The organism is Flavobacterium fragile, from assembly GCF_023634865.1.
Lineage (GTDB): Bacteria > Bacteroidota > Bacteroidia > Flavobacteriales > Flavobacteriaceae > Flavobacterium > Flavobacterium fragile.
The window spans coordinates 1-57,191 of the sequence record NZ_JAMLJN010000012.1 but is presented as its reverse complement, the minus strand read 5'-3'; the positions used below and the strand labels follow the sequence as shown (position 1 = coordinate 57,191).

Here is a 57,191-nt window from a genome sequence, read left to right as displayed (position 1 = left end):
ACAATTAGCTGGAGTTGCTCCGTTTTCACATATTTGGTAAGTAACGGTATAAGTACCCGATGGGGTGCCTGCTGCTACTGTTATCGTTCCGTTTGGATTTAATGTTAATCCCGTTGGAACACTTGTTCCTGTTAAGGTTACTTGACCTGGATTAGTTCCAATTACAACTGGAGCGCCATCTAAAGTGTCGTTAATAATTACTGATGGGGTGCTGTCTCCTGAGGTAATAGCCGTTGGTGTATCGTTCACGGCACAAATACTTTTATTTACAGTTACGCTTGATCCCGTTGTAATACAACTGTTATCTGTTGTTGAACGAACACGTAAAGTATAAGTTCCTGGAGCTACACCTGTAAAGGTAGCACTTGATTGATAAGTCGTACCATCAATGCTATACTCAACTCCTGATTGCGTTGTGAAAACAATCGTTCCTGTTGTTACAGCACATGTTGGTTGTACGGTTACACTTCCTGCTGGTGTACTTGGTGCTGATGGAACTGCATTTACAGTGACACTAGAACCTGTTGCTGTACAAGTATTATCTGTTGTTGAACGAACACGTAAAGTATAAGTTCCTGGAGCTACGCCTGTAAAGGTAGCACTTGATTGATAAGTCGTACCATCAATACTGTATTCCACTCCTGATTGCGTTGTGAAAACAATCGTTCCTGTTGTTACAGCACATGTTGGTTGTACGGTTACACTTCCTGCTGGTGTACTTGGTGCTGATGGAACTGCATTTACAGTGACACTAGAACCTGTTGCTGTACAAGTATTATCTGTTGTTGAACGAACACGTAAAGTATAAGTTCCTGGAGCTACACCTGTAAAGGTAGCACTTGATTGATAAGTCGTACCATCAATGCTATACTCAACTCCTGATTGCGTTGTGAAAACAATCGTTCCTGTTGTTACAGCACATGTTGGTTGTACGGTTACACTTCCTGCTGGTGTAGTTAAAACACATGGAGGAGAAACTGGAACCGGAGTACTAGTCGCGGAATTATTAGATGTAGTTGGATCAGGAGCATTGCTTGAAATAGATGCTGTATTGGCATAACTACCTGTATTTAAAACGGTAGCAGTTATTGTCATTGTGGCTGTTGCACTAGGTGCTAAAACCCCTATATTCCAATTAGATGAAGAAAAAGTACCCACAGACAAAGTTGGAGACCCAACTAACGTATATCCAGAAGGTAATGGATCATTCACAACAACATTATAAGCGTTATATAATAAACTATTATTTGTAGCTGTAATTGTAAAAGTTACATTACTACCAATTATTGGAGCACTATTATTTACCGTTTTAGTAACACTTACATCAGTGTCACAATATTCAGTTATTAAATTAATAGAAGTACTAAGATTAGGTCCTCCACAAGGGTTTGGTAGTACGTATTGAACGACAACTGTTCCAACACCTGTAAACGTTATATTATTACCCACCAATACTCCAGGTCCACTTAAAACAGAAAGTGTACCTCCTGAAGGAGATGGTATTAAATCCACATTGGAACCAATACAATACTTTGACGTTGGACCTGTTGGAAGAACAGACAAAGCAATTTCAGGAGTAGATGCACCACATAGAACAATTGGTGAAGTAGAAAATGTAAAAACAGATTCAGTACCCGAAGTAGTAACTCCATTTCCAATACTACCATTAATTCTATGACCTACATATCCATAATTTGATTGACATTGTTTAATGGTCATAGAAGTATGTCCACCTGTTTCAACTGCTAACATTATATCAGAAGCTGTTAATCCACCAGGCATAACTGGATCTGTTGGGTCGCTAGTTGCACCTAACATAGTGTTATTATTCTCACCAAAAGCATATATATTTTTAGTGCTATTAATAACATTAACACCATTATATCTTGTATCGTGTTCTTGAGGACTAATCCAAATAATGTTACTCATCACCGCACCTCCAGTAGCATATCTTGGTTGAACCCAACTTCTTCTTTCTGTAGTTGAAAAATCACCTAACTGACGAACAGCATTATTACCCATAGCATAAAGATTGCCATTTGTAGCTAAAACATAATAAGATCTTTGATTAGTACTGTTGTTTCCAGTACCAATCATTTTTGGAGTTATACCTACCGGCAACGTCATTTGTCTTGCTCTGTTTTGGGTTGCAATAATTGCTGTATTATCTCCTAAATAAACATTACTACCCCAAGTATACACCGTACCATCTGAACATAAAGCCATCATTGCACCAGCACTACCTCTAGTTGTAACAACATTCGTTAAAAATGGATTTCCAGTAGCCGTTGTTGTAACTCTACTCCAAACTGTATTTGAACCTGTAGCCCCATTACCTCTCATATTGGCATCTTGAGACAAAACCCAAACATCACCACTACATGTTGTTAAAGCAATTGTTTGATAAGTCACAAACATCATCTTAACATCAGCAGGAACCATACCCGTAGGTAACCCATTAGCGTTACCATTAATAGTTAGTTTTTGAAATACAGAACTACTAGTTATAGAATTATCTAAAACCGTTCCTTCTGTAGCCCAAGCATACAAACCATCAGTTGCTAATAAAATACCTTGAGCTGATGAAGTAAAGTTACTAGCAACTGCAACTTTGAGTGGAGTTGCAGTACCTAATGCGGGATAATTAGTTGAATTTAATAGAATAGGAGAATATAAGTGGGTTGCACCGTCATTAGCCAATTTTTCTCCCCACAACTGAATAGAACCGTCACCAGTTCTTGAAACAGTACTATGAAAAGAGGAAACAAAGTTATCATATTCTATAGTAGTTGCATCAGTATTAGAATTGGCACCGTAATTAGCTAAATTAGTATTTGGACATCCTACTGTAGGTACAGCACATTGTGAGTAGACACTATTGAAGGAAGCAAATAAAACCAATATCAAAATGAAATTTCTAAAATTGCAAAATGATTTTATATTTTTTAATGCCATAACGTTTCTAGTTTACAATTTCTAATTGATAATACGTTTGAGTTTCATTGTTACTATCAACAAAATCAAACATCAAATAAGTCTCTTTATTAACTGTACCAAACAATTTATAACTTAAATTATAAGTTCCGTTTTTAACTACGATTTCCTCTTGCAAAGGAATAGCAATCAAACTAACATCATTTCCAGTTACATTAACGTTTGATAATTTAATTTTCCCGCCTTCAGAAACAGATTTTATAGTAACAGGTAGCGACATTATTATATCATCACAATTTTTTCCTACTCTAATTTTATCGGAAAATTTAATTTCTGAAAATTGAAACACCATCTCAGTTGGCGTAACATTGATAAACATTTTATCTTTAAATTTTGGATGACTACAGTCATTTGGTCCAAATTTTTTTGTATCATAAAAATACAATGTAAATACACCTAACTCATTAAAATTGAAGTTATTAATTTCATTTCCATTTAACAATATAATTTTCTCATTGTTTGGGTAAATAATTTTCCAATTGGCAGATTCTTCAATTTCTCCGAAGTATATTTTATGATTAATTGATAGTGTTTTGTAAAAGGTAAGTTTATCAAAATACGCTTGAGAAAATAAATCAGTTGATAAGAAGAAAAAAAATAATAAAAATACTATTTTTGAGATTCTTTTAAAAAAATGTAATATCATGTAGTAGATTTTAAATAAAAAATTTGCATTTTAAAATTATAAATTACAAATATCAACTCAATTATAATGTTAAAAAAATCAACGTTTATATTTTAAAAAAATATATTCATAAGTTAAAAAAAAACACTTTTTACATAAAACATGATGAAACTCGTATTCGCCTCCAACAACAAAAATAAAATTGAAGAAATTCAAGCTTTAGTTCCAAAAACTATTCAAATCCTAAGTTTAGAAGAAATTGGTTGTAATGAAGATATTCCAGAAACAGCAGATACTATTGAAGGAAATGCTATTCTAAAAGCGAATTACGTTACCGAAAAATATGGTTATAATTGCTTTGCTGATGATACAGGTTTAGAAGTAGAAGCTTTAAACGGAGCACCTGGAGTATATTCGGCGCGATATGCAGGCAAACAAAAAGATGCAAATGACAACATGGATAAACTTTTATCAGAATTAAAAGAGAAACCCAACAGAAAAGCGAATTTTAAAACCGTTATTGCACTAAACCTCAACGGAAAGCAAAACCTATTTACGGGAATTGTCAACGGAAAAATCATCGAAGAAAAAATCGGAACCAATGGTTTTGGCTACGACCCTATCTTCGTTGCCAATGGGTTTGACAAAACTTTTGCCGAATTAACCATGGAAGAAAAAGCAACCATCAGCCACAGAGGAATTGCGGTAAAAGAACTTATTCTTTTTTTGCAAAAACAGAACCTATAGGCAAACTCCAATTGTACTTAAAAGCAATCAATCGAAAGGCAATAATAAAAATAGCTACAATAGGTGATATAACATCATCCGATAATTGTAATTGTTGTAAAAAGAAAAATAAAATTCCGCCAGCAATACATAGTGTAGCATAAATTTCCTTTCGAAACAAAACCGGAATCTCATTACACAAAATATCGCGAATTACACCTCCAAAAGTCGCAGTCAAAGTCCCTAAAATCACACAAACAACGGGACTCAATCCAAATTCAATCCCTTTTTCCAAACCGATTAAGGTAAAAACTCCTAATCCAATAGTGTCAAACAATAACATCGAAATTCGCAAACGCTCCAAATAGCGATTAAAAACAATTGACAGTAAAAATCCAACAGTAATGATGTAGATATAATCAATATCTAACATCCAGCCTACAGGGGTTCTTCCTATCATAACATCACGGACCGTTCCACCACCTAAGGCTGTCACAAAAGCAATACAATAAACACCAAATAAGTCCAGCTTCTTGTAAATTGCAGTCAAAGCACCTGAAATAGCAAACACTAAAGTTCCCGTAACGTCTAAGAGTTCAAACATATCGAATCATTTCTTACAAAAGTACTTAATTTTGTTACTTTTTTCTATCTAGATTTTGCATTAGACCATTTTTTGTTAAATGTTCTAAAAATATGAAAAATATAACAATTTGAAAATCAATCAATAACAAATTAGTTAATCTAATTAATAAAGCGTAACTTTGCACCCAATTTAAAATAATATATGAATAAATTTGAACAATTAGGATTGAATGAGTCGCTACTGCTGGCGATTAAAGATCTAGGATTTGAGAATCCGTCAGAAGTGCAAGAAAAAGCGATTCCAGTACTATTGGAACAAAACACTGACTTAGTAGCCTTAGCGCAAACAGGTACAGGAAAAACCGCAGCTTTTGGTTTTCCTCTAATTCAAAAAATTGATGCTGAGAACAAAAACACTCAAGCCTTAATTTTATCGCCAACACGCGAGTTATGCTTACAAATCACCAATGAAATTAAATTGTACTCTAAGTACATTAAAGGTTTACATACCGTAGCTGTTTATGGTGGTGCAAGCATTACAGAACAAGCTAGAGAAGTGAAACGTGGTGCCCAAATTATTGTGGCTACACCAGGTAGAATGCAAGACATGATTAACCGTGGACTTGTAAACATTAAAAACATCGATTTTTGTATCTTAGATGAGGCAGATGAGATGTTAAACATGGGATTCTACGAAGACATTTGTTCCATTTTATCGGACACACCAGACGAGAAAAACACTTGGTTATTCTCGGCAACAATGCCTGCTGAAGTAGCGCGTATTGCAAAACAATTCATGTCTAACCCAGAAGAAATTACGGTTGGACATAAAAACTCAGGCTCTGCTACCGTTTCTCACGAATATTACGTAGTAAACGCAAGAGACCGTTACGAAGCTTTAAAACGTTTAGCGGATGCTAATCCAGACATTTTCTCTGTAGTTTTCTGTAGAACAAAACGTGATACACAAGCAGTTGCTGAAAAATTAATCGAAGATGGATACAACGCAGCAGCCTTACACGGAGATTTATCGCAAGCACAACGTGATGGCGTAATGAAATCATTCCGTGGTCGTCAAATTCAAATGCTGGTAGCTACAGACGTTGCAGCGCGTGGAATTGACGTTGATAACGTTACACACGTAGTAAATTATCAATTACCAGACGAAATTGAAACTTACAATCACCGCTCTGGAAGAACGGGTAGAGCTGGAAAATTAGGAACTTCAATTGTAATCGTTACGAAAAGTGAATTGAGAAAAATTCATTCTATCGAACGTATTATCCAACAAAAATTTGAAGAAAAAACAATCCCATCTGGAATTGAAATCTGCGAAATTCAGTTGTTACACTTAGCAAATAAAATTCACGATACTGAAGTAGATCATGAAATTGACAACTACTTGCCAGCAATTTATGAAGTTTTCCAAGATTTATCGAAAGAAGAATTGATTAAAAGAATGGTATCCGTAGAATTCAATAGATTCTTAAACTACTATAAAAAGAAACGTGATATTGCTTCAGAGAAAAGCGAAAGAAGCTCAGAACCAAGAGAAATTAGAGCTGGTGATCCAGTTCGTTATTTCATCAACATTGGAGCAAGAGACGATTTCGATTGGATGCAATTAAAAGATTTCATCAAAGAAACTTTAGATTTAGGTCGTGATGACGTATTTAAAGTAGACGTAAAAGAAGGTTTTTCTTTCTTTAATACCGATGGAGAACATACTGAAAAAGTAATGTCTATTCTTAACGGATATGACATGAACGGTCGTAGAATCAACGTTGAAATTTCTAAAAACGACGGTGGCGGAAGACGCGATCACAACGGAAGAAATTCTGGTTTCGGAAGACGTGAAGGCGGATTTAGAGGTGAAAGAAGCGGTTCTGCTCCAAGAAGAGAAGGCGGAAGAGACGGAGGTTTCAGAAGTGATAGAGGTTCGGCTCCTAGAAGAGAAGGCGGAAGAGATGCTGGCTTTAGAGGAGAAAGAAGCAGTTCTTCATCAAGAAGAGAAGGTGCTTCAAGAAGAATTGAAAGTGCTGGTGATTCATCAAGACCAAGAAGACCGAGAAGAAGTTAATATTTTTCGTTAATTTTCTTATAAATTTATTAAAAACTACAAAATATCATCTTTAGATTCGTATTTTTGAATCAATATTTATGAGATGAAATATTTTGTAGTTTTTATTTTTTTACTTTTTTCAACAGTTTGTTTTTCACAAAATGATACGCTTGTGACAAACATCAAAGGAACCGTGATCAATAACGAAACCAAGCTACCTATTGGCAATGTAAACGTTATTAATGCCTCGCGCGTTAAAGGTACTACAACTACTGCAAGTGGAACTTTCGAAATTGCTGCCAAAGTAAATGATACTCTCTTATTTACTTTTATAGGCTATGAAAATGTTAAAGTAAAAGTTACCAATGACTGGATTAAGGAAAAAATTACCAAAATTTATCTTTCTGAAAAAACCTATGTATTAGACGAGGTAGTAATACCAAAATATAATTTAACAGGATATGTTGAAGTAGATACCAAAATAATTCCTGTTGCTAGTGATGGATATCGATTTAATATTTCAGGAATAAATTTAGGATACGAGGCAGGAGATAAATCACCAGGTGCAGTTTCAAAAATCTTAGGTTCCATTTTTAACCCTACAGATTTGCTATACAACGTTTTTGGTAAACGTCCAAACGAAATGAAAAAGCTAAAAGCCATGAAAAAAGATGACACCATCCGAAATCTTTTAGCAACTAAATTTGATAGAGTAACATTAGCCACTTTATTAGAAATCGACAAAGATGATATCCCGATGATATTAGAAAACTGCAATTATTCTGAATATTTCATAAAAACTGCCAACGATTTGCAAATCATGGATGCCATAAGTGCTTGCTATGAAGATTACAAAATATTGAAAAAAAATAAATAATTTATTTCACCGCACTTTCTTTTATTTCGTAAAACTTCTTTTCAATAAAATCGATATCTTTAATTGATTTTCGGGTCCAATCCAAACGTTTTTCTAAAATTTCTTCTTCAGATAAATGCCAATTAAGTTCAGATTGACGCAATCGAGTTGTAATATCCTGAATAATAATAGCGGCTGAAACCGAAATATTTAAACTTTCGGTGTAACCTACCATAGGAATTTTAATAAAACCATCCGCTTGACGAATCACTTCTTCAGAAAGTCCGTTTTTTTCGGTTCCAAAAAAGATAGCAGAAGGTTTCGAAATGTCAAATTCATGTAACATACAAGAATCGTTATGAGGTGTTGTAGCTATAATTTGATAACCTTGCGCTCTCTTAGCATCAATACAACTTTGAACGGTATTAAATCGATTCACATCTACCCATTTTTGAGCACCCATAGCAATTTCAGAATCAATTCGCTTTCCAAATTTCTGTTCAATTACATTTAATTCCTGAACTCCAAAAACCTCACAACTACGCATTACAGCACTCGTATTGTGCAATTGATATACATCTTCCATCGCAATGGTAAAATGCTTGGTTCTATTTTTTAAAACGCGTAAAAAGCCTTCTTTTCTATTATCAGTAAGAAAACCTTCTAAATATGTTAACAACTCTTGATTAAATTTCTCCATGATACAAAAATAATACTTGTTTTTTTATTAATTTAGACAAAAAAAGAAAAACGCATGACACAAGACGAACTTTTACCCTTATTACTCAAAAAAGACGATAGGTCATTTACTTTGCTCTATGACAATTATGCCAAAAGTCTATACGGAATTATTTTTAATCTAATCAAAGACAAAGAAGAAGCAGAAGACGTGCTACAAGAAGTATTTGTTAAGATTTGGAAAAACATAGATTCGTACAATACTTCTAAAGGAAGATTGTACACTTGGATGTTGAATATTGCTCGTAATTCTTCCATCGATAAATTACGTTCTAAAAACTTTAACAATAACCAGAAAAACTTATCGGCTGATAATTTCGTACATCTATTAGATGACAATGCGAAGACAATCAATAAAATAGATGCGATAGGAATTAAAGAATTCATCAAAAAATTGAAACCCAAGTGTATCCAACTAATTGATTTATTGTTTTTTAAAGGATATACACAGCAAGAAGCATCAGAGGAGTTGGAAATTCCATTAGGAACCGTAAAAACTCAGAACAGAAATTGTATGAATGAATTAAGACTGATGATCAATGAATAGTAGAGAATATATCGAATCAGGAATTTTAGAATTATATGTGTTTGGAAAACTTTCCGAAGAAGAAATAGCGGAAGTGAACCAAATGGCAACCCAATATCCTGAAGTAAAAGAAGAAATAAAAGCTATTGAAAACGCGGTAATTAACTTATCCTATAGCGTTGCTCCTCACCTATCAGCTACTAATTTTGAGAAAATCAGAGCCGAATTATTAGGAAGAAACAAAGTAATCGAAATGAAACCGAAAACGAATTGGTCGCAATACACAGGTTGGGTTGCTGCTGCTGTGTTAGTAGTTGGTTTCGGACTTCAATTTTATAAATTAAACCAAACAAACGAAACCTTAAACAATGTTTCCACTGAGAAAAACTTATTACAAGAATCAATTGTAGATTTAGAATTAAAGAAGAAAGAATCAGAAGAAGTTCTAGCTATTTTGAGAGACACTAGCAATGTAGCGGTTGCTTTAGCTGGTCAACAAGTAGCCCCTCAAGCTTTTGCTAAAGCGTATTACAACAAAACTACAAAAACAGTTTACATAGACGCATCAGGATTACCAGAACCACCAAAAGGAATGGTGTATCAAGTATGGTCGTTACAGTTAGAACCTGTTTTAACACCTACAAGCATTGGCTTACTGGATTCTTATGCGACAAGCACAACTAAGGTCATAAAAGTAGAAAATGCCGAATCACCACAAGCATTCGGAATTACCTTAGAACCGGCTGGTGGTAGCGCTAGTCCAACATTAGAGCAACTTTACACTTTAGGAAAAGTATAATCAAAATGCGTCTGTATGGACGCATTTTACTTTTATAAAATTGCAAAAGAAAATGAAAAAAATTGTAGTACTAACAGGTGCTGGAATTAGTGCCGAAAGCGGTATCAAAACATTCCGTGATGCTGACGGTTTGTGGGAAGGTCACGATATTATGGAAGTCGCTTCTCCTTTAGGTTGGAAAAAAAATCCAGAATTAGTTTTAGACTTTTATAACAAAAGAAGAGCCCAACTTTTAACTGTCAAACCCAACAAAGCACATGAAATATTATCCGAATTAGAAACACATTTCGATATTCACATCATAACCCAAAACGTTGACGATTTACACGAAAGAGCGGGCAGCAAGAGAGTGATTCATCTACATGGCGAATTATTAAAAGTGCGAAGCATTTCAAACGAAAATTTCATAATCGATTGGAAACACGATTTGAATTTAGGTGATTATGATTTAGAAGGCAACCAATTACGACCACATATTGTTTGGTTTGGCGAAGATGTTCCGATGATTGAACACGCTATTGATATTGTAGAAACCGCTGATATTTTAATCATTATTGGAACTTCATTACAAGTCTATCCCGCTGCTGGATTGATGAATTATGTAGACCAAAACGTTCAGGTTTATTATATCGACCCAAATCCAGCCACGATTTATGATTTACCAAACGAATTGAAAATACTACCCTTAACCGCCATTGAAGGAATGAAAATTGTAAAAGAGGAACTTTTGAATTTAAAGTAAAAAACTCCCAACTAATTACTAATTACTAATCACTAATTACTAAATTTGCAGTTCTTTAAACAACACACAACACAATGCAACTAACCGAATTAAATGCTATTTCGCCAATTGATGGTCGTTATAGAAGTAAAACCATTTCTTTATCTCCTTATTTTTCAGAAGAAGCCTTAATTAAATACCGCGTTTTGGTAGAGATTGAATATTTTATTGCATTACGCGAAGCTGATATACCTCAATTAGCCAAAATTGACAAATCGATTTACGATTCTTTAAGAGCCATTTACAAAAACTTTTCTACCGAAGATGCACTTTGGATCAAAGAAACCGAAAAAACAACGAACCACGATGTGAAAGCGGTGGAATATTTCATTAAATCTAAGTTTGATGGTTTAGGATTACAAGAATTTAAAGAGTTCATCCATTTCGGATTGACTTCTCAAGATATAAACAATACGGCAATTCCACTTTCTACTAAAGAAGCGTTTGAAAATGTGTATTTACCTAGTTTAGTAAGTGTAATTGCAAAATTGAAAGAATTAGCAATGGAATGGAAAGACGTTCCAATGTTAGCTAGAACGCACGGTCAACCGGCTTCCCCTACTCGTTTAGGTAAAGAAATTTTAGTCTTCGTAGAACGTTTAGAAGAGCAAATGCGTTTGTTATTCAATGTACCTTTTGCCGCTAAATTTGGTGGTGCAACAGGAAATTACAACGCACACAAAGTGGCTTATCCAAATACGGATTGGAAAAAATTTGGAACCGATTTCGTAGAAAATAGTTTAGGATTATACCATTCGTTTCCAACAACACAAATTGAACATTACGATCATTTTGCCGCCTTTTTCGATGCTTTAAAACGAATCAACACGATTTTAATAGACTTAGATAGAGATATTTGGACGTATGTTTCAATGGACTATTTCAAGCAAAAAATCAAAGCAGGAGAAATTGGTTCTTCGGCTATGCCACATAAAGTTAATCCAATCGATTTTGAAAATTCGGAAGGTAACTTAGGAATTGCCAATGCCATTTTCGAACATTTATCAGCAAAATTACCAATTTCTCGCTTACAACGCGATTTAACAGATAGTACGGTTTTACGTAATATTGGAGTTCCAATGGGACACACCTTAATCGCTTTCGAAGCTACTTTAAAAGGATTAAACAAATTGTTATTAAACGAAGACAAATTCGCAGAAGATTTAGAGAAAAATTGGGCTGTTGTTGCAGAAGCAATCCAAACGATTTTACGTCGCGAAGGCTATCCAAATCCATACGAAGCTTTAAAAGACTTAACCAGAACCAATACGGTAATTAATAAAGAAGCAATTCATAATTTCATTGGAACTTTAAATATTTCAGAAGATGTTAAAACTGAATTACTAGCAATTACTCCTAGTAACTATTTGGGAATTTAGTCAAAAAAATTGTTATAATTTTGATAAATCTGCTTTTGTAATTTTGACAAAAGCAGATTTTTTTTTATTTTAGTAAAAATTCAAATATATGCCAATATTTTTATCATCATCTACTTTACACATTCCAGATTTAATAAGTGATCTAGGTTTAATTCTTGTAACTGCAGCCATTGCTGTACTAATTTTTAGAATTCTAAAACAACCTCTTGTTTTAGGGTATTTAGTGGCCGGTTTTTTTGCTAGTAGCAAAATTGACTTCTTCCCTACCGTAAAAGACATGAATAGTGTTGAAGTTTGGGCAGAAATTGGAGTTATCTTCCTCTTGTTTAGTCTAGGACTTGAATTTAGTTTCAAAAAACTAATGAAAGTGGGAGGAACCGCTTCCATAACGGCACTAACCCAAATCATATCCATGGTCGCTTTAGGGTATTTCGTGGGTCAAATGTTGGATTGGGGCAAAATGAACAGTTTGTTTTTAGGTGTAATTTTATCTATCTCTTCCACGACAATCATATTAAAAACCTTTGATGAGTTAGGCGTAAAAACACAAAAATTCGCAGGAAATGTAATCGGAGCTTTAATTGTACAAGATATCTTAGCCATTTTAATGATGGTTTTATTGTCAACCGTTGCGGTTAGTCAGCAATTTTCGGGTGGCGAATTGTTGCAATCGGTTTTAAAATTGGTATTCTTTTTAACCATTTGGTTTGTAGCAGGAATTTTCTTTATCCCAACACTATTAAAAAAGGCAAAACATCTATTAACTGATGAAATGTTATTAATTATCTCATTAGCATTATGTCTATTGATGGTTATATTTGCTGCAAATGTAGGGTTCTCTCCTGCTCTTGGAGCATTTATCATGGGTTCGATTATAGCCGAAACCACACAAGCAGAACACATTGAACATTTGGTCAAACCAGTAAAAGATTTATTTGGAGCCGTTTTCTTCGTTTCGGTCGGAATGTTGATAGATCCAGAAATGTTAGTTAAATACGGTTTTCCAGTAGCCATCTTAACGTTGGTTGTTATCTTAGGACAATCGTTAAGTGCAACCATTGGAGCTTTGTTTTCGGGGCAACCGTTGAAACAATCGATTCAAACTGGAATGAGTTTATCACAAATTGGCGAGTTTTCATTCATCATCGCTACACTTGGAATGACGTTGAATGTAACAAGCGATTTCTTATATCCGATTGTAGTAGCTGTCTCGGCAATCACCACTTTTACTACACCTTTCATGGTAAAATTCTCTACTCCATTTTCTATGTATCTAGAGAAAAAGCTACCAAGACGTTGGGTAAAAAAAATCGAACGATACAGTGCTAATACCGAAGCTATTAAATCGGTCAGTACATGGCAAATAGTGCTTCGTGCTTATTTAACTCAAGTGGTTATCCATTCTATTATTATTGTTGCAATTATCTTACTTTCGTCAAAATATATTTTACCATTAGTAGAGCATTCTCGATTTGGTAATGCTATAGCTGCTTTAATAACAGTTGTGATACTATCCCCATTCTTATGGGCTTTATCTATGCGAAGAGTAGCTGTTGAACAAGTAGAGGAATTAATGCAAGTTCGAAAATATCAAGGGCCAATAATTGTTTTAATTTTCTTTAGAATTGCGCTTTCGTTGTTCTACATGGGATTTGTCTTAAATGAATTTTTCTCTCCTGTAATAGCCATTATAGCATTAATTATAGGTTTAATTTCCTATATTCTGTTCCCAAAACGATTACATGCTTTTTATAATAAAATTGAAAGTCACTTCTTGAGAAATTTCAACGATAGAGAATTAACAAAAGAAGCCAACAAACGTCAGAATGTACTATCGCCTTGGGACGGTCACATGGCCGATTTTGAAATTGCAAAAGAATCGAATTTAGCAGGAAAAACGTTAGAAGAATTGAAAATCAGAGAGCAATTCGGAATCAATATTGCTTCTATCAAACGAGGCGAAATTACAATTAATATCCCTATTAGAACCGAACGTTTATTCCCAGGAGATGAAATCAGTGTTATTGGAACCGATGAAGAAGTGAAATTATTTAAAATCTACCTTGACAAACATGAAATTGATGCACCTGAAACCAAAGTAAAAGAAGATATTATCTTACAGCAACTAGAACTAAAAAATCGTGTATGCATAGGAAAAAGTATCCGAGAATCCCAAATTAGAGAAAAAACTCATGGTATTATAGTAGGTATTGAACGCAACGGAAAACGTATCTTAAACCCAGAATCTCATCTTGTTTTAGAAGCCGATGATATTTTATGGATAGCAGGTAACAAAAAGAAAATTAATGAATTTTTAAAAGGATAAAAAAAACCTGATAGCTAAAAACTATCAGGTTTCTATTTTTACTGAACACTGTGACTGATCACTGAACACTAAAACTATCTCGAATAATTCGGTGCTTCTTTCGTAATCGTCACGTTGTGTGGGTGACTTTCGCCAATTCCACTCGCTGTAATTCTAATGAAACGCCCAGTTTCTTGTAAGGTTGGAATATCTTTTGCACCACAATAACCCATTCCAGCTCTTAAACCACCGATGAATTGTTGCATGCTTTCGTTTAATTCTCCTTTGTAAGGAACACGACCTACAATTCCTTCTGGAACTAATTTCTTCACATCGTCTTCTACATCTTGGAAATAACGGTCTTTTGAACCTTCTTGCATCGCTTCAACAGAACCCATTCCACGATATGATTTGAATTTTCTTCCTTCAAAAATAATGGTTTCTCCTGGTGATTCTTTTGTGCCTGCTAAAAGTGAACCTAACATCACACAATCAGCTCCCGCAGCAATCGCTTTTGGAATATCTCCTGTGTAACGAATTCCACCATCAGCAATAACTGGAACTCCCGAACCTTTTAAAGCCGCAGCAACTTCTAAAACAGCTGAAAATTGTGGAAATCCAACTCCAGCCACAACTCGCGTTGTACAAATCGAACCTGGACCAATTCCAACTTTAACTGCATCAGCTCCGTTCTGTGCTAAATATAAAGCCGCTTCTGGAGTAGCAATGTTACCCACAACTACATCTAAATCTGGGAATTTAGCTTTTACTGCTTTTAATACATCCACCACACCTTTTGTATGTCCGTGAGCCGTATCAATGATTACAGCGTCAACTCCAGCATTTACTAAAGCTGTTGCTCTTTCAACTGCATCTGCTGTAACTCCTAAAGCCGCAGCAACACGCAAACGACCAAATTTATCTTTATTAGCGATTGGCTTTTGCGTTAGTTTGGTAATATCTCTAAAGGTAATTAAACCTACTAATTTATTATTGTTGTCAACTACTGGTAATTTTTCAATTTTATTTTCTTGAAGAATTCCTTCTGCTTCTTGTAAAGTTGTTCCTTGAGCAGCTGTTACCAATTTTTCAGAAGTCATTACTTCCAAAATCGAACGTGAATTTACTTTTTCGAAACGTAAATCTCTGTTAGTAACAATACCTTTTAAAATTCCGTTTTCATCTACTACTGGAATTCCGCCAATACTAAATTCTTTCATCGCCATTTTAGCATCACCAACTGTAGCTGTTAAAGGCAACGTTACCGGATCGATAATCATACCGCTTTCAGCACGTTTTACTTTCTTTACTTTCGCTGCTTGTTGCTCAATCGTCATGTTCTTGTGTAACACGCCAATCCCTCCTTCTTGTGCCATAGCAATTGCCATAGAACTTTCGGTAACCGTATCCATTGCTGCGGAAACGATAGGAACATTCAACGTAATATTTCTCGAAAATTTCGATTGAATATTTACTTCTCGTGGTAAAATTTCGGAATAATTTGGAATAAGCAAAACATCGTCGTAAGTAAGACCTTCGCCAACGATTTTAGTTGTGTGTGCTTTCATGGTGCAATTTGTAGTTGTTGTTAAATTGCGTGCAAATATAGTAAAACTTAGGCTAATAATCTATTTCTTTTAAGAATAAATTATGTAACTTGCATATTAATTTTTCATCTTCAATGAGCGATTCTAAAAAAACAAGTACAGGCCTAACCGATTTAGAAGTAGTAGAATCCGCAAAAAAATTCGGCACCAACTCTGTCGAACATCAGAAAAAAAACCATTTTCTGAATTCTATTTTAGATATCGTAAAAGAACCTATGTTTCTTTTATTGCTAACGGCTACTAGTATTTATTTCATAACTGGAGATTATGGCGATGGCATATTCATGGCTATTGCTATTATTTTTGTAGTAGCTATTTCGGTTTTTCAAGAATCTAGAAGTCGGAATGCAATTGAAGCTTTAAAAAAACTAACCCAACCGAAATGCAAAGTCATTCGTAATAGCGCTATAATCGAAATCCCAACAGAAGAAATTGTCATTGGGGATTGTGTTCAATTGGAAGAAGGCGCTTTTATTCCTGCTGATGGAATTATTCTCTCATCGAACGATTTTTCGGTAAACGAATCTATTTTAACAGGTGAATCTTTAGCCGTATTTAAGTCGAATGAATCCGAAAATAAACAAGTCTTTCAAGGAACGATTGTAGCATCTGGCTTAGCGATTTGTGAAGTAACCGCAATTGGAAATAAAACGCAATTGGGAAAAATAGGTTCCAGCTTAAATGCGATTGAAGAAGAAAAAACGCCTTTGCAAATTCAAATTGGGAATTTCGTTACCAAAATGTCAATTATCGGATTGGTGATTTTTGCTGTCGTTTGGGCAATAAATTACTATAATTCAAGATTGGTTTTAGACAGTTTATTGAAGGCTTTAACCTTAGCAATGAGTGTTATTCCAGAGGAAATTCCAGTAGCTTTCACTACGTTTATGGCATTAGGCGCTTGGCGTTTAATGAAAATGGGGATTATTACCAAACAAACCAAAACAGTTGAAACTCTTGGAAGTGCCACCGTAATTTGCACCGATAAAACCGGAACGATTACCGAAAACCGTATGAGTTTAGCCGAATTGTATCTTTTTAAATCCAATTCGATTGTTGCAACTTCTCAAAAACTAAATCCCGAAGCAGAAGAAGTATTGAATTACGCCATGTGGTCGAGCGAACCCATTCCGTTTGATGCGATGGAAATTGCCATTCATGAAGCCTATTCTAATTTTGAAAGTGAAGATGAACGACCTAATTTCAAATTGGTTCACGAATATCCGTTAAGTGGAAAACCACCCATGATGACGCACGTTTTTGAAAACGAATCGGGTAAAAAAATCATCGCGGCTAAAGGTGCTCCTGAAGCTTTAATAGCTGTTAGTCATTTAACTGAAATGCAAAAAAATCAGATTATTGAGGCGATGAAAATCATGATGCAAAAAGGGTTTAGAGTTTTAGGAGTTGGTGTATCCGACTTTGAAGGAACGGATTATCCTGCAACCCAACAAGAATTAAAATTCCATTTTAAAGGATTGGTAGCGTTTTATGATCCGCCAAAACATAATATTCAAGCCGTTTTTGAAACGTTTTACAAAGCAGGAATTCAAGTAAAAATCGTAACAGGAGATAATGCTGAAACGACTTCTACCATCGCAAAACAAGTCGGGTTTAAAAACGCCGATAAAGTATTGAACGGCGACGAATTAATGGCAATGGATGAAGCGACTTTGAAAGAAAAAGTAATGGAAACCGCTATTTTTACTAGGATGTTTCCAGAAGCAAAATTGAGAATTATCAAAGCTTTAAAAGCAAACAACCAAATCGTTGCCATGACAGGCGATGGCGTAAATGACGGACCTGCTTTAAAATCGGCTCACATCGGAATTGCGATGGGTAAAAAAGGTACTGAAATCGCTAAACAAGCCGCCAATTTAATTCTAATCGACGACAACTTCGAACGAATGACGGATGCCATTGCGATGGGAAGAAAAATATACCTCAACCTGAAAAAAGCGATTCAATACATAATTTCCATTCATATTCCGATTATATTAATTGTTTTTATTCCACTGGCTTTGGGCTGGCTGTATCCGAATATTTTCACTCCAGTTCACATTATTTTCTTAGAAATTATTATGGGTCCAACTTGCTCTATCATCTATGAAAACGAACCGATGGAAGACAATCTGATGCTACAAAAACCAAGACCGCTAACGACAACTTTCTTTAATTTCAAAGAAGTGTTAATTAGCATCATTCAGGGATTGGTAATTACGTTAGGATTGTTATTTATGTATCAATACGCTATCGGGGAAAACATGTCCGAAAACGGTACTAGAACCTTAATTTTCTTAACGTTAATCACTTCCAATATCGTATTAACTTTGGCGAATCGTTCGTTTTATTATTCGATTTTCAAAACGATTCAGTACAAAAATAATTTGGTAGGATTGATTATTGGAATCACCATTGTATTGACAGGATTATTGTTGTTTATTCCAGCATTTTCGAACTTCTTCTTGTTTGAAATGGTAAGGGGTTCCCAAATAGGATTATGTGCATTGGTAGGAACTATTTCGGTACTTTGGGTCGAAATTTACAAAGCCTTTAAACGAAGAAAAACAGATTAATGAAATTCGCCAAATAGTTTCGTTGCTTCATTATAAGCACTTTCAAAACTCATTGGACTCGTGTTCGTATTTTCTCTTTTTGTTGTGAAATACGACAACAATTTCTCCGTAGGCATGTTTCCTGTTAAGTCGTCTTTTGCCATAGGACAACCGCCAAAACCTTGAATCGCGCCATCATAACGACGACAACCTGCATTGTAAGCCGCATCAATTTTTTCAAACCATTTGTCTGGCGTAGTATGAAGATGCGCACCAAATTCGATGTTTGGATATTTCGGAATCAAATTAGAAAACAAATAATCAATAACTTCTGGAGTGGAACTTCCAACGGTATCAGAAAGCGAAAGGATTTTCACACCCATATTCGCTAATTTTTCAGTCCATTCGCCCACAATTTCAACATTCCATGGATCTCCATACGGATTTCCAAAACCCATTGAAATATACGTCACGACTTCTTTATTCGATTTATCAGCGATTTCTAAAATCTCTTGTAAAGTAACCAAACTTTCAGCAATCGTTTTGTGCGTATTTCTCATTTGGAAGTTCTCCGAAATCGAAAAAGGGAAACCTAAATATTGAATTTCTTTATGAACCGAGGCATTCTGAGCGCCTTGTGTATTGGCGATAATCGCTAATAATTTACTATTCGTAGCTGATAAATCCAATTGCGCTAAAACCTCAACGGTATCTTGCATTTGGGGAATCGCTTTTGGCGACACAAAACTTCCAAAATCAATAGTATCAAAGCCTACACGCAATAACGATTGGATGTATTTTACCTTTCTTTCGGTAGGAATAAACGGTTTGATACCTTGCATGGCATCGCGCGGACACTCGATAATTTTGATTTCGTTCATAGCTTCAAAGATAGGGATTTTAGCTGTTTTCCAAAATCTTTTTGTTAATCGCTTTCACTAGAGCTGGACCTTCGTAGATAAATCCCGTATAAAGTTGTACCAAACTAGCTCCAGCATTTAGCTTTTCAATCGCATCTTCCGCAGTGTGAATTCCTCCTACTCCAATAATTGGGAACGACTTATTACTTTTTTCCGAAAGAAAACGAATCACTTCTGTAGAACGTTTGGTTAATGGTTTTCCAGATAAACCGCCCATTTCGGATTTGTTTTCCGATTGTAAACCTTCGCGAGAAATCGTAGTATTCGTAGCAATTACTCCTGCGATTTTAGTTTCATTGACGATATCAATAATATCCAAAAGTTGCTCATCCGTTAAATCGGGAGCGATTTTTAGTAAAATTGGTTTTTGTTTTGGTTTCGCGTTGTTTTGATTTTGAAGAGTTTGCAATAATTCCGTCAAAGGTTTTTTATCTTGTAATTCGCGAAGATTTGGTGTGTTTGGCGAACTCACATTCACCACAAAATAATCAACATACGGAAACAAAGCTTCGAAACAGATTTCGTAATCCTTAACCGCTTCTTCGTTTGGCGTGACTTTATTCTTCCCGATGTTTCCACCAATTAAAACGCCTTTATTCTTTTTCAAACGCTCTACCGCTTCTTTTACACCACCATTATTGAAACCCATTCGGTTGATAATGGCATTGTCTTCTTTTAAACGGAACAATCGTTTTTTAGGATTTCCTTCTTGTCTAACTGGAGTCAACGTTCCAATTTCAATAAATCCGAAACCAAAATTTGATAACTCTTGATATAACTTCGCATCTTTATCAAATCCTGCCGCTAATCCAACTGGATTCTTGAATTTAATTCCGAAAACTTCTCGCTCTAAACGAGCATCTTTTACTTCGTAAAGCGATTGAAATAAACTAGAAAAACCTGGAATTTTACTCAGAAAACGAATGAATGAAAAAGTAAAATAATGCACTTTTTCTGGATCGAAACAGAAAAGTAACGAACGAATGAAAATTTTATACATAGTGTGTTGTGTTGTGGTACAAAAGTAAGAAAATGCGATTCCAAAAAAAAGTATTGATGCATTTTGTAACAATAAAAGATTTGGTGCGTATAATTAGAGAAGTGAAATGTGACAAGACTAAACTTTTAACTTCTAAATTCTAACTTCTAAATTCTAATTTCTAAATTCTAACCTCTAAATTCTAAATTCAAAATGGCTCAAACTCCTTCTAACATGTTACCATTAGGCACAATTGCTCCTGATTTTAATTTGAAAGATACCAATGCTACCGATTTTAAAACTTTTGCTGATTGTAAAGGGGAAAAAGGAACGGTTGTCATGTTTATTTGCAATCATTGTCCGTTTGTGCATCATGTGATGGAAGAAGTTATTCGTGTAGTAAACGATTATCGTGTGCAAGGCATTGGCTTTGTAGCGATTTCGAGTAATGATGTGGAGAAATATCCGCAAGACGCACCCGAATTAATGACCGAATTTGCCTTTGAAAACGGATTTGAATTCCCATATTTATATGACGAAACACAAGAAGTAGCCAAAGCCTACGATGCGGCTTGTACACCTGATTTTTATCTTTTCGACAATCAAAATAAACTAGTCTATCGCGGACAATTAGACGATAGCCGACCAGCCAATGGCATTCCATTAAGTGGTTCCGATTTGCGAAGCGCTATTGATGGTGTGGTGATGAATCGATTAATTAATCCAGAACAGAAACCGAGCATTGGATGTAATATTAAATGGAAAAATTAATTATACACCTATGTTGATAGACGATTTTCTAAAGAAACAAGAATTAAAAATTACTTTTACCAATGAACTTAAAGTTGATCAAGAAACTTTTATAAATAAGATGAAAGAGGTTACGGATATCAATTTTAGGACTATATTTTTCTTAGTAGCTGATAACTTTTTATCAAGTAAAATAAAATATGTCGGAAATTTCACTAAAAATCAGGCTGAACTTAGAGAAAGAACTTTCCCCTATAAAAGATTTAGAGCAGGTAGTACAATAAAATTAAATTTTAAATATCAGGATGAAATGCTCCACGTTAAAACTGATATTCAAGGCATTTCTTATGTACGATTTATTTTAAGTTCATTTATTTTAACACTTTTATTAATTCTTAGTTTTCTTCTTTTATTTGAATTAGAATTTTTACCAATAGTTTTATTTGCTATCATTAGCTATTTTTATATATTTCTTAGTTTTAAATACTCAAAAGCTAATGTTCAAAGAATTAAAAATGAATTAAACGAATATTACAAACAAATTGAAAAACAAAACAATATTCATAGCATTTAATCCTACATTATTCATTGATAATTATTTTCCCTCAAAATCACTTCAATTAGATTACTAAATATAAAACAGAAGTAATTTTTTTATCTCATTAGTTTACTTAACTTTGTACAGAATTTAAAAACTAGCTTTTGAGATATAACGTTTCAAATATTATTTCCATTTCAAGAACTACTTCAAAAAAAGTAGTATTCTCACACAGTAAGGCCTTTATCAATTAGGCCTCCGTCTACCCTATTCTTTATTTTAAGACGGAGGATTTTTATCAATTTCAAACTATATCATCCTATTCAGAATTAATTCTGTTAATCATTATTTTTTTTAATTAAAAGTAGTATGTCACAAAAAACACTTTTGGGAAAATTATATGCACGCCATATAATTTGGTTAGTCACGTTATCTTTTTTAATCGGAACATTTTTCCTAGTGAGCTATTACAAAGTACACCCTGTATTCTTATCAGCTCCTTTGATTATGTTACTTTTGGTAACTATTGACAGTTTTCAAGCGAAACATTCGGTACGAAGAAATTATCCATTAGTAGGACGTTTGCGTTATTTATTTGAATCGGTTCGTCCTGAGTTTCGCCAATACTTTTTTGAAGGAGAATTAGATGGAAAACCGTTTAACAGAAGACAACGTTCTATCGTATATCAAAGAGCAAAAAACGAAAAGCAAACCATTTCTTTTGGTATGCAAGACGAGCCAAATCGTATTGGATATGAATGGGCAGCGCATTCCATTTATCCAAAAAAGAATGATTTCAGTCAATTCCGAGTAACCATTGGAAATTCACAGTCTACAAAACCTTATAGTGCTAGTATTTTTAATATTAGTGCCATGAGTTATGGTGCTCTGAGTAAAACTGCCATTTCTTCTCTAAACGAAGGTGCGAAAATGGGAAATTTTGCTCATAATACAGGAGAAGGTGGAATTAGCGATTACCACTTAAAAGGAGGCGATTTGATTTGGCAAATAGGAACAGGATATTTTGGTTGTAGGGATGAAAAAGGAAATTTTTCAAGTGAATTATTTACTGAAAAAGCCAATTATGAACAAGTGAAGATGATAGAATTAAAGCTTTCACAAGGTGCAAAACCAGGACATGGCGGTTTGCTTCCTGCCGAAAAAAACACTCCTGAAATTGCCCGAATTAGAGCTTTAGAACCGCATACCACCGTACATTCACCATCGGCACATACTGCCTTTACTAATGCTACAGAATTATTATATTTCATAAAAAAACTGCGAACATTAGCCAATGGAAAACCGGTTGGATTTAAGATTTGTATTGGTAAAAAAGAAGAGTTTACAGAGATATTAGATGCTATGGTATCCACCAATATTCTTCCTGATTTCATAACTATTGATGGTGCTGAAGGAGGAACAGGTGCAGCGCCATTAGAATTTATCGATTACATGGGAATGGCATTATCTGATGCGCTTGTATTTGCTCACAAATCATTAACAGATTATGGTTTACGTGAGGAAATAAAAGTTTTAGCTTCTGGAAAAATTATTTCGGCTTTTGATATTGCTAAAAATATTTCACTTGGTGCAGATGCTTGCTACAGCGCACGTGGAATGATGTTTGCCTTAGGATGTATCCAAGCATTACAGTGTGATAGCGGAAAATGTCCGGTTGGAATTGCAACGCAAGATAAATCACTTTACAAAGGTTTAGACATAACCGATAAGCGAGTTCGTGTGGCGAATTTCCATAAAAACACATTGAAAGCTTTATCCGAATTCATCGGAGCATGTGGATTCGAATCGCCTGACCAGATTACACCGGAAACCTTTTTTAGAAGAGTAAATTATAATACCAACTTAAACTTTAAGGATATTTATTTTACAAATTCAGAAACAAAAAGCAAAACATTAGATAAAGAAACTATATTCTTAAATTAAAGTAATATGAAACCAATACCAAACTTTACAAAACACGATTTTAATCTTTTAAGTGAAATGATTAAAAACAGTATTAATGTTTCCAATTCAAAAGACCTATTGCTTTTAAAACAAGAATTGGAAAGAGGAGCCATCCATAAAGATGATGCTGTTGAGGAAAAATTCATTAAAATCAATTCCAATGTAGTAATTGAAGATTTAGCGACCAAAAGAGAAATGAAATTTCAAATCGTATTACCATCTATGGCAAACATTAAAGAACAAAAAGTTTCTGTTTTAGCTACTTTAAGCATTGCTGTAATCGGATTTAAAGAAAACGACGAAATCGAATGGGATTTACCTGGCGGAAAAAAAATGTTAAAAATTAAGTCAATTGACTAAACGTTAAAACACCCTTTTGTGGTGTTTTTTTTTATTTCTTTTCCAAAATCACTTCAATAGGATTATTACTTCTAGGTCCAAAACTTCTGGCTTGGCGTTCATTTTCACTCGAACACAAAATATACATATTAAAAGCTTGCAATTGGACTAATTGTTCTTTAAACTTTCCTTTTGTATCCTGAATTTTAATATAAAATTCTTCTGCAGGAAAGGTATTCGTTACCGAAAGCAAATACGTATCACCAGCATAAGGGAAAAACCATTTTTCAGGTTCGTTTGGCTTACTTATCAAATGATTTCTGGTAAAAACCAAAGATTGGTTACCGAATTTCCAACTATATTTGTTATTCTCGTTGATAACTTCTTCTCCTTTTTCGTTAACCAATGTAATTTTCAAATCGGGAATATTATCCGATTTTCCTTCTTCATGAACTTTTACTACCAAATACGAAGTAAAATCAAACCCACAATGCGGCACTTGCCCTAATGAGAACAAAGAGAAAAGAAGAAAGAAAAAAGATATTTTGGTTTTCATAGCCTTGAATTGTTGGTAAAAATACAAAAATGATACCAAACAAAAAATCCTAAGACAAAGTCTCAGGACTTCAAAGTTTAAAATCTATTTTATTAAAGTACAGACAGGTCGCGACCTATCCTAAAAATTACTTCACATCCATTAATTCTACATCAAAAACCAAAGTTGCATCTGGTGGAATAACTCCTCCAGCACCTCTAGAACCGTATCCTAAATAAGATGGAATTACAAAACGAGCTTTGTCTCCTACTTGTAATAAAGCAATACCTTCGTCCCAACCTTCGATAACTTGACCAACACCTAAAGTGAAGTCAATAGGTTGTTTTCTTTTGTATGAAGAATCAAAAACTTGTCCGTTTTCTAATGCTCCTTGATAGTGAACCGATACTTTTTTACCTTTTTCAGCTTGTGTACCATTTCCTTTTTGGATGATTTGGTAACGTAAACCACTCTCCGTTTTTTGGAAACCAGCAGCTAATTTTTCTAAAGTCTCCTCAGCTAATCTTTTTTGTTCAGCTAATCTTTTCTCTCTAGAACCTTCAAATGTTCTGAAAGCTTCAATTGCATTCCATTTTTGAGCTTCTTCTCCTACTCTTACAATTTCTAATGAATCGATAATGTCGCCTTGTGCAATTGCATCTACCACATCTTGTCCTTCAACAACGTGACCAAAAACTGTGTGTTTTCCGTCTAACCAAGCGGTTTCAACATGGGTAATGAAAAATTGAGAACCATTAGTTCCTGGTCCAGCATTAGCCATCGATAAAACTCCTGGCCCATCGTGACGTAAAGTTGGGTGAAACTCATCGTCAAAGTTGTAACCAGGTCCACCTGTTCCTTGCCCTTGAGGACAACCACCTTGTATCATGAAATCAGGAATTACTCGGTGAAATTTTAATCCGTCATAATATGGTTTTCCCATTGGACGAGCCGAATTTTCTAATTGTCCTTCTGCTAATCCTACGAAATTTCCAACCGTTCCTGGTGTTAAATCGTGCGTTAATTTTACTAAAATAGTACCTTTTGTAGTATTAAATTTAGCGTATATTCCGTTTTCCATTTTTTATTTATTAAATTTAAAGAGCAAAACTACAAAAATATTACGAACCTATCAATTCAGATATACAAGGGAATAATCGCCTCAAGAATTTAAACAATCTTTAACATCATATAAAACAAGTAAAATATCTTTATGTAGTAAATTTGTGCTCTAAAATCATGAAAAAAAATGGAAAATTTAAAAGGTAAAAAAGCCATCATAACAGGCGGTAGTAGAGGTTTAGGAAAAGCTACAGCTATAGCATTTGCAAAACAAGGAATTGATGTTGCCATAACTGGAAGAAATGAAGCAAATTTAAAAGAAACTGTTGCCGAATTAAAAGCATTGGGTGTAAACGCTACCTATGCGGCTTTTGACATCTGTAATTATGACGAAGTAAAAAAAGGAATTCAAGAAATCATGAATACTTTTAATACCGTCGATATTTTAGTAAACAATGCTGGAATTGCTGCTTTTGGAAGCTTTTTAGATATGGAGGTGAACCAATGGCAATCGATAATTCAAACGAATGTAATAGGAATGTACTACGTAACTAAAGAAGTGTTACCTTATTTAATTGCTAACAACCAAGGAGATATTTTCAACGTATCGTCTACAGCTGGATTAACCGGAAACCCAAATACTTCTGCGTATTCTGCATCAAAATTCGCTGTAATCGGAATGTCTGAATCATTAATGAAAGAAGTGAGAAAAAACAACATCAGAGTTTGCACGTTAACACCTAGTACCATTGCTTCGGATATGTCAATTCAATTAGGAATAGCAAGCAAAGACTCCACTGAAACGGTACTCCAACCTGAAGATTTTGCAGAATTAATTGTTAGTGCATTACAACTTCCAAGAAGAGCTTTATTGAAAAATGCTTCTTTATGGTCTACAAATCCTTAAAAACCAATAAATTCAACCAAAAAGCGATGTTTTACAGAAGTAGCATCGCTTTTTGTTTTTAAACCATGAAACTTTGTACCTTTGGTGCCTTGAAAAAAACGAATATGCGAATCGATATTATTACCGTTTTACCCGAATTAATGCAAAGTCCGTTTGAGGCTTCGATAATGAAACGCGCCATTCAAAAAGGATTGGTAGAAGTCCATTTTCATAACTTGAGAGATTATACTACAAATAAACAAAGAAGCGTAGATGATTATCAATTTGGTGGTGGTGCCGGTATGGTAATGATGGTGCAACCTATCGACGATTGTATTTCGAAACTCAAAAGCGAAAGAACCTACGACGAAATCATTTACATGACACCAGATGGAGAAACGCTCAATCAAAAAATGGCCAATTCCATTTCGATGTACGAAAACATCATCATTTTATGTGGACATTATAAAGGAGTGGATCAAAGGGTACGTGATATGCACATTACGCGTGAAATTTCGATTGGTGATTATGTATTAAGTGGTGGCGAAATTGGTGCTATTGTTTTTTGCGATGCGATTATTCGATTGATTCCAGGTGTTTTAAGTGATGAAACCTCAGCTTTGACAGATAGTTTTCAAGATAATTTACTATCTCCCCCTATTTATACAAGACCAGCCGAATACAAAGGATTGAAAGTTCCAGAAGTATTATTGAGCGGAAACTTTGGAAAAATAGAAAAGTGGCGTGAAGAAATGGCGTATGAACACACAAAAAACAGAAGACCCGATTTATTGGAAAACGATTAATGGATTTTGATATTTTGATTTTCTGAAGTTCCGATATTCTGATATTCTGACATTTAGAATATTTATCATCCGAAAATCTAATTTTCAAATATTTTAGAAACTGTAATTTGATTATTCAAATTATTTTTATAATTTTGCACCTACTTTGAACCAACCTCTGGCGATAGACGTGTATGTTGTTTTGAATCAAACTTTTATAATTAAAACTATGTCAAATTTAATTGATTTCGTAAATAACGAATTAGTTGCAAGAAAAGATTTCCCTGAGTTTGGTGCTGGTGATACAATCACTGTGTACTATGAAATTAAAGAGGGTGAAAAAACTAGAACTCAGTTCTTCAAAGGAGTTGTAATCCAAAGAAGAGGAGCTGGAGCTACTGAAACTTTTACAATTCGTAAAATGTCTGGTGCTGTTGGTGTTGAGCGTATCTTCCCAGTAAACATGCCAGCTTTACAAAAAATTGAGGTGAACCAAAGAGGTAAAGTACGTAGAGCTCGTATCTTCTACTTTAGAGATCTTACTGGTAAAAAAGCAAAAATCAAAGAAAGAAGATACAAAAACTAATTTGTACTTTCTCAACCATAAAAAGCCACAATTTTGTTGTGGCTTTTTTTATTGAATTTTATTCAAGATTTAAGCAAATTCACTCCATTATTTATGTCAAATTTCCTATATTTGGCAGATTTTACAAATTATTTTCAAACAAACACATAACATCCATGTCTAATCAGTCTAAAATAATGTATACCATTACGGATGAAGCGCCTATGTTGGCAACCCATTCGTTTTTACCCATTGTAAAAGCTTTCACAAAACCTGCTAATATCGCTATTGAAACTAGAGATATTTCTTTGGCAGGAAGAATTTTAGCTAACTTTCCAGAATTCTTAAAAGAAGATCAAAAAGTAGGTGACGCCCTTACCGAATTAGGACAATTAGCCAATACTCCAGAAGCAAACATTATTAAATTACCTAATATTTCGGCTTCTGTAATTCAATTAAAAGAAGCAATTGCCGAATTACAATCACAAGGCTTCAATATCCCTAGCTATCCAGAAGAACCGCAGAACGATACTGAAAAAGAAATCAAAGCAAAATATGCTAAAGTTTTAGGTTCGGCTGTAAATCCAGTATTACGTGAAGGTAACTCGGACAGAAGAGCACCAAAAGCAGTTAAAAACTATGCGAAAGCAAACCCTCACCGCATGGGAACTTGGGCTGCTGATAGCAAAACTGAGGTTGCTCACATGAATTCTGGTGATTTCTATGGAACTGAAACCTCTACTACAGTTGAAAAAGACGGAAAATTTAGAATCGTTTTCCATTCAGATAACGGAACTACAACTGTTTTAAAAGATTTCGCAAACTTAAAAGCTGGCGAAGTTATTGATAGTTCGGTTATGAACTTAAATGCTTTAAAACAATTTACAGTAGCGACAATTGCTGATGCTAAAGCAAAAAACGTAATGCTTTCAGCACACTTAAAAGCAACGATGATGAAAGTTTCGGACCCAATTATTTTTGGAGCTATCGTGGAAACATTCTTTGCTGATGTGTATACAAAATATGCTGATTTATTCAAATCATTAGACATCAATCCTAACAACGGATTACAAGATTTATACAACAAAATTGCAGGAATTCCTCAAGAAGCAGAAATCAAACAAGCTATTACAGATGCTTTAGCAAACGGACCACGTGTGGCTATGGTAAATTCAGACAAAGGAATTACGAATTTCCATGTTTCTTCTGACGTAATTGTGGATGCTTCTATGGCCGCTTTAGCTCGTAGTGGAGGAAAAATGTGGAATGCAGAAGGTAAAGAAGAAGATACTATCGCCATTATTCCTGACCGTGCATATGCTGGTTTTTATGCCGCTTGTATTGAAGAAATGAAACAAAACGGTGCTTTAGATCCTAAAACAATTGGTTCTGTACCAAATGTTGGATTAATGGCTCAAAAAGCAGAAGAATACGGTTCTCACGATAAAACTTTCCAAGTAAAAGAAAACGGAACTGTTAATGTAGAAGATGAAAATGGAAACGTTTTATTATCTCAAAAAGTTGAAACAGGTGACATTTTCAGAATGTGTCAAACCAAAGATGCTCCAATTCAGGATTGGGTTAAATTAGCATTTAACAGAGCGAGATTATCTGATACTCCTGCTATTTTCTGGTTAGATAAAGGCCGAGCGCACGATAGAGAAATCATCAAAAAAGTTGAGAAATACTTAAAAGATCATGATACTACTGGTTTAGATATTCGCATTATGGATGTGAAAGATGCGATGAAAGAAACCTTACAAATCATTCGTCAAGGAAAAGATGTAATTTCAGTTTCTGGAAACGTATTACGTGATTACTTAACCGACTTATTCCCTATTTTAGAATTAGGAACTTCGGCTAAAATGTTATCAATCGTTCCATTAATGAATGGTGGTGGATTGTTTGAAACAGGCGCTGGTGGATCAGCTCCAAAACACGTAGAACAATTTATTGAAGAAGGCTATTTACGTTGGGACTCATTAGGAGAATTCCTAGCCTTACAAGCTTCTTTAGAGCATTTAGCACAAACACAAAACAACGCAAAAGCTCAAGTTTTAGCAGATACTTTAGACGAAGCAAACGCAAAATTCTTAGCAGAAGACAAATCGCCAGCAAGAAAAGTAGGCGGAATAGACAACAGAGGTTCGCATTTTTACTTGGCATTATATTGGGCTCAAGCACTAGCAAATCAGTCTAAAGATGCAGAATTAAAAGCAACATTTGCTCCTATTGCAGAGGCAATGATTGCTAACGAATCTAAAATTGATGCAGAATTAATTGCAGCTCAAGGTAAAGAACAAAAAATTGGTGGTTACTATCATCCAAGTTTTGAACTAACGGAAAAAGCAATGCGTCCAAGTGACACTTTAAATACTATCTTAGCTCAATTGAACTAAGATCTTGATTCATATAAAAAAGCGACTTAAATAAGTCGCTTTTTTTATTATTTTTTCTTTTGTTCTTCTTCCTTTATAACCACGATGGAAGCTTTAATTCCTGTAGTTAAATTCCATTCATTTGAGGTAATTAATTTTCCTGAATCATCAAAAACACTGAAAGCTGCTGTATTAGGACCTGAACTACCTTGATTTAAGGCAACAAAATCCAACTTATTGAAACCATCCGAAATATCTACATAGTATTCTTTTGGAGCTGCTTCAAGTAAAATTTCATAAATAACAGTTTTTTCATTAAGCAAAAGACGAACTCTATCACCATCAGGATATTCGTGGTCTCTACAAACAATCTTAACATACCTAGTCTTCACACGAAATTCTCCCAAAAATTGATTAGAACGATATTCAGGTTTAATTTCTTTATCTTTATTATTCAGTTTTCGTTTGATATCTTCACCAGGATTTTTAAATTCGTTTTTTTGAACTAAAACACTTTCCTCTCCTTGTTTTTTGTTTAAAATAGAATAACGCTTTAAATAACTATCATCTTTATCAAATATGCTTTTATAGGGCAATGTAACCGTATTAGATTTCGTTTCACTTTTTGTGGGCTGATCCCAATCTAACTTTAACTTTGCACTCTTAAAAGGATTATCTTTTTGAGCGAAAATTGCCATTATTTGAAACAAAAAAAACAATAAAAACACCTTATTTTTCATTAGTTCTATTTTGAAAGTCGTAAATTTATAACAATTAATGTTTTTTGATTACAAATTAACATATGTTTTAAACTATTGCTATGTTTTTTTGTGAAATTTGTAGTACAAAATCTATACCGAAATGATGCAATCGCGAAAAATTTATTTACTCTTATTCTTTTTTTCTCTTTTTGGGTTTGGACAAGATAAAGCAACGCTTAGTGGAATTGTAAGCGATGCAAGTACAAATGAAACATTAATTGGTGTTTCTATAGTAATTCCTGAATTAAATACAGAAACCACAACTAATGAATATGGTTTTTTTTCAATAACACTTCCAAAAGGAATACATACGATTCAAATTAGTTATACTGGCTTTGAAACTATTAAAGAAGAAATTGAAATCAATGAAAACACAAAGAAAAACTTTAGTTTATCAGAAACTAGAAAAGAACTTAACGAAGTAGTCATTTCGCAGAATTCTTATAAAACTAACATCAAAAAACCTGAAATGAGCGTTAATAAGCTAGCAATTAGCGCCATAAAACAAATGCCTGTTTTAATGGGGGAAGTTGATATTATTAAATCGCTTTTATTTTTGCCAGGCGTTACTAATGCAGGTGAAGGACAATCTGGTTTTAACGTTCGTGGTGGTGGTGCCGATCAAAATTTAGTCCTTTTAGATGAAGCTACGCTCTATAACACTTCACATGTTTTTGGGTTCTTTTCCGTTTTTAATGCGGATGCTATCAAAGATTTAAAATTATACAAAGGTGGAATTCCTGCTCGGTTTGGAGGTAGAGCTTCTGCGGTTTTAGACGTATATCAAAAAGATGGAAACAGTAATAAATTCAGTATGAATGGCGGAATTGGATTAATTTCGAGTCGTTTATTAGCTGAAGGTCCTATAGTAAAAGACAAAGGTTCATTTTTAATCGCCGGAAGAGGTTCGTATGCCCATCTATTTTTAAAGTTATCTGACAATCAAAACTCAGCTTATTTTTACGATTTGAATACCAAACTAAATTACAAACTGAATGAAAACAACAACTTATATCTGTCAGGTTATTTTGGCCGTGACATTTTTAGTTTAAATGAATCTTTCCGAAATATCTACGGAAACTCTACTCTAAATCTGCGTTGGAATCATTTATTTTCTAATAAACTATTTTCCAACTTATCCCTTATTTATAGCAATTATTACTATGGACTAGATTTAGGTTTCATAGGATTTAATTGGGAATCTACAATTGAAAATTACAATTTGAAATATGATTTCAAATATTATGCTTCCGAAAAAACTAAGTTCAACTTTGGAGCAAATATCACTAAATATGACATTAATCCAGGTACTATAAAACCACTTGATGATACTTCATCAATTAATTTCAGACAATTAGATAAAAAATACGCTGTAGAAAATGGATTGTATGCCGATGTAGAACACAACCTTACGGATAAAATTTCGTTTATGGCTGGTTTACGATTCAGTTCTTTTTACAGAATAGGTACTTCAAACGTTAATTTCTATGAAAATAACCAACCCGTAGTTTTTGATGAAGAACTAAAAATTTATGAAAAAGCTACTCCTATTCGAACAGAATATTTTGGTTCCAACAAAAAAATTGCTGACTATTCAAATTTTGAACCACGTTTTACAATTTCGTATCAAATAAATGAAAACCAATCTGTTAAAGCAGGTTATAATAGAATGGTGCAGTACATGCAATTGGTTTCAAACACGCAATCTCCATCTCCACTAGATGTATGGACTCCTAGCGATAATTACATCAAACCTCAATTAGCCGATCAAGTTTCACTGGGATATTTTAAAAACTTTAAAGATGGTGATTATACTTTAGAGTTAGAAACCTTCTATAAAAAAGTTCAAAATCGAATTGATTACATCGATGGTGCTGACTTAATTGCAAATGAAGCTATAGAGCAAGTTATATTAAACGGGAGAATGCGTTCCTACGGTTTAGAATTATTACTACGTAAAAATGAAGGACGATTAAACGGTTGGGTAGCTTACACCTTATCAAAGTCTGAACAACAAACTCCGGGGAGAACCCCTATCGAAACTGGAATTAACAATGGCAATTGGTACCGTTCTGCTTATGATAAAACACATAATTTAGCCTTAACTGGAAATTATAAATTAGATAAAAGATGGACTTTGGGTGCTGCTTTTACTCTTCAATCAGGACAACCTGTAACATTTCCTACTGGTAAATATGTTTTTGAAGGCATTACTGTTCCGAGTTACAACTCGCGTAACGAAGATCGTCTTCCTACCTATCATCGTTTGGATGTTTCGGCTACCTTAACTCCTAAAAAATACGAAAACAAGAGGTTTAAAGGTGAATGGGTTTTTGGAATTTACAATTTGTACAGTCGCAATAATGCGGCTTCAATTTCTTTCAGACAAAACGAAGATACTGGTTTTAATGAATCTGTGAAGTTATCCATTTTTGGAATCGTTCCTTCTGTTTCTTATAATTTCAAATTTTAAACGTATGAAAAAGATTTTGCTATATATATTACTACTATCAACAACAATTTTTACCAGTTGTGAAGAAGTCGTAACTTTAGATTTATCAAATGCTGAACCCAGATTAGTAATCGATGCCGTTATCAAATGGAAAAAAGGAACTTCTGGTGAAAATCAAACCATTAAATTGAGCTTAACCAATGACTTTTACTCCAGTGATATTCTAACAGCAAACGGAGCAATAGTCACTATTACCAATAGTACCAATACCGTATTTAATTTTACCGAAGTACCAAACACTGGCGAGTATATATGTTCAAATTTTCAACCGGTAATTGGAGAAACGTATCGCTTAGAAATTCTTTATGATGGTCAGATTTTTACTGCAACCAACACTTTATTCGCTACACCATCTATTGAAAATATAACTCAAGAAACGGTTTCAGGATTTGGAGGTGATGAGGAAATTCAAATTAAATATTTCTTTCAAGACAATGGAAATGAAGAGAACTACTATGTCTTAAAAGTAATAAATCCAAACAAACGTATCCCTGAATTTGGTGTCGTTAGTGATGAATTTTTTCAAGGTAATATGATGTTTGGTTTTTACAGCAGTAGCGAACTTCAACCTAACTTACCCTTAGAATTAAATGTACAAGGGGTTTCTAGAGGATATTACAACTATATGAATCAGCTCACAACTATTGCAGGAAGCGGTTCAGGAAATCCTTTTACAACTCCACCTGCTACAGTTAGAGGAAATATTGTTAACCAAACCAATATCGATAATTATGCGCTAGGTTATTTTCACTTGTCTGAAATTGACACCGTAAATTATTTGGTACAATAAAACCTAATAACAAGTTCAAAATCAAAACCTAAAACTTGAAACCTGAAACAAAAAAATAAAATGTCATCACATCATATTGTACGCGACGATCAAGAACCGGCATTAATTATTGCTAATGGTGCCGCTTGTAGCGAGGAACTTATCGGACAGTTGCTAGAATGGTCGCCTTTAGTGGTGGTTTTGGATTCGGCAATCGAACGCGTTTTAGATCTTGGAATTAAAGTAGACGTACTCTTAGGTGATTTTGACAGAGGCTTCAACCCCGAATACTATTTGGAAAAACAATATCCGTTAGAAATCGTTTATACTCCTAATCAAGATAAAACCGATTTAGAAAAAGCCTTTGATTACCTCATTGAAAAAGGTCATAAAGCCGTAAATGTAATTTGGGCCACCGGAAAACGTGCCGATCATACTATCACAAATATCACAAATATTGTAGCCTACAGAAATCAATTGAAAATTGTGGTACTAGACGACCATTCAAAAGTATTCTTATTACCTAATAAGTATGAAAAATGGTACACCGCTAATACTACGTTATCACTAATCCCAATAGGAAAAGTATCAGGTATTACTACAAAAAATTTGTTTTATCCATTAAACAATGAAGAATTAACCATCGGATACCGAACAGGAAGTAGCAACCATGTTTCACAAGACGGAATTGTATCAATTGAACATAAAGAAGGTGACTTATTATTGATGGAATGTTGGGATTAACTTTGTAACTTTGTACCTTACATTTTACACTTTGTACTTTAATGAAATTCCAAGTCGTATCGGATTATAAACCTACTGGTGACCAACCGCAAGCCATTGAAAAACTCTCAAAAGGAATTCTTAATGGTGAAAAATACCAAACTTTATTGGGAGTTACAGGTTCTGGAAAGACTTTTACTGTAGCTAATGTGGTACAAGAAGTACAACGCCCAACGCTAGTTTTAGCACACAACAAAACCTTGGCTGCCCAATTGTATTCGGAGTTTAAGCAGTTTTTTCCGAACAATTCCGTGCAGTATTTTGTTTCCTATTACGACTACTATCAACCCGAAGCTTTTATTCCCGTTACCGGAACTTATATTGAGAAAGATTTATCGATTAACGATGAATTAGAAAAACTACGATTAAGCACCACTTCGGCCCTACTTTCAGGTCGTCGTGATATTATTGTGATCTCGTCTGTTTCTTGTTTGTATGGTATTGGAAATCCCGTAGAATTTCAGAAAAATGTTATCAACTTAGAAGTAAATCAACAAATTTCTCGTACCAAATTATTACATCAACTCGTACAAAGTTTATATTCGAGAACAGAAGCTGAATTTACACCAGGAAATTTCCGAATCAAAGGTGATATTGTAGAAATTTTCCCGAGTTATGGCGATGAACCGTTCCGAATTCACTTTTTTGGAGATGAAATTGAAGAAATTGAAGCCTTTGATGCTAAAACAGCACAAGTCATAGAACGTTATGAAAAACTAACGATTTATCCAGCTAATATGTTTGTAACTTCACCTGATGTATTGCAAAATGCCATTTGGGAAATCCAACAAGATTTGGTAAAACAAGTCGATTATTTCAAAGAAATTGGCAAACATTTAGAAGCCAAACGATTAGAAGAACGCACCAATTTCGATTTAGAGATGATTCGCGAACTCGGTTATTGTTCTGGGATTGAAAATTATTCACGCTATTTGGACGGTAGAGAACCGGGAACTAGACCTTTCTGTTTACTTGATTATTTTCCAGATGATTATTTGATGGTAGTCGATGAAAGTCACGTTACGATTTCACAAGTGCATGCGATGTATGGAGGTGATAGAAGTCGTAAAGAAAACTTGGTAGAATATGGTTTCCGTTTGCCTGCAGCTATAGACAATCGTCCGTTGAAATTTGAAGAGTTTGAAGCGCTACAAAATCAGGTAGTTTATGTTTCGGCAACTCCTGCAGATTACGAATTACAAAAATCAGAAGGAGTTTATGTAGAACAAGTCATTCGCCCAACAGGATTATTAGATCCAATTATTGAAGTGCGTCCAAGTGCCAATCAAATTGACGATTTAATCGAAGAAATTCAATTGCGTTGCGAAGCAGACGAACGGGTTCTGGTTACAACGTTAACTAAAAGAATGGCAGAAGAATTAACGAAATATCTAACCAAAGTTGCGATTCGTTGTCGTTATATTCACTCGGATGTAGATACGTTGGAACGGGTGGAAATCATGCAAGATTTGCGTAAAGGAATTTTTGATGTATTAATTGGTGTCAATTTATTACGTGAAGGTTTGGATTTACCTGAAGTTTCTTTAGTTGCCATTTTAGATGCCGATAAAGAAGGTTTCTTGAGAAGTCATCGTTCGTTAACGCAAACCGTAGGCCGTGCTGCCCGAAATATAAATGGAAAAGCAATTATGTATGCGGATAAAATCACAGCTTCGATGCAAAAAACGATTGACGAAACCAATTACAGAAGAGAAAAACAAATTCGTTATAACAATGAGAACAATCTCCAGCCAAAAGCGTTAAATAAGAGTTTAGGAAGTGCATTGGCAGGAAATTCGGTTTCTACTGGCTATTATGAAAAAGAAGCATTAAAAGCAGCTGAGCCAGAAAGTTTATACTTATCAAAACCCGAAATCGAAAAGAAAATTCGCGACTTAAGAAAAATGATGGAGAAAGCCGCAAAAGAATTAGATTTCATGCAAGCAGCGAAATTTAGAGATGAGATTCAAGCATTACAAGAGAAAATTAAATAAATTTAAATAGCAAAATCATAACACATGAGCAACATTGCAAACATTCTAAAATTAGAAGACGAAATTAAAATCATCGAAGCTATTGGTGAGATTATTTGGGAAAAGAAAGAAGAAACCGATGATTTTTCGGCATTAACCGATGGAGAGAAAGTATTCGTTTACGTTGATATTTTTGAAGGCGCTATGGGAGAAGGCGGATTTTCATTTTTCTTTACTTCAGAAGCTGGAGATTTTGTAGAAGATGTAATCGTAGCCTATAAAGAAATCAAAGCGTTTAAAACGGCCGAATTAATTTCAAAAGCTTGGAGTTTGTTTCCAGCTAAAGCGTATTCACCTGATGTAGAAATCAGACGAAACTTTATCAAAAAAGCCGACGAAACTTTAATCGGAGGTTGGGAAGATTTAGACGAAGAATTCTTTAGCGAAGAAAGCGAAGACATCGTAACCTTAATCGTAGATTATATCCGAAACCATCCAGAAGAATTTGGAAACTAATTATGTTGTTCGGTAAAAACACCTAATAAAACATCTCCCTCAACCATTCGGTTTGGGGAGTTTTTCATTAAATGCAATACGCGTTTCATCGCATACGGATTCAACCCCATGTTAATGCCGATTTCGTTGATTTTGATTTGCTCAGCTTCGTGTAATACCCCATCAACGTGCATCAATAAAGCCAAACGATAAAACTGACAAATTCGGTGAAACTCATCTTTAATGACCGAAACTTCTCCTCTATTTTCAAATAATTTATGAAATACGGTTTTCTCAATTTCCAATTCCATCGCTACCATTTCCAAGAAATCGTACTCACGATCATGTAATTCGCCATCAATTAACGCAAACGCAATCATTTCTTGCAACAGACTTATTTTTCCTTGATACGTATCCATAAAGTATTTCTTTGGGGTAAAAATAAGAATTCTTATATTAAATAGATATCTTTGAGCAAGTTTTTTGGTAAACTTACAATTGAAGTTTTAGGTTAACAGATTGGACTTTTTATCATTTATTGAATGTCTTTAATCTATGGTTCCTAATAGAATTTAAAAAAAATAGCATGAATAACAACGATGTTTTTAAAAAGTTACGTGTAGCACTACAATTACGCGATGACCAAATTATTGAGATATTAAACCTAGTAAATTTCAGGGTTTCTAAAGGCGAATTAGGTAACATCTTCAGAAATGAAGACCATCCTAATTATATAGAATGTGGCGACCAATTGTTGCGGAATTTCCTTAACGGATTAGTCATTTACTTACGCGGTACGAAAGAAGATCCAAAAAATCCAAGAGAAGTTTTGGACCAAATTGCCAAAAACAAAACCGCTTTATCAAAAGAAGACAAAAAACCCGTAGCTAAAAAACCGTTCCAACCAAAAACTACAACAGACAAAAAACCGTTTGGACAAGGCAAACCTTCTACTAAAAAACAAAAACCAGAAAGCCCTGTGGAACGTTTTAAGTTTAACTCTGGGAAGAATAAAAAGTAAATAGTATTCTCAAGAAATAGACTGCACCCAAAAGTTTAGGCAAATTTATAATTAATTTTATAATAGTGAGCTCAATATTTTATCGGGCTCATTTTGTTTAAATTTGAGATAATCCCATTGTTATTGTAATATCTATAAACTGTTTAATTTGAGTTTTTAATTCTTCGATTGTTCTGAACTTCATTATATAAAAAGTTCAAATTTTAAAAAATAGACGTTTCTTCATCATGCGTTGTAACTTGATGGTAATAATTTTTTTTATCTTTTATAACTTTATTTCTTGGTAGAATCGTGAAGTCTAGTTACAATATCACAATAAAAGTTATTTATAATGACACGCCATTTTTAGAGCACCATCAACCTACATCCTCTTCAAATACCCAATCACCGTTTCATTAAAAACCACTGGTTGCTCTACATTCACCACGTGACCGCAGTTTTGAATGATGAAAAGTTCGGCGGTTTTTACGTGATTGGCTACCACTTGCTTTACCGAAGGTAAGAACATATAATCTTCTTCTCCCATAACGTAAAGCGTGGGAATATTCAATTCCTTTTGACGGAACCAGCGTAAAACGGGATTAATTTCTGCAGTAAGTTTGAACCATTTGATAAATTCTTTTTGGTATAATTTCTTGGCTTCATTAATAAAGAGTAAGCGTGATTGTTTGTGGTTCTTTTTGGGCATAATCACAAAAGCAAAAAACTTATACAACACCAAATACGGCAACACATATTTAAACATATTTCCCAATCGCATCAAGACTTGCGAACGGAAATTCATTTTTAAAATGGCGCCACCTAAAATCATACTTTTCACACGTTCTGGATGCATTTCGGCTAATTGACGAATGACGATGGAACCTAAGGAAATCCCAACAAAATGCGAGGATTCAATCTTTAAAAAATCGATAACCTCAACAATGTCTTCGGCGATGGCTTTAAACGTATATTTCTGTTTGAGTGCCGATTTTAATTGGTCTTTTGAATTTCCATGACCGCGCAAATCCAACAACAGTACATTAAAATGCTTTTGAAATTCACGAATTTGCTTGAACCAAATAGACGAACTTCCTCCTGCTCCATGAACAAAAGTCACCCATTCGGTACTAGTTTCGTTTTTATATAGTGTATAGGAAATCAAAGATTTAAAATTTGTCAAATGTACTACATTTCATTCGACCAAAATGCTAAACAAATTTTAAATTTTGGAATGTAGTAACTTGAAATAATCAAAGGCTTTCAACAAGCGACTGCCATACCAAGAAAACATTTCGCCATCGACAAAAACAGTTTTGGCATGATGGGTGAATCGCCCAATTTCAAACGCATGTTCGTCTTTAAACGGAAACGGCTCAGAAGACAAAAACACATAATCAGGATCACCTTCTAAGCGAATTTTCTTCAACTCGACTTCAGGATAACGTCCTTCTTTACTTTCATAAATATTCTCGAAATGATTTAATTTCAATAATTCATTGATAAACGTATGATTTCCCGCTACCATATGAGGATTGGCCCAAATAAAATAAGCGGCTTTCTTTACGGGTTTATCTTTGATAAAATGCTGAAAATCTTGGTACGCAAAATTGATTTTGTCTATCCATTTTCGAGCTTCGGTTCGTTTATTAAACAATTTTCCGAAATCGTGAATCATTTGTAAATTGTCGTCAATGGTGAGAATATCAGTCACCCAAACCGGACAAATTTGAGATAATTCCTCCACGATTTCTTTGGTGTTTTCCTCTTTATTACAAATAATAATATCGGGCTGAAGCGATTTTATTTTATCGAATTTGATAGTTTTCGTACCACCAACAATCGTTTTAGTCGCCTTAAAATGAAACGGATGCACACAAAATTTAGTAATTCCAACAATGTGATCTTCCAAACCTAAATCGTATAACAATTCGGTTTGCGAAGGCACTAACGAAACGATTCGTAAAGGTGTGGTTTCGAAAGTATGTTGAGTTCCTAATGGGTCTGTGAGTTGCATAATTTCAAAATTTATTCTAAAATCCCTTCCATCTCTTGTTGTAACTTCAACGCTTCTTCCCTAGCCTTTTTTGCGAAATCCATTCCGTTAGAAGCATAAATAATCCCTCTTGAAGAATTGATTAGCAAACCAACATTAGAATTCATTCCATATTTACAAACCTCAGCCAAACTTCCGCCTTGAGCGCCAACTCCAGGAACTAACAAGAAACTGTCAGGAACTATTTTTCGGATTTCCGTGAAATATTCGGCTTTGGTTGCACCCACAACGTACATTAAATTATGAGCGTTTTTCCAAGATTTTGAAGTTTCCAAAACCACTTTGTATAATTCCTTTCCTTCCACATTCTGCGTTTGGAAATCAAAAGCACCTTCGTTGGAAGTTAAGGCTAACATAATCGTGTGTTTATCCTCAAAAGCTAAAAAAGGTTCCACCGAATCTTTTCCCATATACGGTGCCACCGTTACCGAATCGAAATCTAAATCGTTGAAAAAAGCTCTAGCATACATGGACGAGGTATTACCAATATCACCTCGTTTTGCATCGGCAATCGTGAAGATTTCTGGATGTTTCTCGTTGATGTAATTGATTGTTTTTTCTAACGATTGCCAACCTTTGATACCGTAAGCTTCATAAAAAGCAGTATTCGGTTTATACGAAACACATAAATCGTGAGTCGAATCGATAATGGCTTTATTGAATTCGAAAATTGGATCTTCGGTTTGTAGTAGATGTTCTGGAATTTTATTTAAATCGACATCTAAACCAATACATAGAAATGATTTTTTAGTTCGGATTTGGGAAATGAGTTGTTCAGTAGTCATGTTGTAGTTGTTTAAACGCAAATTTGCGAAATATTTTTGATTTTGTCCATAAAAAAAGCCTCAATACATGAGGCTTTAATATTAGAAAACTTCGCTTTCCTTTAATTTTTCGGTATTAGCTACCAATTGTAACTCGTCGATGAATTTCTGGATTTTTCCACTCATTACTCCATCCATATCGAAAATATCCATTCCAATTCGATGATCGGTTACACGACCTTGAGGATAATTGTAAGTTCTAATCTTAGCCGAACGGTCACCCGAACTTACCTGAGAATTACGTTTTTTCGCATCTTCTTCTTGTTTTTTAGCTAATTCCATTTCGTACAAACGCGAACGCAAAACCGTTAACGCTTTATCTTTATTTTTATGTTGCGATTTCTCATCCTGACATTGCGCTACCAAACCTGTTGGAATATGCGTCATACGAACCGCCGATTTCGTAGTGTTTACCGATTGACCACCAGGACCAGACGAACAGAAAAAGTCGATACGAACATCGTTCATGTCGATTTGTACGTCAAATTCCTCTGCTTCTGGCAATACCATTACTGTTGCGGCTGAAGTATGAACACGACCTTGTGTTTCGGTTTGAGGCACACGTTGTACTCGGTGCACTCCTGCTTCGTATTTCAAAGTTCCGTAAACATCTTCGCCTGTAACTTCAAAAATTACCTCTTTAAATCCACCCGATGTTCCTTCGTTCATATCTACTAATGAAGTTCTCCAGCCTTTGGATTCGCAATATTTGGTATACATACGATACAAATCACCTGCAAAGATTGAAGCTTCGTCTCCTCCAGTACCCGCGCGGATTTCAACCATTACGTTCTTTGCGTCTTCTGGATCTTTAGGGATTAGCATGAATTTGATTTCCTCTTCTAATTGAGGTAAACGCTCATTCGCTTCATCCAATTGCATTTTAGCCATTTCGACCATCTCAGCATCAGAACCATCAGCAATGATTTCCTTCGCTTCATTGATATTTCCAACTAAGTTGATGTACTCATCTCGTTTTTCAACTAACTCTTTTAAGTCTTTGTATTCTTTATTTAATTGTACATAACGCTTTTGATCAGCAATTACATCCGGCTGAATAATCAAATCGGATACTTCATCAAAACGTTGTTTTACATATTGTAATCTCTCTAACATGGCTGTTATTTATTTTGGAGTGCAAAGTTACAATTTTAGTTGAAAGTATAAAAGTTTCTGACTTTAAAAGTTTTGCAATTGAAAATCAATTACTTAAAAATTTTATTTAAATTAAGTCTAAATAAATTTTGTGATTTAGTTTTAACTCGATATTTTTGCATCATTATTTTAATTAAATCTAAATAAAATGTGTAAAAGTATTTTTAAGACATTAATTTTATTATCTTCATTTCATGTTGTATCACAAGAAAACACGAGAAATGACATAATTGAAAATTACTTTACGGGAAACGACACCATAAAAAAACTTAAAGTAGTAATCGTAGAAACAAAAAACAACGCACCTAAATCATCCATAAACAGAGCTGGAATCATAGAAAAAGATTTGCCACAAGCGATTCAAGTTATCGGAATAGAAATTATCCAACAACAACAATCCATTCGTTTGAGTGATGTGGTTAAAAATGCCAATGGTGTTTATGTGGGTTCGGCTCGTGGTGGCGCTCAAGAATCATTTTGGTCGAGAGGTTATGACATGTCGACCAACAATATGTTTAAAAATGGATTCCGTTTCAATAGTGGATCCATTCCAGAAGTTTCATCATTAGAAAAAGTAGAAATTTTAAAAGGAAGCGCTGCTTTATTATACGGAAATGTAGCACCCGGTGGCATATTAAACATGGTAACCAAATCGCCTAACTTCAGAACTGGTGGTGAATTCACTATACAAGCGGGAAGTTATAATTTCTACAAACCGTCGGTTGATGTGTATGGTGCTATTAACAAATCGATTGCTTATCGCTTTAATGGTTCTTATGAAAATTCGGAAAGCTTTAGAGATTATGTTAGAAGAGAACGTTACTATGTAAATCCTTCTCTACTTTTTAAATTAAGTGACAAAACTGAAATTACACTACAAGCCGATTATTTAAGTGATGATTGGACGCCTGATTTTGGAACAGGTTCTATTGGAAAAGAAATTGCAGATGTACCCAGAAACGCTTATTTAGGAGCAAAATGGTCAAACGGAAAAACTAAACAAGCAACCGCTTCGATATTAGTAAACCATGAATTCAATAAAGATTGGAAACTGAATTTTAATTCTTCTTTCCAAGATTATGACAGGGAATCCATAGGAACAGAACGATTGCAACCAGCTACTAATGGTGATTGGAATAGACCTTACGGAAGAAACAAAGCGGTTGAACAAATCTTCGCCAACCAGATTAGTTTACAAGCCAACTTTAAAACAGGGAAAATCAAACACCAATTATTTACGGGTATCGATACCGAAATTTCGTATGCCGATGCTTATACTTTCAGATTTTATGATCCAACAACAGGTGCAACCGTAACTACATACGATACGGTAAATATTTTTGACACATCTTCTTATGCAGCTTCAAATGAAGGACCTATTTCACCTTCAGAAGTAACAAGAATCGTAAAAACAAAAACTACTCGTTTTGGAGTTTATGTACAAGATTTAATTTCGTTTTCTGACAAATTCAAAGCATTATTAGGTGTTCGTTATTCGTACCAAGAAGCAAAACCAGAAACATACAATATTGCAGCAAACACAATTACAGAAGAGACCATTCGAAACGACAGAGCTTTTTCGCCTAAAGTAGGATTGATTTACCAACCTACCAAATACACTACTTTATTTTCTAGTTACTCCAACTCATTTACACCAAATACTGGCGTTACCATTTACAACGAAGCGATTAAACCTTCTATTATTGACCAAATTGAAGTTGGTGTTAAAAACGAATTCTTTAAAGGAAAATTAACGACTAACGTAACTTTATATCAAATTGTGAACAGCAACTTAGCACAAACTGCCGAATTTGACGCAAATGGAAACCTCAACACAAACACCAATGTAAAAGCTTTAAGCGGCGAAACAACTAGTAAAGGAATCGAATTGGATATTACCTGTAAACCAATTGATGATTTCAACATTATGGCAGGTTACAGCTACAACGATATGCGCTACACCAAAACCACAGGTGCCACAGGAAGTTTTATCGAAGGGGATCGCTTGGTCAGAACACCTCAACATACCGCTAACTTAAGTTTCTTCTACACCGTACAAACTGGAATACTTAAAAATATATCGATTGGAGCTATTGGAAACTACATTGGTGACCGACTTGGCGGTTGGAACAATCAAGTAGACCCAACTAAACCAAACGGAATTTGGGATAGAGAAATTCCAGTTAATGGTTACACAACAATTGATATATCGTTAGGTTACAACTGGAAGCAGTTTTCACTCCTTTGTAAATTATCTAATATCACTAACGAGTTGAATTATACTTTACACGAAAATTATAGTGTAAACCCTATTGCTCCAAGACAAATTTTAACTTCGTTACGCTATAAATTTTAAGAATTCAATTTAAAAAAAACATGAAACAAAAATTAGTTAGAGACATTCACCGAGATTTTGGCTACTTTTATGTAGGATTGATTATTTCGTTTGCCTTTTCAGGAATTTTAATGAACCACAGAGAACATTGGCATCCTGAAAAATACACCATCGAAACCAAGAACATCAAAGTACAATTGCCCGAAGAAGAACAGATCACACAAAAATTTGCTGAAAATTTAGGAAGACAATTAGGCATCGACGATAAAATGCGTCGTCACAATATAAAAAAAGGCATGCTCAAAATTTCGTTTGAAAAGCACGATGTAGAAATCGACATGAAAACAGGGGAAGGCGAAATTGTTACTTTCAAAAAAACTCCGATTATCAGCCAAACAATGAAGTTGCACAAAACCACATCTAACTGGTGGATTTACTATTCTGATATTTTTGGAATCTCTTTAATATTAATTGCCATCACGGGCACTTTAATGGTAACCCACGGCAAAAACACCTTTAAACGCCGAGGCTGGAAACTAGCCGTAGCCGGAATAGTTTTTCCAATTTTAGTTTTATTTATACTGAGTTAATTACAAGAAGGTTCACGAAAGTGAGCCTTTTTGTTTTATGAATTGTAAATATTTTTTTATATTTGATTTTAATCAAAAACAATTTTGAATATCATAACTAAATAGCAAAAAACTTAAAGCATTTAATCTTTGACAACAAATGAAAAATTACAAACCTATAATATTTTTAATTCTCATTATAATTTCATGTCAAAATCAAGAAGTTGCAAAATCTATGCAAAAAACAAAAAGCGATAGCGTTTTACATCCGGAATCTAATGCTGTCAACAAAAACATCAAAATTCAATCAACAAATAATGATTTTCCGAAATTCTGGAAAACATTTAGAAAAGCTGTCATAAGTTTTGACACAATCCAGATTATTAATATGACGCAATTTCCTTTCAAAACAAGAGGAACTTCAGATTACGACCCAACTGTAGAACATAACAAAGAAAAATTCGTTAGCGTTTTCAAATCCTTTATAAAACAATGGAATGGATTAAATATGAATGGAACAACTGAATTAGATCATATTAGAAAAACTGAAACTCCAGATGAAACCTATGTTCAAAAAGAACATGCAAGAGTGGGTAACTTGGAATTTAAAAGGATAAATAATGAATGGAAACTTGTGTTCGCCTATTTAAATTATGATACCATAGAATCACTTGAGAAATAATGGACTCATATTAAGTATATAAAAACAAATTAGCCTAACTAATCTTTTAGTATCATTCTAATCCAAAATAAAAAAAATCCCGAGCTATCTCGGGATTCTTTTTAATTATATATTCAAACTTCTTATTTCTTAACTGGAATATTTTGTAAAATTTCCAAAACAAACTTCCAATATTTTTGAGCGGAAGAAATACTCGCTCTTTCATCTGGGCTGTGTGCGCCGTGGATCGTTGGTCCAAAAGAAATCATATCCATGTTAGGATAATTTGTTCCTAAAATACCACATTCTAATCCTGCGTGACAAGCTACTACATTAGGTTTTGATCCGTTTTGTTTTTCGTAAATAGAAGTTAATACATCTAAAATTTCAGATTTTACATTGGGTGTCCAACCTGGGTAACTTCCTGTAAATTCTACTTCGCAACCAAACAATTCGTAAGCCGAACGCAACGCATTAGCCAAATCAAATTTAGAACTCTCCACAGACGAACGCGTTAAATTCTGAATCGAAATTTCACCGTCTTTTACAATTACTCTTGCAATATTATTTGAAGTTTCTACTAAATCTACCATATCGGCTGACATCCTGTAAACACCGTTATGTGCGGCATAAATCGCTCTTAATAAGCCTTCTTGTACACCTAAATCCATTACTTTCGCTGGAGTGGAATCGCTTTTAACAATCTCAATCGTTAAATTCGGTTCCATCGTTTTGAACTCGGCTTTGATTTCGTTGATGATTTCTTGCATATCAAAAACAAAAGCTTCGTCATAAATCGCTGCTATAATTACTTTCGCAACGCTTTCTCTTGGAATCGCATTACGCAAACTTCCTCCTGAAATTTCCGAAATTTGTAAACCAAAATTCTCAAATCCGTCAAACAACAAACGGTTCATAATTTTGTTGGCATTTCCTAATCCTTTGTGAATATCCATTCCCGAGTGACCGCCTTGTAAACCTTTCACCGTGATCGTATAACCCACCGAACCTTCTGGAGTTTCTTCTTCGTTGTACGTTCTATTAGCGGTTACATCTACTCCACCGGCACATCCGATATCGATTTCATCGTCTTCTTCAGTATCTAAATTCAATAAAATTTCTCCTTCCAACATGCCGCCCTGTAAGCCCATTGCTCCGGTCATTCCCGTTTCTTCGTCAATTGTGAATAGCGCTTCGATTGCTGGATGTGGAATATCAGTGCTTTCTAAAATCGCCATGATGGTTGCCACTCCCAAACCGTTATCAGCTCCAAGTGTAGTTCCTTTAGCACGAACCCAATCTCCATCGACATACATTTCAATTCCTTGTGTATCGAAATCGAAGTTCGTGTCGTTGTTTTTTTGGTGTACCATATCCAAATGCGATTGCATTACAATGGTTTTGCGGTTTTCCATACCTGGAGTCGCCGGTTTTTTGATAATTACATTCCCAACATGATCTTTCACAGTTGGTAATCCTAATTTTTGTCCGAATTCCATCATAAACGCAATCACACGCTCCTCTTTCTTAGACGGACGCGGTACAGCATTCAAATCGGCAAATTTATTCCAAAGTGCTTTTGGCTCTAAATTTCTTATTTCTTGACTCATTGTTTTTATTTGAGGTTTAATGTTTCAAATTTAAGATAACAAAGTTACAAAGTTTAATTGCTTTACAAATTGATTTGTGATTATATTTACGTTTTAAAAAGCGTTGTGAAAAGAAAATTTATCCTTCCTTTATTTTTACTTATCCAAATCATCGTAGTGAAAACGATTGGTTTATTTCCTGATTTTGTTGAAAATTGGTACAGCAATGGTTTTTATCCGAAATTGGCTTTGGTATCCAAAACAGGATTAGGGTGGTTACCCTTTTCGTTTGGCGATGTTATCTATTTCATTCTAATTTTACTTTTATTCGGATGGATTTGGAAACACCGTATCGGCTTTTTCAAAGAATGGAAAAATAATGGATTAGCGATATTGAGTTGGGTTTCGGTGTTTTATTTTTTCTTTCACTTGCTTTGGGGAATGAACTATTACAGAATTCCGTTACATGAAAAATTGAATATTGAAAAAGAATATTCTATACAGGAATTGAAAGATTTTACAGAAAGAATGTTGGTAAAAACCAATGAACTACAATTGCAAATCACTAAAAATGATTCAGTTGCCGTTATGATTCCGTATTCGCATGACAAAATTTATGATTTGGCTTTAAAAGGTTATGAGAACATTCCAAGTGATTTACAAGAGTTCCGTTATGAAATAAAAAGTATTAAATCGTCATTGTTCAGTTATCCATTGAGTTATATGGGTTTTGGAGGTTATTTGAATCCGTTTACCAATGAAGCACAAGTCAATTATTTAAAGCCAAAATACACTTCACCATTAACCACATGCCACGAAATGGCGCATCAAACCGGAATTGGGAGCGAAAGCGAATGTAATTTCATTGGATTTGTAACAGCTGCTAAAAATGAGGATTTGTATTTCCAATATTCGGCCTACAGTTTTGCGTTGCGTTATTCTTTACATAATTTAGAAATAATTCAAGAAGGAAGTTCAAAAGCTTACATAAAAAAAATCAACAAAGGGGTTTTAAAAAACTTTGAAGAAAACGACATCTTTTGGAACCAATACCAGACACCTATCAATACCTTTTTCGAGTATTTCTATGACAATTTCCTCAAAGCCAACCAACAAAAAGACGGCATGGAGGGATATAATAAATTTATTGGACTAGCAATTGGTTATGAAAAATTGTAACAAATTAAAGCTATCTACTACTTATTTAATATGAAATCAGAATCGGAAGCACTTTTCGTTAAAGAACTCAAAGAAAATCAGAATATAATCCACAAAATTTGTAGATTGTATACTACTGATGAGGACTCACATAACGATTTGTTTCAGGAAATCACGATTCAGCTTTGGAAAGCATTTCCCAACTTTAGAGGCGATTCCAAATTTACTACTTGGGCCTATCGCGTAGGGTTAAACACGGCTATTACTTTATACCGAAAAAAGAAACGAACTATTGACACCATTGAGTTTGATAGCTCTTTTCATAAAGTAACACAAGACGATTACAACTTTGAAGAAGAAGAAAAATTAAAGCTTTTGTATAGTGCTATTAGCGAATTAAACGACATCGAAAAAGCCTTAGTTTTTCTGTATCTAGAAGATAAAGATTACACCGAAATTTCTGAAACGTTGGGGATTAGTGAAGTGAATGCACGAGTAAAAATGAACCGTGTAAAAGGGAAATTAAAAAAAATATTAAATCCGTAGCTATGGATGAGCTAGAGTTATTAAAAAAAGACTGGAAAAAACAAGAAGGTTCTTTCCAACAAATAAGCGAAAAAGAAATTTATGGAATGCTGCATAAAGGTTCGTCTTCTATTGTGAAGTGGATTTTAATTATCAGTATTTTAGAATTTATTGTTTTAAATGGTATTGGTTTTTTTATTACTGATAAAGAGATTGAAAATTTTCAAAAATTACATCCTTATTTAAATATTATAGAGAAATTTAATTACTTAATCCTTTTAGGTTTTATCTACTTATTTTACAAAAATTATCAATCAATCTGTGTTTTAGATTCTTCCAAGAAACTTATAAAAAATATCATAAAAACGCGAAAAATTGTGAACTACTATATCTATTGGAATGTATTCATTGGTAGCTTTTTTGGTTCTTTTGCATTTTATGATGGTTTTAAAGAGGGATACCAAAAAACAAATACTAACATTGAACCATTGTCTGATATTGGTGTTCTGATTATTTTTATTTTCAGTATGTTGATAGTAATTACATTAATTTTTGTTTTTTATAAATTACTTTATGGCATTTTATTAAATCGATTAAATAAAAACTTCAACGAACTAAAAAAAATAGACTACTAATGAAAAAACTTTTATTCTCACTTTTAACGCTTGCCTCTGGATTTTCTTATTCACAAGAATTAGAAAAAAGTTTACTTTGGAGAATCTCAGGTAATGGATTACAACAAGAATCGTATCTATTTGGAACGATTCACATGACTTGTGATTCTACTTTAGAAGAAAATACCATAAAAGCCTTAGAAAATACCAAACAATTATATTTAGAATTGGACATGGACGATGAATCGATGCAAAAGCAAATGATGAAACACATGATAATGAAGGATGATAAAAAACTTTCCTCATTATTAAGTGCTGAGGATTATGAATTAGTGGATGAGTTTTTAAAGAAAAACATTAAAATGTCGGCAAAAATGTTCGACAGTTTTAAACCATTCATCGTAACTACAATGTTATACCCTAAAATGCTAGATTGTCCTTTTCAATCGGTTGAAAATACTTTAATGAAAATTTCTAAAGAACAAAATGAAGAAATATTTGGACTAGAAACGGTTGAAGAACAAATGCGTGTTTTTGATAAAATTCCATATGAAATTCAAGCAGAGGAATTGGTTAAAATGGCTAAAAGTTATTTAGCAAAAGATAAAGCCGAAATGAATAAAATGATGAAAATCTATCAAAACAAAGACATTGAAGGGATGTTGAAAATGATAAAGGAATCAGACAATAAAATTTCTGCTGAAAATCAAGAGGTTTTACTGAACAACCGCAACAAGAATTGGATTCCCTTAATGATAGAAATTATGTCTGATAAACCAACATTCTTCGGTGTAGGCGCAGCACATTTAGCTGGTGAAGAAGGAGTTATAAATCTTTTAAGAAAAAAAGGCTATGAAGTAGAAGCCGTTAAATAACAAAAAAGGTTCTAAATAAAATTCAGAACCTTTTTTAATAACTCCAATGTCTTTGTTCATCTTCTTTACGTTTTTCCTCTAACACTTCTGCTGGAATAACCTTTAAAAGCGAAGGATGTTGTTCAATGGCAAATTCAATCATTTCTACTACTTCATCAACCGTTGCTGTTTCATAATCAATTTTCAAAGGTTCTTTAATTACCATCGATTGTAAAATTCCTTTTTTCTTAATCATCAATCCTTTTCTATCAAAAGAACGACGGAAACCATCAATTACTATTGGTACAACTACAGGTTTATGCTGTAAAATAATGTGAGCCGTTCCTTTTCTAACAGGTTTAAAAGAACGAGTAGTACCTTGCGGAAACGTAATTACCCAACCATCTTCTAAAGCAATTTTAATGTTTTCGGTATCATTTGGATTTACTTCTTTTTTCTCGGTAACATCTTTACCTTTTGCTCTCCAAGTTCTTTCAACAGTAATAGCACCGGCATAAGCAAAAATTCTCGGTAAAAAACCTTCTTGCATGGTTTCTTTTGCTGCTACATAATACATGTTCAACTTAGGTTTCCATAAGTACATTACATTTTTAATATTGTTCTCTCTTCCTTTCAATGCGGCATTAAAAACATGAAACATTGCCACCACATCAGCAAAATAAGTTTGGTGATTGGAAATAAACAATACATTTTTGTCAGGCAAACTTCGTATAATCTCAGAACCTTCAATTTGTAACTGATTGAAATGATGATAACGGCGATGAGTTAAAAATCCAGCAATACGAATTAACCAAGTTTTTAAAAACAATATATGTCCGAAAGGATTTCTCTTAAATAATCCCATAATTTTAACTTTTTTTCAAAACGAGAACGCAAATGTAGTAAATAAGGTGATGTAAGAAAGCAAAACTAAATAAAATCACAATAACACAATTTAATTTGAAATTACTAAAAATAAGATTTTGCTAAAACCGACTTTATAGTTTCTTTTAACTCACTCATCATCATAGCAGTAGCACCCCAAACCACATATTTATCCACTATAAAGGCAGGTACTTCAATATCATTTGCATATGATGTCGACATTTTAACGTTGGTAATTGTATTATCGTCTAAAAAGTCAACAATAGAAAACTCCAAAACCCGCTTAACTTCATCTAAATCTGGAACAAAAGTTAACTCTTCGTGAGAAACTCCCATAAATGGTGCTACTAAAAAATTACTTGGTGGAATGTAAATTTCACTAAAAGGTTTGATAATTCGAATTTTTTCTGGGTGAATCCCAACTTCCTCATGCGTTTCCCTTAAAGCTGTTTCCATTAAATCCACATCAGATTCTTCCACTTTTCCACCAGGAAAACCTATTTGAGAAGAATGAACTCCTGGATACGAATTCCGAACAATTAAAGCCAAATGTGTTACTTCATTTTTAGGATAAAACAACATTAAAACCGCTGCCTTTCTAGGATTTTTATCCCTGTAATTTTCCTCTTTTAAATAAGAAATACGCTCTAAGGGTGCCATTTTTGCATGAGCATCCGTAGAAAGAAGGGTTTCTTTTTCTATCTTTGGAAGGTGTTTTATAAAATCGTTAAAAAGCATACATTCTTAATTTAGCAACCTTAAAGGTAGCTATTTTTTTCAAACAAAATAAATTTCTAATTCAATTATATGTTCAGTAAAGAAGAAGCACTACAAATAAAAAAAGATTTTTGGATAGCCTTTGCAGAAGAATATCCACGTAAGTGGTTGTTATACAATACCAAAATCAAAGATGTAACCTTCAAATTTTATGTTGACAATAAAAAAGCACAAGTTTTACTCGATATAGAACCAAAAGACGAAGAAAAACGTAAAATATATTATGAGAAAGTAGAATCGTTAAAAACCATTCTTTTAGAAGACTATTTAGACGATGTTATTTTTGAACGTAATTTTTATTTAGAAACAGGAAAAGTAATCAGCCGAGTTTGGGTAGAAAAAACAGGAATTAGTATCAATAACAAGAATACTTGGCCTGAAATTTTTGACTTCTTTGCCGAGAAAATGGATGCTTTTGAGCGTTTCTTCTATGAAAATGAAGATTATATTAAAGATTTAGAAATCAATACGTAATTCAAATACTTTGTAACATTGTTAACATAATATTTGAATTCTTACTCTTAAATTTGAAAAAATGTTAGCTATGAAAAAGTTATTTTTATTAATCGCAATTGTAAGTTTACAATCGTGTCAATCCCAAACTAAAGAACCTAAAACCATGAATTCAAATTCTAAAAAAACCGAAGCAGAATGGAAAGCACAGCTTTCGCCACAACAATATGAAGTATTAAGAAACAAAGGTACAGAAAGAGCTTTTACAGGAGAATATTGGGATCATTTTGAAAAAGGAAAATACGTTTGCGCAGGTTGTGGAAACGACTTGTTTACTTCCGACACCAAATTTGATGCACACTGCGGTTGGCCTTCTTTTGATAAAGCCATTGAAGGTTCCGTGGTATACAAACAAGATTTAAGCTACGGAATGATTCGTACCGAAGTTTTATGTGCTAAATGCGACGGACATTTGGGACATGTTTTCGATGATGGTCCAAAAGAAACTACTGGTCAACGCTATTGTATGAATTCGGTTTCTATCAAATTTATTCCAGAAACCAAGTAAGATATGCTGGTCCAAATTGTAAAGCAAAACTTATCTGAAAATATTGATCTTCTTCAACAACTAACAAATGAAGAATTTACGTTGTCGTTCCCAGAATTAAGCAATGCCACCATTGGTGAACATATGAGACATATCATTGAACTTTTGGGTTCGCTAGTAGACCGTTACGAGAGTGGCATCATCAATTACGACAAAAGAAAACGAGATATAGTGCTTCAAACCGATAAAACAGAAGCCATCAAAATCTTAGAGAAATATCGCTTTGAACTTGATAAACCAAATAAGCAACTAGCATTGGCACACAATTGTTTCAGCGATACAGAAACGCTTGAAACTAACTACTTCAGAGAATTACTTTATAATTTGGAACACAGCATTCACCATCAAGCCTTGATAAAAGTAGCTTTGTATCGCTTACCGCACATTAAAGTTTCAGATTCGTTTGGAATTGCTCCTTCAACACTTGACTATCGAAAACAATGTGCACAGTAACGTATATTCCAACGAAAGAAGGCTGTATTATTACTTCCAATCGTGATGAAAAAATCACGCGCGACAGAGCGCTACCTCCTAATGAATATCAAATTGAAGGAAAAAAAATTACTTTCCCAAAGGACCCAAAAGCGGGTGGCACTTGGATAGCACATAACGAAACTAAAATTGTAGTTTTACTCAACGGCGCAGAAGAAAAACACCTTCCAAAACCCTTTTATCGAAAAAGTAGAGGTTTAGTAGTTTTAGAATTAATAAGTACCGAAAATTCGCTGCAATACTGGCAATCAGTAGATTTAACTGATATCGAACCTTTCACTATTGTCTTGTTCGAAAACAATAAACTATTCCAATTACAATGGAACGAAGTAGAAAAAAGTGAAGTAGAAAAAAATGAAAACCAATTCCACATTTGGTCTTCTTCTACGCTATATTCCAAAGAAATTCGGGAACAGAGAAAAGTATGGTTTACCACTTTTATAAAAAAAAACAATAACCCATCTTCAGATGAAATCTTACATTTTCATCAATTCACAGAATCGGAGAACAAGGAATATGGACTCCAAATCAATCGCAATGACACTTTAAAAACCATTAGCATCACGCAATGCCAGGTAACACAGGATAATATTAAAATGCTCTATTTGGATTTATTTTAATAAAATGACAAAACTGAATCTCTTTCTACATAAACTAACCCATTGGGAATATTGGCCGTATCAAGTGGTTTATATTCCCGTGTACTTTCAATATTTGTATTATGCAGCGAGAGCAGGTTCGTTTTTTTATTTCAATGCCTCAAATCCAACTTTTAAAAATGGTGGTTTTTTCATGGAATCCAAAAAAGAAATTTACGATTTAATTCCATCTGAATATTATCCCAAAACCCTTTTGATTGAGCCTACTGAAACATTAGAAACGATTCAAAAGAAAATAAAAGAAGCGGATATTGAATTTCCATTAATTGCAAAACCCGATATCGGTTTAAGAGGAACGGCCGTTAAAAAAATTCATAATATACAAGAATTAGCAGCCTATTTTAATAAAGCGAATTTCAATGTTTTAATTCAAAGCTTAATCCCTTACGAAAATGAGATCGGACTTTTCTACGTAAAATTACCTAAACAACCAGGTAAAATCACTGGAATAGTAGCAAAAGAATTCATGATTTTAACTGGAAACGGAAAAAACACGATTCGCGAATTATTACATCAAGACAAACGCTATCTATTACAATTAGAAGCACTTGAAGCCGAATACAAAGACAAATTAAACACTATTTTAAATGAAGGAGAAACCATTAATTTAGTTCCTTACGGTAATCATTGTCGTGGTACAAAATTCGTCGATGCTAGTCACGAAATCACTCCTGAGATGATAGAAAGTTTCAACACCATCTGCAATCAAATAGAAGGTTTTTATTTTGGTCGGATGGACATTAAGTATCATTCATTTAAAGATTTAGCACAAGGGAAAAACTTCCAAATCGTAGAAATCAACGGTGCAATAAGCGAACCCACACACATGTACGACCCAAAACACAGTTTATGGTTCGGCTGGAAAGAACTCACACGTCATTTCCATTACATGTATGTAATCAGCAAACACAACCGTAAAAACGGAGCCAACTACCTAAACTTCAAAGAAGGAGTTCACGAATTCAAAAAACATCAGAAATATTACAATACCATTTTAGAGTTTTAGGGCGTTCCCACAAGGGTCGGGCTATCCGCACTCGCTTTACTTAAAATCCTTATGTATTTTAAGTAAGAGCTCAAACAAATGCTGCTATCCCTAACCCAGAATTGGTTTTCATTTGAAATTTATTCTAAAATTTATTCTAAATTTGGTTTTTAATTTGTTTGTGGTCACGGATTGAAAATCAGAAATAACGGATTAAGGCTAGCTCTGCAAAAGCAACTGGCAGTGTAAATTTTTATAATGCAGCGAAAGGATTAACAAAAATGGTTGAGGAGGGAATGAGTTATTATAAAGATTTTGTCGTAAACACATTTAGTTGGAATTAAATAATAAATCATGGAAAAAATTATAAATAAATATTCAGAATTACCGAAAGATACTTTTAAATGGATTTTAGTAACTTTATCATTTGGCTATTTACCTTTTCTCATACTTCAAATAATTTTGACATTATTCGAAATTTTCCCTGTCAATCTTAATAATCAAGACACTTACGGTATAAAAGGAGCGATAGTTTTAATTTTATTTTCACCTTTTATTGTGATTATAATGTCTTTTTCTGTTTGGGTATATATTATTTTTGGTAATTTGGTTTTAAAATCATTAAAAAAATATTATGAAAAAAAAAGTTCTACTTTTTATTTTATTTACAACACAAATTATTGCTCAGAAATCTTTTGAAACAGTTTTTTATAATATAACAATACCCGAGAATACTACTGCAAATTTATTTAATTCATCAAAAGAAGAGTTTGCAACAACAGAGGTATATGAATTTAAACAAAACAATAAACCAAAATATTTATTCTATTTGATTTCAAATAAGTTATTAAATAATGATGAGCCTTTGAATTTGTTTAATTATTCTAATTATTTATCTGATATTGGAAATATTGAAGTTTTATCTGCGGAAAAAATTGAAGTTAATAAGATTAGAATTACTTTGAAATATAATGATAATGAAAACGTTTTTGGGGTAATGTATTTTTCAGTAACAAATAATATCTTAAACAGATTCTTATTTTTGCTCCCTAAAGCTGAATTACACGAGATGTTTTCACCAGAGATAAATAAAATATTTATGGATATTAAATACTTAAAAACGGAATGGCAATAGTAGGTAATGTTTCTGATTTAGCTGAACAACCATTCATAAATCCTAATTAAAATAGTATTAGTTAACTAGATCGCAAAAAAGTTAAACGGCATTGATGTATAATTCAGAAATGCCGTTTTTTAATAGTAAAAACAAGAAATTCTAACTGTTAAAAGTTAGGATTCTTTATTTTCAATCCCATCAGGATGGCATATTGGTAACAAAAAACCCCTCATCGAATGATGAAGGGTTTTCAAAAAAAAGGCGGCGACATACTCTCCCACATAAATGCAGTACCATCTGCGCAGTCGGGCTTAACTTCTCTGTTCGGAATGGGAAGAGGTGA

General features: G+C 33.9%; 55 protein-coding genes and 1 rRNA gene. 37 read left to right on the top strand and 19 right to left on the bottom strand.

Annotation, left to right across the window (positions count from 1 at the left end; all coding sequences use genetic code 11):
• Positions 1-2,955: hypothetical protein (locus NAT47_RS11950; protein WP_250583068.1), on the bottom strand; the 2,955-nt coding region annotated here is incomplete at its 3' end.
• Between the two features lie 7 nt (positions 2,956-2,962).
• The gene (locus NAT47_RS11945) at positions 2,963-3,640 is read right to left on the bottom strand and encodes a hypothetical protein (RefSeq protein WP_250583066.1); all 678 of its coding nucleotides are present in this window, start codon (positions 3,638-3,640) and stop codon (positions 2,963-2,965) included.
• Between the two features lie 144 nt (positions 3,641-3,784).
• Here NAT47_RS11945 and NAT47_RS11940 point away from each other — a divergent pair, with 144 nt between their 5' ends.
• Entirely contained in the window at positions 3,785-4,366 is a 582-nt protein-coding gene (locus NAT47_RS11940) for a non-canonical purine NTP diphosphatase (protein ID WP_250583064.1), read from the top strand.
• Here the strand turns inward: NAT47_RS11940 and NAT47_RS11935 are convergent.
• Positions 4,335-4,949 (bottom strand): trimeric intracellular cation channel family protein, encoded by a 615-nt coding sequence (locus NAT47_RS11935; RefSeq protein WP_250583062.1) that lies wholly within the window; start codon positions 4,947-4,949, stop codon positions 4,335-4,337. The genes NAT47_RS11940 and NAT47_RS11935 overlap by 32 nt on opposite strands.
• A 183-nt stretch (positions 4,950-5,132) precedes the next feature.
• On the opposite strand from NAT47_RS11935, the gene NAT47_RS11930 reads away from it, so the two are divergent.
• Both NAT47_RS11930 and NAT47_RS11925 read left to right on the top strand, forming a co-directional pair.
• Positions 5,133-7,010: a DEAD/DEAH box helicase gene (locus NAT47_RS11930; protein ID WP_250583060.1), complete on the top strand. Its 1,878-nt coding sequence runs from the start codon at positions 5,133-5,135 to the stop codon at positions 7,008-7,010.
• Between the two features lie 85 nt (positions 7,011-7,095).
• Positions 7,096-7,869, top strand: a complete 774-nt coding sequence (locus NAT47_RS11925) for a carboxypeptidase-like regulatory domain-containing protein (RefSeq protein WP_250583058.1) — start codon at positions 7,096-7,098, stop codon at positions 7,867-7,869.
• A 1-nt stretch (position 7,870) separates the two neighbouring features.
• Here the strand turns inward: NAT47_RS11925 and NAT47_RS11920 are convergent, their stop codons facing one another.
• Positions 7,871-8,548, bottom strand: a complete 678-nt coding sequence (locus NAT47_RS11920) for a TrmH family RNA methyltransferase (protein WP_250583056.1) — start codon at positions 8,546-8,548, stop codon at positions 7,871-7,873.
• Positions 8,549-8,602: 54 nt separating this feature from the next.
• On the opposite strand from NAT47_RS11920, the gene NAT47_RS11915 reads away from it, so the two are divergent.
• The 5 genes from NAT47_RS11915 (at position 8,603) to NAT47_RS11895 (ending at position 14,397) form a co-directional block, all read left to right on the top strand.
• On the top strand, positions 8,603-9,133 hold the full coding sequence (locus NAT47_RS11915) for an RNA polymerase sigma factor (protein WP_250583054.1): 531 nt from the start codon (positions 8,603-8,605) through the stop codon (positions 9,131-9,133).
• Positions 9,126-9,911: an anti-sigma factor gene (locus NAT47_RS11910; protein ID WP_250583052.1), complete on the top strand. Its 786-nt coding sequence runs from the start codon at positions 9,126-9,128 to the stop codon at positions 9,909-9,911. Before NAT47_RS11915 ends, NAT47_RS11910 begins: the two co-directional genes overlap by 8 nt.
• Before the next feature lie 52 nt (positions 9,912-9,963).
• Positions 9,964-10,653 carry an SIR2 family NAD-dependent protein deacylase gene (locus NAT47_RS11905; protein WP_250583050.1) on the top strand — a complete coding sequence of 230 codons (690 nt, stop codon included), beginning with the start codon at positions 9,964-9,966 and terminating at the stop codon, positions 10,651-10,653.
• A gap of 74 nt (positions 10,654-10,727) precedes the next feature.
• The gene (gene purB, locus NAT47_RS11900; protein ID WP_250583048.1) at positions 10,728-12,071 is read left to right on the top strand and encodes an adenylosuccinate lyase; all 1,344 of its coding nucleotides are present in this window, start codon (positions 10,728-10,730) and stop codon (positions 12,069-12,071) included.
• Between the two features lie 88 nt (positions 12,072-12,159).
• Positions 12,160-14,397 carry a cation:proton antiporter domain-containing protein gene (locus tag NAT47_RS11895; protein ID WP_250583046.1) on the top strand — a complete coding sequence of 746 codons (2,238 nt, stop codon included), beginning with the start codon at positions 12,160-12,162 and terminating at the stop codon, positions 14,395-14,397.
• 74 nt (positions 14,398-14,471) lie between these two features.
• Here the strand turns inward: NAT47_RS11895 and guaB are convergent, their stop codons facing one another.
• Positions 14,472-15,944 (bottom strand): IMP dehydrogenase, encoded by a 1,473-nt coding sequence (gene guaB / locus NAT47_RS11890; RefSeq protein WP_250583044.1) that lies wholly within the window; start codon positions 15,942-15,944, stop codon positions 14,472-14,474.
• Between the two features lie 113 nt (positions 15,945-16,057).
• Here guaB and NAT47_RS11885 point away from each other — a divergent pair, with 113 nt between their 5' ends.
• Positions 16,058-18,559 carry a cation-translocating P-type ATPase gene (locus NAT47_RS11885; RefSeq protein ID WP_250583042.1) on the top strand — a complete coding sequence of 834 codons (2,502 nt, stop codon included), beginning with the start codon at positions 16,058-16,060 and terminating at the stop codon, positions 18,557-18,559.
• On the opposite strand, the gene NAT47_RS11880 is transcribed toward NAT47_RS11885, so the two are convergent.
• Positions 18,556-19,419: a hydroxymethylglutaryl-CoA lyase gene (locus NAT47_RS11880; protein ID WP_250583040.1), complete on the bottom strand. Its 864-nt coding sequence runs from the start codon at positions 19,417-19,419 to the stop codon at positions 18,556-18,558. The genes NAT47_RS11885 and NAT47_RS11880 overlap by 4 nt on opposite strands.
• 19 nt (positions 19,420-19,438) lie before the next feature.
• Positions 19,439-20,458, bottom strand: a complete 1,020-nt coding sequence (locus NAT47_RS11875) for a quinone-dependent dihydroorotate dehydrogenase (protein ID WP_250583039.1) — start codon at positions 20,456-20,458, stop codon at positions 19,439-19,441.
• A gap of 192 nt (positions 20,459-20,650) precedes the next feature.
• Between NAT47_RS11875 and NAT47_RS11870 the strand changes: the two genes are divergently transcribed.
• The 4 genes from NAT47_RS11870 to NAT47_RS11855 all read left to right on the top strand — a co-directional run bounded on the left by NAT47_RS11870 (position 20,651) and on the right by NAT47_RS11855 (position 24,050).
• The gene (locus NAT47_RS11870) at positions 20,651-21,208 is read left to right on the top strand and encodes a thioredoxin family protein (protein WP_250583037.1); all 558 of its coding nucleotides are present in this window, start codon (positions 20,651-20,653) and stop codon (positions 21,206-21,208) included.
• Positions 21,180-21,761, top strand: a complete 582-nt coding sequence (locus tag NAT47_RS11865) for a hypothetical protein (RefSeq protein ID WP_250583035.1) — start codon at positions 21,180-21,182, stop codon at positions 21,759-21,761. Before NAT47_RS11870 ends, NAT47_RS11865 begins: the two co-directional genes overlap by 29 nt.
• A gap of 333 nt (positions 21,762-22,094) precedes the next feature.
• Positions 22,095-23,669 carry an FMN-binding glutamate synthase family protein gene (locus tag NAT47_RS11860; protein ID WP_250583033.1) on the top strand — a complete coding sequence of 525 codons (1,575 nt, stop codon included), beginning with the start codon at positions 22,095-22,097 and terminating at the stop codon, positions 23,667-23,669.
• A 6-nt stretch (positions 23,670-23,675) separates the two neighbouring features.
• Complete coding sequence (locus NAT47_RS11855) at positions 23,676-24,050, top strand: GreA/GreB family elongation factor (protein ID WP_250583031.1); 375 nt, start codon at positions 23,676-23,678, stop codon at positions 24,048-24,050.
• Between the two features lie 31 nt (positions 24,051-24,081).
• Here the strand turns inward: NAT47_RS11855 and NAT47_RS11850 are convergent, their stop codons facing one another.
• Both NAT47_RS11850 and NAT47_RS11845 read right to left on the bottom strand, forming a co-directional pair.
• A complete protein-coding gene (locus NAT47_RS11850) occupies positions 24,082-24,585 on the bottom strand; it encodes a hypothetical protein (protein WP_250583029.1) in 504 nt (167 codons plus the stop codon).
• Positions 24,586-24,712: 127 nt separating this feature from the next.
• Positions 24,713-25,645, bottom strand: coding sequence for a peptidylprolyl isomerase (locus NAT47_RS11845; protein WP_250583027.1), 933 nt, complete (start codon positions 25,643-25,645; stop codon positions 24,713-24,715).
• Between the two features lie 168 nt (positions 25,646-25,813).
• Here NAT47_RS11845 and NAT47_RS11840 point away from each other — a divergent pair, with 168 nt between their 5' ends.
• From NAT47_RS11840 to NAT47_RS11825, 4 genes are all read left to right on the top strand, one after another.
• On the top strand, positions 25,814-26,533 hold the full coding sequence (locus NAT47_RS11840; RefSeq protein ID WP_250583025.1) for a 3-ketoacyl-ACP reductase: 720 nt from the start codon (positions 25,814-25,816) through the stop codon (positions 26,531-26,533).
• A gap of 104 nt (positions 26,534-26,637) precedes the next feature.
• On the top strand, positions 26,638-27,318 hold the full coding sequence (gene trmD, locus NAT47_RS11835; protein WP_250583074.1) for a tRNA (guanosine(37)-N1)-methyltransferase TrmD: 681 nt from the start codon (positions 26,638-26,640) through the stop codon (positions 27,316-27,318).
• Positions 27,319-27,526: 208 nt separating this feature from the next.
• Positions 27,527-27,883: a 50S ribosomal protein L19 gene (rplS, locus tag NAT47_RS11830; protein ID WP_250583023.1), complete on the top strand. Its 357-nt coding sequence runs from the start codon at positions 27,527-27,529 to the stop codon at positions 27,881-27,883.
• 155 nt (positions 27,884-28,038) lie between these two features.
• On the top strand, positions 28,039-30,261 hold the full coding sequence (locus NAT47_RS11825; protein ID WP_250583021.1) for an NADP-dependent isocitrate dehydrogenase: 2,223 nt from the start codon (positions 28,039-28,041) through the stop codon (positions 30,259-30,261).
• Between the two features lie 47 nt (positions 30,262-30,308).
• Here the strand turns inward: NAT47_RS11825 and NAT47_RS11820 are convergent, their stop codons facing one another.
• Positions 30,309-30,938 (bottom strand): hypothetical protein, encoded by a 630-nt coding sequence (locus NAT47_RS11820; protein WP_250583019.1) that lies wholly within the window; start codon positions 30,936-30,938, stop codon positions 30,309-30,311.
• Between the two features lie 166 nt (positions 30,939-31,104).
• Between NAT47_RS11820 and NAT47_RS11815 the strand changes: the two genes are divergently transcribed.
• Genes NAT47_RS11815 through NAT47_RS11795 form a run of 5 tightly spaced genes read left to right on the top strand, consistent with a single transcriptional unit; the run spans position 31,105 to position 37,554 of the window.
• Entirely contained in the window at positions 31,105-33,474 is a 2,370-nt protein-coding gene (locus NAT47_RS11815) for a TonB-dependent receptor (RefSeq protein WP_250583072.1), read from the top strand.
• A gap of 4 nt (positions 33,475-33,478) precedes the next feature.
• On the top strand, positions 33,479-34,303 hold the full coding sequence (locus tag NAT47_RS11810) for a DUF4249 domain-containing protein (RefSeq protein ID WP_250583017.1): 825 nt from the start codon (positions 33,479-33,481) through the stop codon (positions 34,301-34,303).
• A 60-nt stretch (positions 34,304-34,363) separates the two neighbouring features.
• Positions 34,364-35,026: a thiamine diphosphokinase gene (locus NAT47_RS11805; RefSeq protein WP_250583015.1), complete on the top strand. Its 663-nt coding sequence runs from the start codon at positions 34,364-34,366 to the stop codon at positions 35,024-35,026.
• 41 nt (positions 35,027-35,067) lie between these two features.
• Positions 35,068-37,059 (top strand): excinuclease ABC subunit UvrB, encoded by a 1,992-nt coding sequence (gene uvrB, locus NAT47_RS11800; protein WP_250583013.1) that lies wholly within the window; start codon positions 35,068-35,070, stop codon positions 37,057-37,059.
• A 24-nt stretch (positions 37,060-37,083) separates the two neighbouring features.
• Positions 37,084-37,554 carry a DMP19 family protein gene (locus tag NAT47_RS11795; protein ID WP_250583011.1) on the top strand — a complete coding sequence of 157 codons (471 nt, stop codon included), beginning with the start codon at positions 37,084-37,086 and terminating at the stop codon, positions 37,552-37,554.
• Here NAT47_RS11795 and NAT47_RS11790 read toward each other — a convergent pair.
• A complete protein-coding gene (locus tag NAT47_RS11790; RefSeq protein WP_250583009.1) occupies positions 37,551-37,952 on the bottom strand; it encodes an excinuclease ABC subunit B in 402 nt (133 codons plus the stop codon). The two genes, NAT47_RS11795 and NAT47_RS11790, sit on opposite strands and share 4 nt — an antisense overlap.
• A 167-nt stretch (positions 37,953-38,119) precedes the next feature.
• On the opposite strand from NAT47_RS11790, the gene NAT47_RS11785 reads away from it, so the two are divergent.
• Entirely contained in the window at positions 38,120-38,554 is a 435-nt protein-coding gene (locus tag NAT47_RS11785) for a DUF1456 family protein (RefSeq protein ID WP_250583007.1), read from the top strand.
• Positions 38,555-38,915: 361 nt separating this feature from the next.
• On the opposite strand, the gene NAT47_RS11780 is transcribed toward NAT47_RS11785, so the two are convergent.
• From NAT47_RS11780 to prfA, 4 genes are all read right to left on the bottom strand, one after another.
• Entirely contained in the window at positions 38,916-39,698 is a 783-nt protein-coding gene (locus tag NAT47_RS11780) for an alpha/beta fold hydrolase (protein ID WP_250583070.1), read from the bottom strand.
• A gap of 57 nt (positions 39,699-39,755) precedes the next feature.
• Positions 39,756-40,550: an ABC transporter substrate-binding protein gene (locus NAT47_RS11775; protein ID WP_250583005.1), complete on the bottom strand. Its 795-nt coding sequence runs from the start codon at positions 40,548-40,550 to the stop codon at positions 39,756-39,758.
• 11 nt (positions 40,551-40,561) lie between these two features.
• On the bottom strand, positions 40,562-41,374 hold the full coding sequence (gene pyrF / locus NAT47_RS11770) for an orotidine-5'-phosphate decarboxylase (RefSeq protein ID WP_250583003.1): 813 nt from the start codon (positions 41,372-41,374) through the stop codon (positions 40,562-40,564).
• A gap of 81 nt (positions 41,375-41,455) precedes the next feature.
• Complete coding sequence (prfA, locus tag NAT47_RS11765; protein WP_194096442.1) at positions 41,456-42,529, bottom strand: peptide chain release factor 1; 1,074 nt, start codon at positions 42,527-42,529, stop codon at positions 41,456-41,458.
• Positions 42,530-42,716: 187 nt separating this feature from the next.
• On the opposite strand from prfA, the gene NAT47_RS11760 reads away from it, so the two are divergent.
• From NAT47_RS11760 to NAT47_RS11750, 3 genes are all read left to right on the top strand, one after another.
• Positions 42,717-44,924 carry a TonB-dependent siderophore receptor gene (locus NAT47_RS11760; protein WP_250583001.1) on the top strand — a complete coding sequence of 736 codons (2,208 nt, stop codon included), beginning with the start codon at positions 42,717-42,719 and terminating at the stop codon, positions 44,922-44,924.
• 20 nt (positions 44,925-44,944) lie between these two features.
• A complete protein-coding gene (locus NAT47_RS11755; protein ID WP_250582999.1) occupies positions 44,945-45,493 on the top strand; it encodes a PepSY-associated TM helix domain-containing protein in 549 nt (182 codons plus the stop codon).
• 214 nt (positions 45,494-45,707) lie between these two features.
• Positions 45,708-46,154, top strand: a complete 447-nt coding sequence (locus NAT47_RS11750) for a hypothetical protein (RefSeq protein ID WP_250582997.1) — start codon at positions 45,708-45,710, stop codon at positions 46,152-46,154.
• Between the two features lie 122 nt (positions 46,155-46,276).
• Here NAT47_RS11750 and NAT47_RS11745 read toward each other — a convergent pair whose 3' ends face one another.
• Entirely contained in the window at positions 46,277-47,743 is a 1,467-nt protein-coding gene (locus tag NAT47_RS11745; RefSeq protein ID WP_250582995.1) for an aminoacyl-histidine dipeptidase, read from the bottom strand.
• A gap of 105 nt (positions 47,744-47,848) precedes the next feature.
• On the opposite strand from NAT47_RS11745, the gene NAT47_RS11740 reads away from it, so the two are divergent.
• From NAT47_RS11740 to NAT47_RS11725, 4 genes are read left to right on the top strand one after another with little or no spacing between them, the layout of a single operon-like run.
• Positions 47,849-48,901 (top strand): DUF3810 domain-containing protein, encoded by a 1,053-nt coding sequence (locus NAT47_RS11740; protein ID WP_250582993.1) that lies wholly within the window; start codon positions 47,849-47,851, stop codon positions 48,899-48,901.
• A 30-nt stretch (positions 48,902-48,931) separates the two neighbouring features.
• Complete coding sequence (locus tag NAT47_RS11735; RefSeq protein ID WP_250582991.1) at positions 48,932-49,426, top strand: RNA polymerase sigma factor; 495 nt, start codon at positions 48,932-48,934, stop codon at positions 49,424-49,426.
• 2 nt (positions 49,427-49,428) lie between these two features.
• Positions 49,429-50,040: a hypothetical protein gene (locus tag NAT47_RS11730; RefSeq protein WP_250582989.1), complete on the top strand. Its 612-nt coding sequence runs from the start codon at positions 49,429-49,431 to the stop codon at positions 50,038-50,040.
• The gene (locus NAT47_RS11725) at positions 50,040-50,894 is read left to right on the top strand and encodes a TraB/GumN family protein (RefSeq protein WP_250582987.1); all 855 of its coding nucleotides are present in this window, start codon (positions 50,040-50,042) and stop codon (positions 50,892-50,894) included. The genes NAT47_RS11730 and NAT47_RS11725 overlap by 1 nt, the downstream gene beginning before the upstream one ends.
• 34 nt (positions 50,895-50,928) lie before the next feature.
• On the opposite strand, the gene NAT47_RS11720 is transcribed toward NAT47_RS11725, so the two are convergent.
• Both NAT47_RS11720 and NAT47_RS11715 read right to left on the bottom strand, forming a co-directional pair.
• A complete protein-coding gene (locus NAT47_RS11720; RefSeq protein ID WP_250582985.1) occupies positions 50,929-51,738 on the bottom strand; it encodes a lysophospholipid acyltransferase family protein in 810 nt (269 codons plus the stop codon).
• 104 nt (positions 51,739-51,842) lie between these two features.
• Positions 51,843-52,496 (bottom strand): NUDIX hydrolase, encoded by a 654-nt coding sequence (locus NAT47_RS11715; protein ID WP_250582983.1) that lies wholly within the window; start codon positions 52,494-52,496, stop codon positions 51,843-51,845.
• Between the two features lie 69 nt (positions 52,497-52,565).
• On the opposite strand from NAT47_RS11715, the gene NAT47_RS11710 reads away from it, so the two are divergent.
• The 7 genes from NAT47_RS11710 (at position 52,566) to NAT47_RS11680 (ending at position 56,866) form a co-directional block, all read left to right on the top strand.
• The gene (locus NAT47_RS11710) at positions 52,566-53,009 is read left to right on the top strand and encodes a DUF4268 domain-containing protein (RefSeq protein WP_026726374.1); all 444 of its coding nucleotides are present in this window, start codon (positions 52,566-52,568) and stop codon (positions 53,007-53,009) included.
• Positions 53,010-53,079: 70 nt separating this feature from the next.
• Positions 53,080-53,556: a peptide-methionine (R)-S-oxide reductase MsrB gene (gene msrB / locus NAT47_RS11705; RefSeq protein ID WP_250582981.1), complete on the top strand. Its 477-nt coding sequence runs from the start codon at positions 53,080-53,082 to the stop codon at positions 53,554-53,556.
• A 3-nt stretch (positions 53,557-53,559) separates the two neighbouring features.
• On the top strand, positions 53,560-54,048 hold the full coding sequence (locus NAT47_RS11700) for a DinB family protein (protein WP_250582979.1): 489 nt from the start codon (positions 53,560-53,562) through the stop codon (positions 54,046-54,048).
• The gene (locus NAT47_RS11695; protein ID WP_250582977.1) at positions 54,036-54,707 is read left to right on the top strand and encodes an NRDE family protein; all 672 of its coding nucleotides are present in this window, start codon (positions 54,036-54,038) and stop codon (positions 54,705-54,707) included. Before NAT47_RS11700 ends, NAT47_RS11695 begins: the two co-directional genes overlap by 13 nt.
• A 4-nt stretch (positions 54,708-54,711) precedes the next feature.
• On the top strand, positions 54,712-55,752 hold the full coding sequence (locus NAT47_RS11690; protein WP_250582975.1) for an ATP-grasp domain-containing protein: 1,041 nt from the start codon (positions 54,712-54,714) through the stop codon (positions 55,750-55,752).
• A gap of 333 nt (positions 55,753-56,085) precedes the next feature.
• Positions 56,086-56,430 (top strand): hypothetical protein, encoded by a 345-nt coding sequence (locus NAT47_RS11685; protein WP_250582973.1) that lies wholly within the window; start codon positions 56,086-56,088, stop codon positions 56,428-56,430.
• Positions 56,366-56,866, top strand: coding sequence for a hypothetical protein (locus NAT47_RS11680; RefSeq protein WP_250582971.1), 501 nt, complete (start codon positions 56,366-56,368; stop codon positions 56,864-56,866). Before NAT47_RS11685 ends, NAT47_RS11680 begins: the two co-directional genes overlap by 65 nt.
• Before the next feature lie 238 nt (positions 56,867-57,104).
• Here NAT47_RS11680 and rrf read toward each other — a convergent pair.
• Positions 57,105-57,191, bottom strand: a 5S ribosomal RNA gene (gene rrf / locus NAT47_RS11675); the annotation flags it as partial.

Coding starts and splice junctions, on each gene's coding strand:
- NAT47_RS11945 (WP_250583066.1), bottom strand. CDS start 3,640: ATGATATTACATTTTTTTAAAAGAATCTCAAAAATAGTATTTTTATTA.
- pyrF (WP_250583003.1), bottom strand. CDS start 41,374: ATGACTACTGAACAACTCATTTCCCAAATCCGAACTAAAAAATCATTT.
- uvrB (WP_250583013.1), top strand. CDS start 35,068: ATGAAATTCCAAGTCGTATCGGATTATAAACCTACTGGTGACCAACCG.
- NAT47_RS11745 (WP_250582995.1), bottom strand. CDS start 47,743: ATGAGTCAAGAAATAAGAAATTTAGAGCCAAAAGCACTTTGGAATAAA.
- NAT47_RS11715 (WP_250582983.1), bottom strand. CDS start 52,496: ATGCTTTTTAACGATTTTATAAAACACCTTCCAAAGATAGAAAAAGAA.
- NAT47_RS11930 (WP_250583060.1), top strand. CDS start 5,133: ATGAATAAATTTGAACAATTAGGATTGAATGAGTCGCTACTGCTGGCG.
- NAT47_RS11810 (WP_250583017.1), top strand. CDS start 33,479: ATGAAAAAGATTTTGCTATATATATTACTACTATCAACAACAATTTTT.
- NAT47_RS11820 (WP_250583019.1), bottom strand. CDS start 30,938: ATGGCAATTTTCGCTCAAAAAGATAATCCTTTTAAGAGTGCAAAGTTA.
- NAT47_RS11685 (WP_250582973.1), top strand. CDS start 56,086: ATGGAAAAAATTATAAATAAATATTCAGAATTACCGAAAGATACTTTT.
- NAT47_RS11895 (WP_250583046.1), top strand. CDS start 12,160: ATGCCAATATTTTTATCATCATCTACTTTACACATTCCAGATTTAATA.
- NAT47_RS11750 (WP_250582997.1), top strand. CDS start 45,708: ATGCAAAAAACAAAAAGCGATAGCGTTTTACATCCGGAATCTAATGCT.
- NAT47_RS11720 (WP_250582985.1), bottom strand. CDS start 51,738: ATGGGATTATTTAAGAGAAATCCTTTCGGACATATATTGTTTTTAAAA.
- NAT47_RS11845 (WP_250583027.1), bottom strand. CDS start 25,645: ATGGAAAACGGAATATACGCTAAATTTAATACTACAAAAGGTACTATT.
- NAT47_RS11855 (WP_250583031.1), top strand. CDS start 23,676: ATGAAACCAATACCAAACTTTACAAAACACGATTTTAATCTTTTAAGT.
- NAT47_RS11840 (WP_250583025.1), top strand. CDS start 25,814: ATGGAAAATTTAAAAGGTAAAAAAGCCATCATAACAGGCGGTAGTAGA.
- NAT47_RS11755 (WP_250582999.1), top strand. CDS start 44,945: ATGAAACAAAAATTAGTTAGAGACATTCACCGAGATTTTGGCTACTTT.
- NAT47_RS11805 (WP_250583015.1), top strand. CDS start 34,364: ATGTCATCACATCATATTGTACGCGACGATCAAGAACCGGCATTAATT.
- NAT47_RS11905 (WP_250583050.1), top strand. CDS start 9,964: ATGAAAAAAATTGTAGTACTAACAGGTGCTGGAATTAGTGCCGAAAGC.
- prfA (WP_194096442.1), bottom strand. CDS start 42,529: ATGTTAGAGAGATTACAATATGTAAAACAACGTTTTGATGAAGTATCC.
- NAT47_RS11760 (WP_250583001.1), top strand. CDS start 42,717: ATGTGTAAAAGTATTTTTAAGACATTAATTTTATTATCTTCATTTCAT.
- NAT47_RS11940 (WP_250583064.1), top strand. CDS start 3,785: ATGAAACTCGTATTCGCCTCCAACAACAAAAATAAAATTGAAGAAATT.
- NAT47_RS11915 (WP_250583054.1), top strand. CDS start 8,603: ATGACACAAGACGAACTTTTACCCTTATTACTCAAAAAAGACGATAGG.
- NAT47_RS11680 (WP_250582971.1), top strand. CDS start 56,366: ATGAAAAAAAAAGTTCTACTTTTTATTTTATTTACAACACAAATTATT.
- rplS (WP_250583023.1), top strand. CDS start 27,527: ATGTCAAATTTAATTGATTTCGTAAATAACGAATTAGTTGCAAGAAAA.
- guaB (WP_250583044.1), bottom strand. CDS start 15,944: ATGAAAGCACACACAACTAAAATCGTTGGCGAAGGTCTTACTTACGAC.
- NAT47_RS11735 (WP_250582991.1), top strand. CDS start 48,932: ATGAAATCAGAATCGGAAGCACTTTTCGTTAAAGAACTCAAAGAAAAT.
- msrB (WP_250582981.1), top strand. CDS start 53,080: ATGAAAAAGTTATTTTTATTAATCGCAATTGTAAGTTTACAATCGTGT.
- NAT47_RS11785 (WP_250583007.1), top strand. CDS start 38,120: ATGAATAACAACGATGTTTTTAAAAAGTTACGTGTAGCACTACAATTA.
- NAT47_RS11690 (WP_250582975.1), top strand. CDS start 54,712: ATGACAAAACTGAATCTCTTTCTACATAAACTAACCCATTGGGAATAT.
- NAT47_RS11790 (WP_250583009.1), bottom strand. CDS start 37,952: ATGGATACGTATCAAGGAAAAATAAGTCTGTTGCAAGAAATGATTGCG.
- NAT47_RS11910 (WP_250583052.1), top strand. CDS start 9,126: ATGAATAGTAGAGAATATATCGAATCAGGAATTTTAGAATTATATGTG.
- NAT47_RS11880 (WP_250583040.1), bottom strand. CDS start 19,419: ATGAACGAAATCAAAATTATCGAGTGTCCGCGCGATGCCATGCAAGGT.
- trmD (WP_250583074.1), top strand. CDS start 26,638: ATGCGAATCGATATTATTACCGTTTTACCCGAATTAATGCAAAGTCCG.
- NAT47_RS11730 (WP_250582989.1), top strand. CDS start 49,429: ATGGATGAGCTAGAGTTATTAAAAAAAGACTGGAAAAAACAAGAAGGT.
- NAT47_RS11695 (WP_250582977.1), top strand. CDS start 54,036: ATGTGCACAGTAACGTATATTCCAACGAAAGAAGGCTGTATTATTACT.
- NAT47_RS11850 (WP_250583029.1), bottom strand. CDS start 24,585: ATGAAAACCAAAATATCTTTTTTCTTTCTTCTTTTCTCTTTGTTCTCA.
- NAT47_RS11795 (WP_250583011.1), top strand. CDS start 37,084: ATGAGCAACATTGCAAACATTCTAAAATTAGAAGACGAAATTAAAATC.
- NAT47_RS11825 (WP_250583021.1), top strand. CDS start 28,039: ATGTCTAATCAGTCTAAAATAATGTATACCATTACGGATGAAGCGCCT.
- NAT47_RS11725 (WP_250582987.1), top strand. CDS start 50,040: ATGAAAAAACTTTTATTCTCACTTTTAACGCTTGCCTCTGGATTTTCT.
- NAT47_RS11710 (WP_026726374.1), top strand. CDS start 52,566: ATGTTCAGTAAAGAAGAAGCACTACAAATAAAAAAAGATTTTTGGATA.
- purB (WP_250583048.1), top strand. CDS start 10,728: ATGCAACTAACCGAATTAAATGCTATTTCGCCAATTGATGGTCGTTAT.
- NAT47_RS11815 (WP_250583072.1), top strand. CDS start 31,105: ATGCAATCGCGAAAAATTTATTTACTCTTATTCTTTTTTTCTCTTTTT.
- NAT47_RS11885 (WP_250583042.1), top strand. CDS start 16,058: ATGAGCGATTCTAAAAAAACAAGTACAGGCCTAACCGATTTAGAAGTA.
- NAT47_RS11775 (WP_250583005.1), bottom strand. CDS start 40,550: ATGCAACTCACAGACCCATTAGGAACTCAACATACTTTCGAAACCACA.
- NAT47_RS11920 (WP_250583056.1), bottom strand. CDS start 8,548: ATGGAGAAATTTAATCAAGAGTTGTTAACATATTTAGAAGGTTTTCTT.
- NAT47_RS11870 (WP_250583037.1), top strand. CDS start 20,651: ATGGCTCAAACTCCTTCTAACATGTTACCATTAGGCACAATTGCTCCT.
- NAT47_RS11860 (WP_250583033.1), top strand. CDS start 22,095: ATGTCACAAAAAACACTTTTGGGAAAATTATATGCACGCCATATAATT.
- NAT47_RS11935 (WP_250583062.1), bottom strand. CDS start 4,949: ATGTTTGAACTCTTAGACGTTACGGGAACTTTAGTGTTTGCTATTTCA.
- NAT47_RS11875 (WP_250583039.1), bottom strand. CDS start 20,458: ATGTATAAAATTTTCATTCGTTCGTTACTTTTCTGTTTCGATCCAGAA.
- NAT47_RS11700 (WP_250582979.1), top strand. CDS start 53,560: ATGCTGGTCCAAATTGTAAAGCAAAACTTATCTGAAAATATTGATCTT.
- NAT47_RS11925 (WP_250583058.1), top strand. CDS start 7,096: ATGAAATATTTTGTAGTTTTTATTTTTTTACTTTTTTCAACAGTTTGT.